The following is a 54817-nucleotide window of genomic DNA, read 5'->3' as shown; positions in this document are numbered from 1 at the left end:
CGCTGTTGCGCCCCGCCTGCTTGGCCTGGTAGAGCGCCGCATCGATCCGGCTGATCCAGCTGTCAAGCGATTCGTTCGGCAAATAGTTCGCGACACCGAAGCTCGCGGTCACCCGGCCGATCGCCGGGATCTGTTGCGCCTCGAAGGCCGAGCGCAGGTTCTCCGCGACGGTCATCGCCTGCTGCGGCCCGGTATCGGGCATCAGCAGCATGAACTCTTCCCCGCCCCAGCGGGCCAGCAGGTCGCAGCCCCGGGTGTGCTGGCGCGCCAGGGCCGTCAACGCCACCAGCACGCGGTCGCCGGCCAGGTGACCATGGATGTCGTTGATATCCTTGAAGTGATCGAGGTCGAAGATCAGCAGGCTGAGCGCCTGCTCGTGCCGGTCGGCGCGTGCCATCTCCTGGCGCACCATGCTCTCGAAGTGACGGCGGTTCCACAGCCCTGTCAGCATGTCCGTGGTCGCCATGTGGCTGAGCTGCGCATTGGCCGACTCCAGCGCCTGGTTGAGCTGCTCGGCCGCCTCCTTGGCCTGCTTGAGTTGCTGCTCGAAGCGCTGCTGCACCTGCAGCAGGAAGCCGAAGCCATTGATGCACATGACCACGAAGGCCAGGGTGTAGAGCCCGATGTTGATCCCGTTGTTCTGGTAGGACACCAGCTCGACGCCGAGCAATCCGATGATCACCTTCAGCGCCAAGCAGCCCCCCAGCGCCCCGTCGAGCGCGCTCATCATCAGCAGCAACTGGGGCGACTGGCGGAACTGGTTCAGGCTCAGGGCCGACATCGCCAGGTAGAGCAAGGCGGCAATGCCGGTGCCGACGAGGATCATCGGGTGGTTGCTGCTGGCCAGCCAGACCGTGGCGATGAAGACCGGCACGGCCACCAGCATGGCGGCCTTGACCACCGGGACCCAGCGCGGCGCGCCCAGAAAGCGCGCATAGACCGCCAGCTCCATGGCGATGCCCAGCCACTGCATCAGATTGCCGGCGTAGATCCAGGGCACCCATTCAGCGCCCCACAGCGGCCGCGACCAGCCCAGCAGGTAGCCCAATCCGGCGACCAGCTTGGCCAGCTGCCAGGCGCGCAGATGTGGCATGTCGTGCTTGCGGCAGCGCTGATAGACGAAGACCACCAGCGCGAACGACAAGTTGAACAAACCGAGAGAGAAGATCAGGGTCCTGGTGTCCATGGTGGTGCGGGCTCGGCATGGGCTACGCAAAAATAGCAAGATGCATTTATTAAATCCTGAGCCAAGGCCTTTTCTCCCCATAGGCAGCGCAGAATTATCGTTTTCCGCCGGGCTGCCGGCCTTGGCCGCTGCACCGGCCCGAGCAGGGATCAAGCCGGCGGTGTAAGCTTGCTTTCCATGAACAATCCACTCGACCGACTGCAGGACCCGGGCCTGCTCAAGACCGATGCCTTCATCGCCGGCGACTGGGTGGCTGGCAGTTCGCGCTTTCCCGTGCATGACCCGGCAACCGGGCACAAGCTGGCCGATGTCGCCAAGCTGGGCCCGGCCGACGCCCAGGCCGCCATCGATGCCGCCAACGCGGCCTGGCCGGGCTGGAAAAGCAAGACCGCCAAGGAACGCAGCCTCATCCTGCGCCGCTGGTACGAGCTGCTGCTGGCGCACCAGGAGGACCTGGCCACGCTGATGACGGCCGAACAGGGCAAGCCACTGGCCGAGGCACGCGGCGAGGTCGCCTATGGCGCGAGCTTCGTCGAGTGGTATGCCGAGGAAGCCAAGCGCATCAACGGCGAGACCCTGCCGCAGTTCGACAACAACCGCCGCCTGCTGGTGCTCAAGCAGGCCATCGGCGTCTGCGCCGCGATCACGCCTTGGAACTTCCCGCTCGCGATGATCACGCGCAAGGTCGCGCCGGCGCTGGCCGCCGGCTGCCCGGTCGTGATCAAGCCGGCCGAACTCACGCCGCTGACGGCGCTGGCCGCGGCCGAACTCGCGCGGCGCGCCGGCATCCCGGCCGGGGTGCTCAACGTCGTGACCGCCGACGCCGAGGGCTCGGTCGCCATCGGCCAGCTGCTCTGCGCCAGCGACACCGTGCGGCACCTGAGCTTCACCGGCTCGACCGAGGTCGGCCGCCTCCTGATGGCGCAATGCGCGCCGACGGTCAAGAAGCTCTCGCTCGAGCTCGGCGGCAATGCGCCCTTCATCGTGTTCGACGATGCCGACATCGACTCGGCGGTCGAGGGCGCCTTCGCGAGCAAGTACCGCAACGCCGGCCAGACCTGCGTCTGCTCGAACCGGATCTACGTGCAGGACGCGGTCTACGAGCAGTTCGTGCAGAAGTTCGCCGCCAAGGTCGCGACGGCAAAAGTCGGCAACGGCTTCGACGAGGGCGTCAACCAGGGCCCGCTGATCGAGGAGGCCGCGCTGCAGAAGGTGCAGCGCCATGTCGACGACGCGCTCGCCAAGGGCGCCAGGCTGCTGACGGGCGGCAAGCGGCTGGCCGGCCAGTTCTTCGAACCGACCGTGGTGGCCGATGCCACGCCCGACATGCTGTGCGCGCGCGAGGAAACCTTCGGCCCCTTCGCGCCGGTGTTCCGCTTCCAGACCGAGCAGGAGGCAATCGATGCCGCCAATGCGACCGCATATGGCCTGGCGAGCTACTTCTACAGCCGCGACATCGGCCGCATCTACCGCGTCGGTGAAGCGCTCGAGTACGGCATGGTCGGCGTCAACGTCGGCGTGCTCGCGACCGAGCATGTGCCGTTTGGCGGCGTCAAGCAGTCGGGCCTGGGCCGCGAGGGCTCGCATTTCGGCATCGACGACTATGTCGAGATCAAGTACCTCTGCCTGGGCGACATCCTGAAATGAGGCGATTTCTCAAGTAAACTCGCTGCCATAAGCGGGTGTAGTTCAATGGTAGAACGGCAGCTTCCCAAGCTTCATACGAGGGTTCGATTCCCTTCACCCGCTCCATCTTGCTGCTTCGCAGCACTGCAAGACAACGCCTAAGCCGCCGATTCCCCTGGGAAGGCGGCTTTTTTGTTGGCTCGTGTCACGCCGCCTGGCGGCGTCCAACCCAAGCAAGATCCACTCGCATGAGCACCACCCCCTCCCGCCCCACCCTCGTGATCTACCACGGCGACTGCCCGGACGGCTTCGGCGCCGCCTATGCCGCCTGGCTCGCGCTCGGCGAATCGGCCGACTACCTGTCCTGCAAGCATGGCGACCCGGCGCCCGATGTCAGCGGACGCCAGGTCTACATTCTCGACTTCTCGTTTGCCCCCGCGGTGCTCGAGCAGATGCGTGCGCAGGCCGACTCGATCACGCTGCTGGACCACCACAAGACAGCGCAGGACCAGCTGAGCTGCCTGAGCTGCGGACCAAAGTTCTCGCTGCTGTTCGACCTGCAGAAGTCGGGGGCGCGGCTGGCCTGGGAGCATTTCCACCCGGGCCAGACCGTGCCCTACCTGATCGCGCGCATCGAGGACCGCGACCTCTGGAACTGGAAGTTCGACGACAGCCGCGAGCTGCTGGCGGTGCTCGATACGCGCGGCTTCGACTTCGAGGCCTGGCACGCGCTGCGGCTGCAGGCCGATGATCCGGTCGCACGCCAGGCACTGGTCGAGCAGGGCCGCGCGCTGCGGCGCCAGTTCGAGGGCCTGGTCGCGAGCGCGGCCAAGGGCGCGTTCGAGCTCACCCTGCTCGGGCACAAGACGCTGGCGGTCAATGCGGTGAGCGAATTCACCAGCGACCTCGGCAACATCCTGGCGCTGCGCACCGGCAGCTTTGCCGTGGTGTTCAAGATCGACAGCCCCGGCTTCGTCAAGGTCAGCCTGCGCTCGCTGCGCAGCTTCGACGTGTCGCCGATCGCGCTGCGCTTTGGCGGCGGCGGCCATCCCCAGGCCAGCGCCTTCCGGCTGCCGATGAGCCAATTCGCCGACTTCCTGGCCGGCACGCTCGAGTAATCGAGCAGCCATGGCAAGCGCCTTGCAGCCCCGTCCCGGGCCGGGGTTTGCGCCGGGATAAACCCCAGGCGCGACAAGGCTGGCGCCAGCGGGCATGCTGGCAGCCCCTATTCCCTTGAACCAGGAGCCCGCATGCCACAGATCGCCCCTCGTCCGACCGCCGCCGACTTCGACCAGGAACTGCTGATCCTGTTCGACGCCTATGTGCATGGCGACATCGACCGCCGTGGCTTCCTCGAGCGCGCGCGGCGCTTCGCGGTCGGCGGCCTGACGGCGGCCGGACTGCTCGCGGCGCTGAGCCCGGACTTCGCGCGCGCCCAGGTCGCCCCCGACGCGCCCGGCCTGCGCACTGAAAGGATAGCCATCGATTCACCGCAGGGCCACGGCAGCCTGCCGGGCTATCTGTGCCGGCCGGCGCAGGCCAGCGGCCCTCTGCCGGCGGTGCTGGTCGTGCACGAGAACCGCGGGCTCAATCCGCATATCGAGGACGTGACGCGGCGGCTGGCGCTCGCCGGCTATCTGGCGCTGGCACCCGATGCGCTCGGCCCCCTGGGCGGCTACCCTGGCGACGAGGACAAGGCGCGCGCGCTGTTCGGCCAGCTCGACCAGGACAAGACCAGGCAGGACATGCTGGCGGGGGCGCAGGCGCTGCTGCGCCACCCCGACTCGAACGGCCGGCTCGGCGTGGTCGGCTTCTGCTGGGGCGGCGGCATCGCGCACTGGCTGGCGACGCGACTGCCCGAACTGGCCGCCGCCGTGCCCTTCTACGGCAACCACCCGCTGGCGGGCGAGGCAGCACGGGTCAAGGCGCCGCTGCTGATCCATTTCGCCGACCAGGACGAGCGCATCAACGCGGCCTGGCCGGCCTACGAGGCTGCACTCAAGGCCGCTGGCGCGCGCTTCGAGGCGCAGCGCTACCCCGGCACCCAGCACGGCTTCCACAACGACACCACGCCGCGCTACGACGCCGCGGCCGCGCGCCTGGCCTGGTCGCGCACGCTCGACTTCCTGGCGCGGCAGCTCAAGGCCTGAGCCCGGCTGGCCTGGACGGCTGGCGCCAGCGCGGCCTGATAAGCTGAGCGGCTTGCCCCCCTGCCGTTCCCGCCTGGAGAAAAATGACCCTGCCGAATCCGCCCCGACTGCCTGACAACGCCCTGGGCCTGCGGGTGCGCCGCATCAGGAATTCGCTGGCCGACCTGAACGCCCGCATCGCCCGTCTGTCGATGTTCCTGCAGCTCTCGCTCGACAGCGAAGCCAAGGTGCAGCAGGTCATCGAGCGCAGCCATCCGCTGTTTCGGCGGCATGAAGGCCGGCAGCCGGGCGCCGATGCGGGGGGCCGGCAGAGGCAGGCGCTGGAGGAGCTGCGCGGCCTGCTGGTGCTGCGCTGCAAGGTGATGGCCAAGCTGCTCGAGACCCTGGGGCTGGAGCTGACCGGGCAGATCGCCAACCAGGCCGAGGACCATCTGGAGCGGCTGGGCTTCGAACCGGGCGCCGACGGCTTCCACCTGCTGCCACGCACCAAACCCTGAGCCTGCAACGCCTGCCGTCAGGTACCAGCCTCAGCGGGGCGGTCCGGCAGGCTCGGGCGGGCCATCGAGCGCGCGCAGGGCCATCCGGTAGCCGGCCTCGATCAGGCCGGCCAGGGTCTTGTCCGAGAAGTCGTAGCCGCTCGCAGCGGGCTCGCCGGGCAGGCTCTCGCGCACGATGCGGGTGATCTGCAGCGGCGCCTGCTGGCCCATCAGCTGGATGAAGTTGGGCTGGTGCCGGATGCGGTGGGCTTGCTCCGGTGCCAGCTCGGCCAGCAGCTCCCGCACCAGCTGCTGGAAATCATGCACCAGGGTCTCGGTCCTGAGGTCGTTGCGGATGCGCTCGGCAAACAGGATCTCCTCGCGCCTGGCCATGACCTCGGCCAGGTTGCCCGGCAACGCCCGCGCCTTGCCCGGGTAGAGGTCGACGATGTAGACCCGCTTGCCGGCCGCGCCGCAGCGTTCGATCACCTGCTCCAGCGGCGAGTTGCTGACGATGCCGCCGTCCCAGAAATGCCGGCCCTCGATCGTGGTCCAGGGAAACGCCGGCGGCAGGCTGCCGCTGGCCAGCACATGGTCGGCACTCAGCGCATCGACATAGCTGTCGAACACCACCAGCTCGCTGGTCTCGACATCGACCGCGCTGACGATGAGCCGGACCGGGCTGGACTTCAGGCGCTCGAAATCGACATATTTCTCCAGCAGCCGGCGCGCCGGCGACAGGTCGTAGAGACTGGTCCAGCAGGAAGCCGAGGCATCGACGCTCCAGAACGGCTTGAGCCAGCCGGGCTGGAAGAACTGCGGCACGCCGAGCAAGGCCACCTGCCCGCCGGCGAGCAGGCGCCGCAACCCCTCGTCGGCCAGCTCCGGCGACAGGGTGCCGAGCTCGCGCCAGAAGGCCTGCAGCTGCTGCGCCGCGTCGTCCGGGTTGCCCGCGATGATCGCGCTGTTGATGGCACCGATCGACACCCCGGCCACGATGTCGGGCCGGATGCCGCGCTCCTGCAGCGCCTGGATCGCGCCGCACTCGAAGGCGCCGAAGGCACCACCGCCCTGCAGGATGTAGACGGTCTGGTTCGGGATCTGGTCGAGCGCGAACCCGGGGTCGGACAGCCGCGGCTTGCTCGAGCGCAGATTGACCCGGTGCTTGATCAGGGCCTCCATCATGCGGGTCTCGTCGGCGGGACGCCCGAGCGAGAACAGCCCGCGCGGCACATCGTCCTGCAGGAAGATCGCGGCGTAGGAGCCGGACTCGAGCGAGCCGCGCTCGATGCGCTCCTGCCCGGGCTCGATGCGCCCGAGCAGGTTGAAGCTCAGCTCGAACACATGGCTGTAGAAATAGCTGACCTCGCAGTAGGGAGCGCGCCGGCCCAGCATGTTGCGCGCCGCATGGCGGCCCTGCTTGAAGGCATTGTCCCAATGCTCGAGATGGCGCTGGCAGTCGAACACGGTGTCATGGAAGCTGCAGGCATCGCCAGCGGCATAGATGCCGGGCCAGTCGGTCTGCAGGAAGCGGTCGACCCGGATGCCGTCCTGGTCGAAGCGGATGCCGCTGCCGCGCAGGAATCCGGTGTTGGGCCTGACCCCCACCCCCAGCAGCACCAGGTCGCAGTCCAGGCGCAAACCGCCGCGGGTCGTCACGCCCTCGACCGCCGCCCGGCCGTGGAACCGCAGCGGCTCGTCGCCCAGCAGCACCTCGACGCCTTGCTGCTCGAGCGTGGCCAGCAGATGGGCCGAGAACTCCGGCAGCGCCAGGCTCTCGAGCAGCGCGCCCTGCTCGATCAGCGTGACCGGCAGCCCGCGCTGGCGCAGGGCAGCAGCCACCTCGAGCCCGACGAAGCTGCCGCCGACCACGACGGCGCGCCTGGCCTGCAAGGCGCCGGCGCGCAAGGCCTGGGCATCGGCCAGGGTATGCAGGACATGGACGCCCGCCAGCGCGGCGCCGGGAATCTCGAGCCGCTGCGCCGACGCGCCGGTGGCCAGCAGCAGCTGGCCATAGCCGATCTCCTCCCCCGTCTCGACGCACAGCCTGCGCTGAGCGGGCTGGACCGAGCTCACCGCGGCGCCGATCCTGACCTCGATGCCGAGCCGCTCGTAGCCGGCCGCATCCATCACCCAGCGCGCCGACTCCGGCGACTCGCTCGACAGGAAGGACTTGGACAGCGAGCCCCGGTGATAGGGCAGCTGCGGCTCGGCCGCCAGCAGCAGGATGCTGCCCCGCCCCCCTTCGGCGCGCAGGGTCTGGGCCGCGCTGGCCGCGGCCACCCCGCCGCCGACGATCACATGGTCATAGCATTTCATGTCCGGATTCACCTCTGGAGTTCAGGGCGAGGATAGCTGGCCAGCCGTCAGCTGGCGGCGAGCCGTGACCAGTCCGCCACGTCATCCAGGCTACATGAAGCCTCGCTAAGCTGGGCTGGCTATTTTCTTCATCAGCTGCAGACCATGAATCTCCGTCCCCTGACCCTCGCGATCGCCCTGACCCTGGGCACCAGCGCCGCCCTGGCCCAGACCGAAGTCGGCGCCACCCTCGCCGGCCATGCCTATCTGGCGGCCGACACCACGGTGAGCGCCCCGCGCGATGCCGGTCCGCTGTTCGCCACCAGCGGCAAGTTCGCCAACGGTAAGCGCCAGCGCGTGACCGAGCTCGGCAGCGTGCCAGCCAACACCTTCGTCGGCGACCCCAAGCAGCCGCGCGCCTCCGGCGGCTTCCTGCCGGTCAAGGGCCAGTCGGTGCAGGGCTTGTCTCGCTCGGCCAGGACGAGTTCCTGACCCTGACCGACAACGGCTTCGGCAACAAGGTCAACTCGATGGACGCGCTGCTGATGGTGCACCATGTCAAGGCCGACTGGGCCAGCGGCAAGGTCAAGCGGCTCAAGACCACCTTCCTGCATGATCCCGACCGCAAGGTGCCCTTCTTCATCCAGAACGAGAACACCAGCAAGCGCTACCTGACCGGTTCCGACTTCGACATCGAGTCGATCCAGCGCATCGGCAAGGAATGGTGGATCGGCGAGGAGTTCGGCCCCTATGTGCTGCGCACCGACGAGCAGGGCAAGGTGCTGGGCGTGATCGAGACCGTGGTCGGCGGCAAGTCCTACCAGAGCCCCGACCATTACCTGCACGCGCGCCCGGCCACGCCGGCACTGCTGCCCTTCAACGTGCGGCGCTCGGGCGGCTTCGAGCCGATGGCTCGCGCGCAAGACGGCAGCAAGGTCTATCCGATGTTCGAGTGGCCGCTGTGGGACGCCCAGGCCAACGGCTACGAAAGCCACAAGGGCAAGCCCTACACCCGCATCCTCGAGCTCGACGTGGCCAGCCAGCGCTACAGCGACCGGCAGTGGAAATACCGCTTCGAGCAGGCCGGCAACGTGGCGGCCGACTTCCAGCTGATCGGCGCGACCACCGGCCTGGTGATCGAGCGCGACGATGCCTCGGAAGGCGTGAGCCCGGCCTGCCCCGGCCTGCCGCGCACCGACTGCTTCACCCATCCGGCCCAGTTCAAGCGCCTCTACAAGATCGATCTGGCACAGACCGATGAGGACGGCTTCGTCAGGAAGATCGCCTACATCGACCTGACCCGCATCGCCAACCCCAAGGGCCTGGCGCGACTGGGCGACAACGGCGCGAACTTCGCCCTGCCCCACCTCGGCCCCGAGGGCCTGGCCGTGGTCGACGACGAACATGTCGCGCTCGTCAACGACAACAACTTCCCCTACTCCTCGGGCCGCACCCTGGGCCAGCCCGACCACAACGAGATCACCCTGCTCAACGTCAAGGCGCTGATCGAGGCCAGGTAAGCCTGGCGACCCCGCGCCTGGGGCGGCCGATGCCGGCCGCCCGGGCGCTGTGGCCCGGCCGCGGGATCAGCGCGGACTGCGCAGCCGCCGGCGCTCGAAATGCTTGAGCCCGACATAGGTCGCCAGCCCGATCAGCGCCGAACCGAGCGCGAACAGGCCGTAGGCCAGCGGCCAGGGTACGCCCGCCGTCATCATCGAGAACTCCGACATGCCGCCCATGCCGGCGAGCACGTTGATCGGCATGAAGACCACGCTGAAGATGGTCAGCTGGTTGACTCGCTTGTTCTGGTTGATGTTGATGAAGCCGATGGTGGCGTCCATCAGGAAGTTGATCTTGTCGAACAGGAAGGCGGTGTGGCTGTTGAGCGAGTCGATGTTGCGCAGGATCTGCTTGGCATCCTCCATCTGCGGCACGGTCAGCAGCCGGCCGCGCATCAGGAAGTTGAGCGCGCGCTGGGTGTCGAGGATGTTGGAGCGGATGCGGCCGTTCTGGTCCTCCTCCTCGGCGATGTCGGACAGGATGGAGGCCGCCTGCTCGTCGCTGACCGACTCGTTGAGCACCAGCTTGCCGACCTTGGCCAGGATGGCGTAGCTGTTCTCGAGCGAATCGGACGAGCATTCGACGTCGGCGCCATAGAGGTCGAGCAGCACGTCGATGGCATCGGTCACATAGCCCGGCTGGGTGCGCGCGAGCCGGCGCTGCAGCCGGAACACCGGCAGGTCCTCCTCGCGCAACGAGAACAAGATGCCGCGGTACAGCACGAAGGCCACCGGCACGCTGCGCGAGTCGCCCGCGCGGTCGAGCAGGAAGTTCGAGTGCAGGTGGATCGCGTCGTTGTCCTCGATGTGGAAGCGCGCGCTGACCTCGAGGTCGGTCACGTCGAGCGGATCGGGCAGCTCGACGCCGAAATGCGCGCCGATGTAGGCGCGCTGCGCCTTGCTGGCATGGATCAGGTCGACCCAGACCGGGCGCACGCCCTCGAGGTCGCGCTTGCCGGTGTAGGGCATCTGGCGCAGCTTGCCGTCGACCAGCTCGAAGATGCTGATCTTGCTGCCCTCGATGTCGGGCTCGCGTCCGCCGGCGAGCTCGAGCCGGCGCTCGTCCGACATCTCCCACAGGATGTCGTTGATGCGCGCCTCGGGAATGCGCTGCCAGAGCTCGCGCGCCTGCTCGAGCGACAGCCCGTCGAGCGTCTCGCCGAGCTCGGCCGCCGTCTGGCGCTTGATCGCGTTGGCCAGCTCGGCCTCGTGCTGCTTGTGCACCAGCACCTCGGCGACCTCGTGACGCGACATCTTCTGGCTTCGGACGACCTGATCGACCAGTTTTTGCCTGTCCAGCATTTCCTTGAATTTTTCTATCGACATGGCTCGTGGCGCGTAAGGAGCCGCATGGATCAGGCGGCGCAAGGTGACGAAAGACCCGGCCGGGCCCATGCTCCGATTATCAGCCCCCGTCGCCATCGCACGGATGCGCTAGAGTGACAGCCTTGCATAACCAGACTGTGACAGGAGACCCCGTGAGCGATCGCGAAGCCATCATTCCGCCCGGCATGGAAGCCGTCTACCAGGACATCCGCTACGCGCCGGCGGTGCGCGCCGGCAACACGCTCTACATCTCGGGCCAGATCGGCCGCGACGAGCAGATGCAGCTGGTCGAGGACAAGGAGGCACAGTTCGTGCAGACCTTCGAGAACCTCGGCAAGGTGCTGGCAGCGGCCGGCGCGAGCTTCGACGACGTGGTCGATGTCACGAGCTTTCACACCGACATGCGCGACCTGCCGCTCTACATGAAGGTGCGCGACCGCTACTTCACGCGCAACTTTCCGGCCTGGACCGCGATCGGCGCAGCCCAGCTCTGCGGCCAGCCGGGCTACTTCCTCGAAGTCAAGGCGACTGCGGTGCTGCCGGATCGGCGCACGAGCTGAACGGGGCAAGGCCAGTCCAGGCCCGCCAGGCTGAGCCGGACTTGCCGATCGGCGCCATCGTTGACAATAGCGGGGCCCAACCAGCCCCCTTGCGCATGCCAGACCGTTCCAGCCACAGTGCCAACAATCCCTCACACCCGGCCCCGCCGAGCTCACTGCTCGCGCTGACCACTCCGGTCGCGATGGGCTACATCCCGCTCGGGACCGTGTTCGGCTTCCTGTTCGTGCAGGCCGGCGCTCACTGGTCGCTGGCCTGGCTCTCGAGCCTGCTGATCTATGCCGGCGCCGCGCAGTACATGATGGTCCCGATGCTGGCCGCCGGCATGCCGCTGGCCGCGATCGCGCTGGCCACGCTGGTGGTCAACCTGCGCCACATCTTCTATGGCCTGTCGCTGCTCGAGCGGCTGCCGCGCGGGCGCCTGCTGCGCGGCTACATGGCCTTCGCGCTGACCGACGAGACCTACTCGATCCTGACCACCCTGCCCGCGAGCACCCCGCCGCGCCAGATGGCGCTGCTGGCCCTGCTCAACCATGGCTGGTGGCTGCTCGGCACGGCGCTCGGCGCGCTGATCGGCAGCCAGGCCCGCCTGACGCTGGCCGGGCTGGACTTCGTGCTCGCCGCGCTGTTCGCCGTGCTGACGGTCGAGCAGTGGCGCAGCCGGCGCCAGGCGACGCCGGTCTGGGTCGCGCTGGCGGCCTATGGGCTGGCCTATCCGGTCGCGCCCCAGCATGCGCTGGTGCTGGCCATCGCCCTGAGCCTGGGCGCCGGCTTCTGGCTGGCAGACAAATCCGATGCCGATGATTGAACCCACCTACGCCCTGGGCGCCATCGCCGTGATGGCGCTGATCACCTTCGCGCTGCGCGCCCTGCCCTTCGTCGCCTCGCGCTGGCTGCAAAGCCACGCCATCGTGCGCCGGCTCGGCCGCTTCCTGCCGCTGGCCATCATGACCCTGCTGCTGCTGCACACGCTGGTGGGATCGGCGCGCGAACATGCATCCGGCCCCTGGCCCGAGCTGCTTAGCGCCGGCCTGGCGGCAGGGCTGCAATGGCGCAGCCGCAACCCGCTGCTGAGCATCCTGGCCGGCACCGGCCTGTACGTGCTGCTGCGCAACCTCGGCGCGAGCTGAAGCAGCAGGACGCCCCATGCCCGGCGACACCCCCAGCCAGCGCGGCCAGCGGCTGCCAGCGATCGACCTCAAGCGCTGCACCGGCTGCGGCTGGTGCGTGGCGGCCTGCCCGCTCGACCTGCTCTCGCTCGAGCGCAGCGGCTGGAAGAAGCATTCCAGCCTGCACGATGCCCATCTCTGCACCGGCTGCGCCTACTGCGCGATTCGTTGTCCGTTCGGCGTCATCACGATGCAGGAACCGCCGCTGGAATAGCGGCCTGGACCATGGCGCCAGCGGGCCGGGCCGCCTGCGCGGCGCGGCAGGCTCAGCCCTCGACCACCAGCGTGGTCTCGAGCCTGTCGCCGCTGGCGGGCTCGAGCGTGGTCAGGGTCAGGCCGGCGGCGGCCGAGACCTCGTCGTCGTCCGGCCAGTCGAGGTCCTCGGGCGGACCGTCGTATTCGGCCACGAGCTTGTAGAGCTCGCCGACCACGCTCTCGTCACCGGCATAGCCCTGGTGCTGCAGCGTGAAGTTGACCCCGCCCCTGGTAATCACGATATCGTCCATCCGGCCCTCCTCTGGATTTGCCTCGCGTTGTGCTGTCGATGGTCGGACAAGCGCTGGCTGGCGTCAAGGGCGATGCGGCAGGCAAGTCGATCATTTTGATCAGATGAAAGGGGGCATCTTATGCACATGCCCCGAAGCAAAAACAGCATTGCAGCCCCCGACGACACGGCTCCGTCACAATTTCATACACTCCTTGCAAGTAATTGATTTTATTTATTTTTTATTGATGCCTATTTTATGGGCAAACCACTTCCGGCGCCTTTTTCTCGAGGGGCAGGCCCAGCGTTCCACGACTTTCCCACAATGTTATCCACAGAAATTCTGGGCAACTGCCGAAATTCGTGAAAAATCAATGACTTGGCAAAGTGTTGCCGGCCGGAGCGGAAATGCCTGCCGGAGCCGCCATGCGGCACGCCGGCAACGACCAGGAAACGCCAGATCGGCCGCTCCTGCGCCGCCAAGGCCGGCGGCGCTCGCGGCCCGGTACCGGGGTCTATAATGTTTTGATTCTGGCGCCTGATCCACAGGTGCTCACCACCAGCAACCGCGAACCGATCCAGACTAGCCATGGCCAACGAGCTGATCAAACAAGTTACCGACGCAACCTTCGAAACCGAAGTCATCAATGCCGGCTCGCCGGTGTTGGTCGACTTCTGGGCCGAGTGGTGCGGTCCCTGCAAGATGATTGCTCCTATCCTTGACGAAGTCGCCACCAGCTACCAGGGCAAGCTGCAGGTCGCGAAGATGAACGTCGACGACAACCGCGAAGTCCCGGCCAAGTTCGGCATCCGCGGCATCCCGACGCTGATGGTGTTCAAGGACGGCCAGCTCGCCGCGACCAAGGTCGGCGCGCTGAGCAAGGCCCAGTTGACCGCCTTCATCGACCAGCAACTGGCCTGAGGCAAGTCCCAGCCGCTCCGGTGCAAGGCCGGGGCGGTTTCCTGTCATAATGGCCTGACACAGCGCCCCAGACAGGCCTTTCCCCTTTCGATGCCACGCGCCAGCTCAGCCGCGTCGACATCCACCCCCCATCACTTACACCACTCCCGCTGCGGAGTAACGTCCATGCATCTGAACGAACTCAAGGCACTGCACGTGTCTGAAGTGCTCAAGCAAGCCGAAGCCCTGGAAATCGAGAACACCGGCCGCATGCGCAAGCAGGAGCTGATGTTCGCGATCATCAAGAAGCGCGCCAAGACCGGCGAGCTGGTGTTCGCCGACGGCGTGCTCGAAGTCCTGCCCGATGGCTTCGGCTTCCTGCGCGCGATGGACACCAGCTTCACGGCGTCCACCGACGACATCTACATCTCGCCGAGCCAGATCCGCCGCTTCAACCTGCACACCGGCGACATGATCGAGGGCGAGGTCCGGATTCCGAAGGACGGCGAGCGCTACTTCGCGCTCAACAAGCTCGACAAGATCAACGGCCTGCCGCCCGAGCAGAACAAGCACAAGATCATGTTCGAGAACCTCACGCCGCTGTTCCCGAAGGAGCAGATGAAGCTCGAGCGCGAGATGAAGGGCGAGGAGAACGTGACCGGCCGCGTGATCGACATCATCGCGCCGATCGGCAAGGGCCAGCGCGCGCTGATCGTGGCACCCCCGAAGAGCGGCAAGACGGTGATGATGCAGCATATCTGCCACGCCATCACGACCAACCACCCGGAAGTCGAGCTGATGGTGCTGCTGGTCGACGAGCGCCCGGAAGAAGTCACCGAGATGCAGCGCACCGTGCGCGGCGACGTGATCGCTTCCACCTTCGACGAGCCGGCCGCGCGCCATGTGCATGTGGCCGAGATGGTGATCGAGCGCGCCAAGCGCCTGGTCGAACTGAAAAAGGACGTGGTGATCCTGCTCGACTCGATCACGCGACTGGCGCGCGCCTACAACAACGTGCTGCCGAGCTCGGGCAAGGTGCTGACCGGCGGCGTCGACGCCAATGCGCTGCAGCGCCCCAAGCGCTTCTTCGGCGCCGCGCGCAATGTCGAGGAAGGCGGCTCGCTGACCATCATCGCGACCGCGCTGGTCGATACCGGCAGCCGCATGGACGAGGTGATCTTCGAGGAATTCAAGGGCACCGGCAACTGCGAGATCCACCTCGACCGCCGCCTGTACGAGAAGCGCGTCTTCCCCTCGATCCAGCTCAACCGCAGCGGCACGCGCCGCGAGGAACTGCTGCTGCAGCCCGAGATCCTGCAGAAGACCCGCATCCTGCGCCAGTTCATGTACAACATGGACGAGATCGAGGCGATGGAGATGGTGCTCAAGAGCATGAAGCAGACCAAGAACAACCACGAGTTCTTCGACCTCATGCGCCGCGGCGGTTGAGGCTATAATCAAAGGCTTTTGGCGGAAAGTTCATCCGGAATAGGCTGGATGCGGCTGCCGCCGCTGACCCAATACTTAGGAAATGCGATGAAAGAAGGCATTCACCCCAACTACCGCGAAGTCTGCTTCGTGGACCTGTCCAACGGCTTCAAGTTCGTGACCCGCTCCTGCGCCAACACGAAGGAGATGATCGAGATGGAAGACGGCCGCAAGCTGCCGCTGTTCAAGCTGGATACCTCGAGCGAATCGCACCCGTTCTACACCGGCACCCAGAAGTCGGTCGACACCATGGGCGGCCGCGTCGAGAAGTTCCGCAACCGCTTCGCCCGCAGCGTCAAGTAATTCTTGGTCGCTTTCGAGCCCCGAAAAAAGCAGCCTCCGGGCTGCTTTTTTTTATCATGGAGCCATGGTGCCTGAGCTGCATTCCCCTACCCCGGCAATCGTCTCCCAGCAGGCGGCGCGCAGGCTGCCACGCTGGATCCTGCTGCTGCTCGGACTGGTCTATGTGCTGCCCGGCCTGCTCGGCCGCCAGCCCTGGAGCGGCCCTGACCTGGCCTCGTTCGGCGTCATGCTCGAGCTGGCTCAGGGTGCGGGCGACTGGCTGCATCCGCAACTGCTGGGCGAACCCGCCGCGGTCCAGGCCTGGCTGCCCTACTGGCTGGGAGCCGCCAGCATCAAGCTGCTGCCCTTCCTGCCGGCCGAGCTCGCCGCGCGCCTGCCCTACGGGCTGCTGCTCGCGCTGGCGCTGAGCTGCACCTGGATGGCGGCCTACCAGCTCGCCAGCCTGCCCAATGCGCAGCCGGTCGCCTTCGCCTTCGGCGGCGAAGCCCGGCCGCAGGACTATGCGCGCGCGCTGGCCGACGCGGCGCTGCTGGCGCTGGTCGCCAGCCTGGGTCTGGCCCAGCTGGCGCACGAGACCACGCCGGATGCGGCCCAGCTGGCCTTTGCGTCGCTGCTGCTGTTTGCCTGCGCGCGTCTGTCGAGTCCGGGCAGCCGCTGGCGCGGCGTCAGCGCAGCCGCCTGGTGGCTGGGTGCCGTCGGCCTGGCACTCAGCGGTGCGCCCTGGGTCGGACTGGCCCTGGGCGGCGGCTGGCTGGCCTGGTCGCTGCGGCTCAAGCGCTCAGGCCGCAACGGTGCCGCAGACCCATGGCTGCTGGCGTTCTGCGCCTCCGGCACCCTGCTGGCGGCGCTGCTGGCCTGGCGGCTCGAGCTGCCGAGCCGCTTCGAGCAGCTCAGCGACTGGGCGGCCTGGACCGACCTGGCGCATTGGCGCCGCTTCGGTCGGCTGCTGCTGTGGTTCAGCTGGCCAGCCGGCCTGCTCGCACTGCTGACGGTCTGGCGCTGGCGCCGGCGCCTGGGCAACACCCACCTGCTGCTGCCAATCTGGTTCGCCGTGGTCGGCATGGCTTCTTGCTGGCTGCTCGATGCCAGCGACCGCGCGCTGCTGCTGGCGCTGCCCGCACTGGCCTGCCTGGCAGCCTTCGCGCTGCCGACGCTGTCGCGCAGCGTGACCGCGCTGATCGACTGGTTCGCGCTGCTGTTCTTCAGCGGCTGCGCGCTGCTGATCTGGTTCTACTGGCTGGCGCTGCAGACCGGTGCGCCGGCCAAGCCCGCCGCCAATGTGCTGCGCCTGCTGCCCGGCTTCAAGCCGGAACTCGACTGGACGCTGCTGCTGCCGGCTCTGCTCGGCAGCCTGGCCTGGCTGATCGCGCTGGCCTGGCGGCTCGGGCGCTACCGGCCTGCGCTCTGGAAGGGGCTGGTGCTGTCGGCCGGCGGCAGCACGCTGTGCTGGCTGCTGCTGATGACGCTCTGGCTGCCGGCCTTGAACTATGGCATGGGGCAGGAGCCGATCTCGCGGCGCATCGCGGCACTGGCGCCTGCGGGCAGCTGCGTGCTGGTGCACGGCCTCAATGGCTCGCAGATCGCAGGTCTGCAATACCATGGCGGCCTCAAGCTCGAGCGTGCCAGGCGCGACCGGCGCAGCGACTGCCAGCTGCTGGTGGTCGAGCCCAAGGCCGCTGCCCGGCTGGCGCAGACCGTCGACCTGTCGCAGTGGCGCGCGCTGCGCAAGGTGCCGCGCCTGCGCGAGAACCGCGACGGCCTGCTGGTCTATCTCAGGCGCTGATGGCGTCTGCCGGCTTGGCCGGGAGGTCGAGCGGGCGGACCCGGCTGGCCGGCAGCTGGATGCGGAAGGTCGAACCCTGGCCGACCACGCTGTCGATGCGCAGCTGGCCGCCGTGGCGCTGCACCACATGCTTGACGATGGCCAGTCCCAGGCCGGTGCCGCCGGTCTCGCGCGAACGGCTGCGGTCGACGCGGTAGAAGCGCTCGGTCAGGCGCGGGACATGCTCGGCCTCGATGCCAGGGCCGGTATCGCTGACCCAGTATTCGGCACCGCCCTGCGGCAGCAGGCGCCAGCCGGCACGAATGACGCCACCCGGTGGCGTGTAGCGCACGGCATTGCTGAGCAGGTTGGACATCGCGCTCAGCAGTTCGGTGCGCGAACCGGCGAGCTCGAAGTCGGCCCCGGCATCGGCGCAGATGTCGTGCGAGCCTTCGGCGATCAGGTCGGACAGGGAACGACCATCCTCGACCACATGGTCGAGCAGTTCATGGGCGGGCATCCACTCGGCGGTGCCGGGCGCCGGCGTGCCTTCGAGGCGTGACAGCAGCAGCAAGTCGTTGACCAGGGTCATCATGCGCTGCGACTGCTGGTTCATCAGCAGCAGATAGCGCTCGCGCTCCTCGGCCGACAGGTCGTAGCTCAGCAGGGTCTCGACGAAGCCGCTCAGCACGGTCAGCGGGGTGCGGATCTCGTGCGAGACATTGGCGACGAAATCGCGCCGCATGGTGTCGGCCAGCTCGACGCTGGTGATGTCGCGCGTCAGCAGCAGCTTGTTGCCAAAGCCGTAGGAATGGAGCTGGAGCGAGATCCGGCTCGGCTGCACGCCGGCCAGGGCGCGCACCTGGATCTCGACCGGCTGGGAATAGTCGCCGCCCTTGAGGTAGGCGACGAAGGCCGGATCGCGCACCAGGTTGAGCAGGTGCTGGCCCAGGTCGCGCTTGACATCGAAGCCGAGATGGTCGGCCACGGCCTGGTTGCACAGGATGATGCGCTCGGCGCTGTCGAGCACCAGCAGACCGTTGGGCGAGGCCTCGAAGGCGGCGATCAGCTGCTGCAGCCGGTCCTCGACCTTGCGTGTCTCGCGCTGCAGCAGCTTGAAGCCCTTCTGGCTGCGCTCGACCAGCTCGGTCCAGTCGTCCGGCAGATCGGGCGCCGCCGACGGGTGGCCCTGGCGCAGCCAGTCGCGAAAGCGCCCGAGCCGGTGCTGGTCTATCATCAGCCAGAGCATGGCGCCGGTGCCGGCACCGCCGATCAGCTGCAGCGGCTCGGCATCGAGGACCAGTGCCGCGGAGCCGCCGGCAGCCGTCAGGGCCAACAGCTCGATCAGGCGCCTGATCATGCCGAAGCGGCGATGCCGGGCCGCAGCGACTTGAGCACGGCCTGCGCGCTCAGGCGGTAGCCGGCGCCGCGCACGGTCTCGATCATCTTGCCGGCCTCGCCGAGCGACTCGCGCAGGCGCTTGACATGGACGTCGACGGTGCGCTCCTCGATGAAGACATGGTCGCCCCAGACCCGGTCGAGCAGCGAGCCGCGCGTGTGCACGCGCTCGGGATGCTTCATGAGGAAATGCAGCAGCTTGAACTCGGTCGGGCCGACCTTGAGCTCGCGCCCCTGGTGGCTGACGCGGTAGGTCGCGGCATCGAGGTGCAGCTCGCCGACCTGGACCGAATCGTTGACGATCTCGGGCGCGCGGCGGCGCAGGACGGCGCGGATGCGCGCGAGCAGCTCATGGGTCGAGAACGGCTTGGTGACATAGTCGTCGGCCCCGGCATCGAGTCCCTGCACCTTGTCCGACTCCTCGGTCCGGGCGGTCAGCATGATGATGGGGACCGGCTTGGTGCGCTCCTGCGAACGCCAGCGCTTGGCCAGCGCGACACCGCTCTCGCCCGGCAGCATCCAGTCGAGCAGGACGACATCGGGCAGGACGGCATCGATCTCGCGCTGGGCAGCGGCGCCATCGAACACGACCGTGGGGGCAAAGCCGTTGTGGCGCAGGTTGACGGCGATCAGTTCAGCGATCGCCGGCTCGTCCTCCACCACCAGCACGCGCGGCATCTTCCTCATTTGATAGCCGCCTCCCGCTCCGCTTCCGTGGTGTGACGGACGTCGGCGCCCTTGGCGATGTAGATCACGGCCTCGGCGATGTTGGCGGCATGGTCGCCGATGCGCTCGATCGCACGCGCCAGGAACATCAGGTTCAGCCCCGAGCTGATGGTGCGCGGGTCTTCCATCATGTAGGTCAGCAGCTTGCGCGTCAGGCCTTCATGCTCGACGTCGATCGCCTCGTCGCCCTTGATCACGGTCAGCGCGGCCTTGACATCCATGCGCGCGAAGGCATCGAGCGAGCGATGCAGCAGGTCGGAGGCCAGGCTGCCGGCCACGCGCAGCTCGGTGGTCGGCAGCGCGCGCGGCATGCCGTTGTCCAGCGTGGACTTGAGCATCTTGGCGATGGTGCAGACCTCGTCGCCGGCGCGCTCGAGATTGATGATGATGCGCGCGGTGCCGACCAGCAGGCGCAGGTCGCGCGCGGTCGGCTGGCGCCGGCTCATGGTCGAGGTCACGTCATGGTCGATCTGCACTTCCATGCGGTTGACCTTGTCCTCGATCTCGAGCACCTGGGTGCAGGTCTCGGCGCTCAGGTGCGACAGCGCGTAGAGCACCTGCTGCAGCTGGGACTCGACGACGCCGCCCATCTCGAGCACCTGGGTCGAGATGCGGTTGAGCTCGGCGTCGAACTGGCTGGAGAGATGTTTTTCCATCGTGATCAACCAAACCTTCCTGTGATGTAGTCTTCGGTTTCGCTGCGTTGCGGCTTGAAGAAGATCTGCTCGGTGGTGCCGTACTCGACCAGGTTGCCCAGGTACATGTAGGCGGTGAAGTCCGAGCAGCGGGCGGCCTGCTGCATGTTGTGGGTCACGATCGCGATCGTGTAGTCGTTCTTGAGCTCGTGCACCAGCTCCTCGACCTTGCCGGTCGAGATCGGGTCGAGCGCCGAGGTCGGCTCGTCGAGCAGCAGGACCTTGGGCTTGACCGCGACGCTGCGCGCGATGCACAGGCGTTGCTGCTGGCCGCCGGAGAGCGACAGGCCGCTCTGGTTGAGCTTGTCCTTGACCTCGTTCCAGAGCGCGGACTTGGATAAAGCCCATTCGACGCGGTCGTCCATGTCGGACTTGCTCAGGCTCTCGTACAGCTTGACGCCGAAGGCGATGTTGTCGTAGATCGACATCGGGAACGGGGTGGGCTTCTGGAACACCATGCCGATGCGCGCGCGCAGCAGGTTCAGGTCCTGCTTGGGATCGAGGATGTTGTTGCCGTAGAAGTTGATCTCGCCCTCGGCACGCTGGCCCGGATAGAGGCTGTACATGCGGTTGAGGGTGCGCAGCAGGGTGGACTTGCCGCAGCCCGACGGACCGATGAAGGCGGTGACCTTGTTCTCGGCGATGTCGAGGTTGATGTTCTTGAGGCCCTGGAACTTGCCGTAGTAGAAGTTCAGGTTGCGCACCTCGATGGCGTTCTTGAGCTCGGTGGTGGTGGCGGTCATGGGAAGGGGTTCTCGCTGAAGGGGTTCAGTGGAGGATGGGTTTCAGGCGGGCGAGACAGCTCAGCCAGCCACCTTTTCGCGGAAGAAGACGCGGGCCAGGATGTTGAGCACCAGCACCGTCATGGTGATCAGCAGCGCGCCGCCCCAGGCCAGGCGGACCCAGTTGTCGTAGGGGCTCATGGCGAACTGGTAGATCACGACCGGCAGGTTGGCGATCGGCTTGGACATGTCCGAGCTGAAGAACTGGTTGTTCAGCGCCGTGAACAGCAGCGGGGCGGTCTCGCCGCTGATGCGGGCGATGGCCAGCAGCAGGCCGGTGATGACGCCGCTCTTGGCCGCGCGCAGGGTGATGAAGGTGGCGACCTTCCAGCGCGGTGCGCCCAGGCCGAAGGCGGCCTCGCGCAGCGTCGGCGGCACCAGGCGCAGCATGTTCTCGGTGGTGCGGACCATGACCGGAATCGCGATCAGCGACAGCGCGATGGTGCCGGCCCAGCCCGAGAAATGGCCGACCTGGGCCACGAAGATCGCGTAGACGAACAGGCCCAGCACGATCGAGGGCGCCGACAGCATGATGTCGGTCACGAAGCGGGTCAGCTCGGCGGTCTTGCTCTGGTCGCCGTACTCGGCCAGGTAGACGCCGGCGAAGACGCCGACCGGGGTCGCGATCAGGATCGTGAAGCCGACGATCAGCAGGCTGCCGTAGATGGCGTTGGCCAGGCCGCCACCTTCGGTGCCGGGTGCCGGGGTCGACTGGGTGAACATGTTCCAGTCCAGCGCGGACAGGCCGTTGGCGAACAGCACGCTGAGGATCCAGAGCAGCACGATCAGGCCCAGCACCATGGCAAGCATGGACAGGGTCAGGCCGATCGCGTTGGCCGTCTTGCGGCGGCGATACAGGAGGGAAGTGTTTTGCATATCCATGTTTGTCTCGCGGATGAGCGGCTCCTGGTCAGTTGCCCTTGGCCTTTTCGGCGCGGATCAGCATGATCTTGGCGATGGCCAGCACGAAGAAGGTGATCACGAACAGCAGGAAGCCCAGGCCGAACAGGGCCGACATGTGGAAGTCGGCAGCTTCGCCGAACTCGTTGGCCAGGGTCGAGGCGATCGAGGTGCCGGGCGAGAACAGCGAGGCGCTGAGCTTGTTCGAGTTGCCGATCACGAAGGTGACGGCCATGGTCTCGCCCAGGGCGCGGCCCAGGCCCAGCATGACACCACCGACCACGCCCTTTTGCGTGTAGGGCAGCACGACATAGCGCACCACTTCCCAGGTGGTGCAACCCAGGCCGTAGGCCGACTCGCGCAGGATCGGGGGCACGATCTCGAACACGTCGCGCATCACCGCGGCGACGAAGGGCAGCACCATGAAGGCCAGCACCAGGCCGGCGGCCAGGATGCCGATGCCGTTCATCGCGCCGCCGAAGAAGCCACCGATCAGCGGCATCTGGCCCAGGGTGGATTGCAGTGCGGGCTGGCCGTACTCGGCGAACAGCGGTGCGAAGATGAAGAGGCCGAACATGCCGTAGATGATGGAGGGCACGGCGGCCAGCAGCTCGACGGCGGTGCCGAGCGGGCGACGCAGCCAGACCGGGCAGGTCTCGGTCAGGAACAGCGCGACGCCAAACGACAGCGGCACGGCGATCAGCAGCGCGATGGCCGCGCTGACCAGGGTGCCGACGACGGCGATGGCGGCACCGAACTCCTCGTTGACGATGTCCCACTCGACGCGCCAGATGAACTCGAAGCCGAACTTCTGGAACGCCGGCCAGGCATTGATGAACAAGGAGACGATGATGCCCAGCAGTGCCACCAGCACGAGCAGCGAGAAGGTCAGCGTGATCTTGTGAAAGAAGAAATCCTGGATTTGCTGGCGCTTGACGATCGAGAGCATGCGCTGCTCGTCACGTCCGCCGGCTGCCTCGGGTAGGCTCATGGTGGCTCCCACGCTCATGGTGTGTGATCGGTTGTGTTGAAGAAACAAGCATTGCGCCAGCGTGACGGATCACGAGGCGCAATGTCTGGGGAGAGTCTGGAGACCTTACTTGATCTGCGACCAGACCTTGCTCTGGATCTGCGTGGTCACTGCGTCAGGCAGCGGCACGTAGTCGAGGTCCAGGGCCAGCTTCTTGCCGTTCTTGAACGCCCAGGCGAAGAACTTCTGTGCTTCCTGCGAAGCGGCCTTGTCTTCCGGGCTCTTGTACATCAGGATGAAGGAGGCGGTGGTGACGGGCCAGCTGTTGGCACCCTTGGCATCGACCATCGACACGCCCATGCCCGGCACGCTGAACCAGTCCACGCCAGCGGCTGCAGCGGCGAAGGTGCTGTCGTCAGGGCTGACGTACTTGCCATCCTTGTTCTGCAGCTGCATGAAGTTCATGTTGTTCTTCTTCACGTAGGCGTACTCGACGTAGCCCAGTGCGCCCTTGACGCGGTTGACGTTGGCGGCGACGCCTTCGTTGCCCTTGCCACCGACGGAGGAGTCGGCCGGCCACTTGACGGCAGCGCCCTTGCCCACCTTGTCGGCCCATTCCTTGCTGACGGCGCTCAGGTAGTCGGTCCAGTTGAAGGTGGTGCCCGAACCGTCGGCGCGGTGCACGATGGTGATGGACTGGTCAGGCAGGTTCTTGCCCGGGTTCAGGGCGGCCAGCTTGGCGTCGTTCCACTTGGTGATCTTGCCCATGAACATGTCGGCCAGCACCGGGCCGGTCACGCGCAGTTCGCCCGGCTTGAAGCCTTCGAGGTTGATCACGGGGACGGTGCCGCCGATGATGGCCGGGAACTGGACCATGCCGTCCTTGTCGAGCTCTTCACCCTTGAGCGGGGCGTCGGTGGCGCCGAAGGTCACGGTCTTGGCGCGGATCTGCTTGATGCCGCCGGAAGAACCGATCGACTGGTAGTTCAGGCCGACACCGGTTTCCTTTTTGTAGACCTCGGCCCACTTGGCATACATCGGATAGGGGAAGGTGGCACCGGCGCCGGTGATGTCGGCAGCGGAGGCAAAAGTCGGCAGCGCGAAGCCGGTCATGGCGACTGCAGCAGCAGCGATGCTCTTGAGGAAATGGCGTTTCATGGTCGACGTCCTTTCGGATGAGTGGGGATCGGTAAGGCTGACTTTATGCCTGATGTGTGACACATTCATGACACTGATTTCACAATATCCCTGAATCGGCGGGACCGCAACAGTCTGTCAGTGCCGACGGCAAAAGAGCTCCGCCCAGGAAATACAAGGTGTTATGCTGCCGTGGAATTTTGACAACTTGACATGCAAAACGGAACCTTGCTGGCTGCGGTGGACCTCGGGTCCAACAGCTTTCGCCTAGAAATCGGCCGCTACGACTCGGGCCATATCGAACGAGTCGAATACCTCAAGGAAACGGTGCGTCAGGGCAGCGGCCTGGACGAGAACAAGAACCTGAGCCTGGTGGCGATGGAGCGCGGCTGGGAATGCCTGGCGCGGTTTGCCGAGCGGCTGCAGGGCTTCCAGAAGCACCAGGTGCGCGCGGTCGCGACCCAGACCCTGCGCGAGGCCAGGAACCGCGACGACTTCACGCGCCGCGCCCAGGAGGTGCTGGGCTTTCCGATCGAGGTGGTCTCGGGCCACGAGGAAGCCCGGCTGATCTACCAGGGCGTGTCGCACCTGTTGCCGCAATCGGACGAGAAGCGACTGGTGATCGACATCGGCGGGCGCTCGACCGAGGTCATCCTGGGCCAGGGCTACAGCGCGAGCAAGATGGAGTCCTACCGGCTCGGCAGCGTGGCCTGGTCGACGCGCTATTTCCCGCGCGGCCAGATCACCCAGCAGTCGCTGCTGACCTCGGAGATCGCGGCCAAGGCCGTGCTCGACGAGGCGCTCGACGCCTATCCGGTCGGCAGCTGGGACACCGCCTACGGCAGCTCGGGCACGGTCGGCGCCGTGGCCGAGATCCTCACGCTGCACGGCTTTCCATCCGGCCAGATCACGCGCGAGGGCCTGGACTGGCTGACCGACAAGCTGCTGCGCGCCGGCCACCCCGACCACCTGCGGCTCGAGGGCCTGAAGGACGACCGGCGCCCCGTCATCGGCGGCGGCATCGGCGTGCTGCGCGCGATCTTCGAGCTGTTCAAGCTCGAGAGCCTGACCAAGGCCGACGGCGCCCTGCGCCAGGGCGCGCTGTACGACCTGATCGACCGCGAGAACGACACGACCGATGTGCGCGAGCGCACCGTGAACTGGCTGTGCGAGCGCTATGGCGTCGACCAGCTGCATGCGGCACGGGTCGGACGGATAGCGACCGACCTGTTCACCCAGATCGCCCTGCCCGATCCGAACAACGAGCGCTATTCGCAGAAGCTGGTCTGGGCGGCGCGACTGCACGAGATCGGCACCCATATCTCGCACAGCGACATGCACCGCCATGGCGCCTACATCCTCGACCATGTCGATGCGCCCGGCTTCACGCTGCAGGAGCTGCACCGCATGAGCCAGCTGGTGCTGGGCCAGCGTGGCAAGCTGCGCAAGATCGAGGACTATCTGGATGATGAGCTGTTCGCCAAGCAGCTGCTGTGCCTGCGGCTGGCGGTGCTGCTGTGCCACGCGCGCCAGGACCCCGACATCGCACCGCTGCAGCTGAGCTACAAGACGCGCCAGTTCAAGCTGACCGCCAGCACGGGCTGGGCACGCAGCTACCCGCAGTCGGCCTGGCTGGTCGAGGAGGAAGTGGCGGCCTGGCAGAAATCAGGCTGGCGCTTCTCGGCCGACCTGGGCTGAGCAGATGGGGGGGGTGGCAAGCACCCCGCTCCGAGCCCCCCCCTAGTGATCGAACCGGCCCATGGCCGGTTTTTTCATGGCCGCGCCGCCAGGCCAGGGCTGGCTGTAAGCGGCCCAGGCCTCAGTGCAGATGGCGCGCAGCCTCGGGCCAGCGACCGTAGTCGACATAGGAGGATGCCACCGCTCCCAGGTGATGATGACCGAGCTCGTGCGACGCGGTAGCCGCCTCGGGACAGAGCAGGCTGGAAAACCACTGCGACAGGGCCTGCAGCAGCGGCGAACGGTTGAGGGGGCTGAACATGATTCCCTGCCAATATTTACAACGATATATACCGTTTATACCGCCACGAGGAAACATGTAAACCCGGAAAAACCCTAGGTCAGCACAGCCAGCCGCCGTCGTTCGCCGCTGCTGGACACAGTACGAAAAAAAAGCGCTCCGAAGAGCGCTTTTGCTTGCACCAGCCGGGCAGGAAGAAGCTGCCCGATCAGGATCAGAAGGCGTGACGGACGCCGACGGCCAGGGTCTTGACCTTGCCCAGGTCGGCACCGGTGTTGTCGTTTTCCTTCTTGATGTGCTTGTAGCCGACGTAGGCGTCGGTACGCTTGCTCAGCACGTAGTTGGCGGCCAGGGTGTAGCCGGTGGTCTTGAAGTCGGTGCCGGTGACGGCATCGTACTTGCTGCCAGCGTAGCCGAAGAAGACGTTGATGTTGGACGCCACCGGAGCCTGGACACCGAAGTACAGGCTGTCGCTGTCGCCCTGCTTGACGCCCTTGGACTCGATTTCCAGCGACTGGTAGCCGCCGACCAGCTTGGCGACGCCGAAGTCGTAGGAAGCAGCCAGCAGGTTGAAGGTCTTGTCTTCGGTCTGGCCGGTAGCGACAGCCGGGGTGCCGGCGGTCAGCTGGGACTCTTCCTTCTGGAAGCCGTAGCCGACCAGCAGCGGGCCGTTGGCGTACTGCAGCTTCAGCGAGGTGTGGCTGGTAGCGTCAGCCACGTTGGTCTTGTTCTCGCCCAGCGAGACAGCGACAGCGCCGCTGAAGCCGTTGAAGGTCGGGCTGACGTAAGCGACGGTGTTGTCGGTCTTGTCGGTGTAGTCGACCTTGGCGTTCTTGATGGTGTCGCCGACCGGGCTGATGTTGGTGTCAGCGATCGGGTTGGTCTTGCCACGCAGGTCGTCGTACGGGGTGCCCATGCGGCCCAGGGCCACGGTACCGAAGTTGCCCGACAGGTTGATGCTGGACTCGCCCTTGAAGTTCACGCCGTCCAGAGCACCGGTGTCGGTCTTGAAGCGCTGCTCGAGCTTGAAGCCAGCCTTCAGGCCGCCGCCGAGGTCCTCGGTACCGCGCATGCCCCAGCGGCTGGACTTCAGGCCACCCGATTCGACCACGGTCTGGCTCTTGGAGCCCGGGGTCTTGATGGTGTCCTGGGTGGTGCCGACGAAGGCATCGACGATGCCGTACAGCTGGACGGAGGATTGGGCCATGGCGGCACCGGAAGCGGCCAGCACGGCCAGGGCGATCAGACTCTTTTTCATGGAACGGTTTCCTGTTGATTAAGACTGAGGGCTGCTGTTGCAGCCCTCGCTACTATCAGATCCACTGCTTGAGCGGATAGAGTAATTACCCCAGATTCAGATGACAGTTCCGAGACAAGAGGGTCTGAGTGTTGTCAAACAACAACAAGCCCCAGCCTGGCATCAGGCCATGATGTGCAGGCCGGCGTCGACGTAGATCACGTCGCCGGTCATGCCCGAGGTCGCGCCGCTGACCAGGAAGGCGACCACGCGGCCGACCTCGGCGATGTCGACCAGACGGCGGCCCGGCGAGCGGGTCACGGCCTTGTCGATCAGCTCGTCGAAATGGTCGATGCCAGAAGCCGCGCGCGTGCGCAGCGGACCCGGCGAGACCGCGAAGACGCGGATGTCGCGCTCGCCGAGCTCGTTGGCCAGGTAGCGCACCGAGGACTCGAGCGCGGCCTTGACCGGGCCCATCAGGTTGTAGTGATCGACCACCTTGTCGGCGCCGTGGTAGCTCATCGTGATCAAGGCGCCGCCCGGATTGAGCAGCTTCTCGGCGTGGTGCGCCATCTCGATGAAGCTGTGGCAGGAGACCTGCATCGCCTGCAGGAAGCCGGCCTGCGAGCAGTCGGTGATGCGGCCGTGCAGGTCGGCGCGCGGCGCGAAGGCGATCGAGTGGATCACGAAGTCCAGGCTGCCCCATTCCTCGCGGATGCGGTCGAACACCGCCTCCATCTGGCCCGGCTGCATCACGTCGAGCGGCAGCAGCAGGCCGGCGTCGATCTGCCGGGCCAGCGGCTCGACATAGGTCTTGGCCTTGTCGTTGAGGTAGGTCAGCGCGATGTCGGCGCCAAAGGCGCGCAGCTTGGCCGCGCAGCCGAAGGCGATGCTGTCGCCATTGGCCACGCCGACCACCAGGCCGCGCTTGCCCTTGAGCATGTCGCCGATGCGGCTGTTTTCATCCCAGACCTTGGGCAGGGGATCGTTCGAATTCGGGTCCTTGAACATATGCGGTTTCCTTGAAAGATGACAGGAGGCCTCAGAGCGCCGCCTCGGCCTCGGCCCGGGTTTCGTAGATATGCGGCGCCAGCCCGCGCTCGCGGATCGCGCTGCCGAGCTTGTCGCGCAGGAAGGCGCTGGTGGTGTAGCGCGTGACCTGGCCGTAGTAGCGTTCGACCAGATCGGCAACGACCTGGGCATAGGCGTCCATGGCCGGCTCGAGGATCTCGAAGCCGTCGTAGTTGACGACCACGTCGACCCGGTGGCCGATGGCCTGGCACTGGCGCTCGACCGCGTCCTTCACGTCCTGCGCGTCCTTCGGGCTGACCAGCTTGAGGCCCTGGAAGTTGAGGAACAGGCGGTTGCGCTCGGGCTGCCAGCTGATGCGCTCGAGCAGCGAGATCGCCAGCAGGCTGTCCTTCAGGCCCATCGGTTCGGGACGGAAGATGCGCGCGTCCATCAGGATGGGCTGCCTGACGATCGGGCGGAAGGCCATCTGCGACAGGATGTCGCGCTCGAGGTCGATGCCGGGCGCGATCTCGGTCAGCTCCAGGCCCTCGGGCGTGAGCGCGAAGACGCAGCGCTCGGTCACGTAGAGCACCCGCTTGCCCAGGCGGGCCGCGTATTCGCCGCTGAAGGTGACCTGCTCGATCGCCTCGACGAACTTGCGGTGCTTGCCTTCCTGCAGGATGGTCAGCTGGCCCTCCTGCACCGCCACCTTGAGGCCGCCGGCACTGAAGGTGCCGATGAAGACCACGGTGCGGCTGTTCTGCGTGATGTTGATGAAGCCGCCAGCGCCCGCCAGCTTGGGGCCGAAGCGGCTGACGTTGATGTTGCCGCGCGCATCGCACTCGGCCAGTCCCAGCACGGCCAGATCCAGGCCGCCGCCGTCGTAGAAGTCGAACTGCTGGTTCATGTCCAGCTGGGCGGTCGCGTTGGTCGAGCTGCCGAAGTTCAGGCCGCTGCCGGGCACGCCGCCGACCACGCCGGGCTCGGCGGTCAGCGTCATGTAGGACAGCAGGCGTTCCTCGTTGGCGATGTCGGCCACGCCCTCGGGCATGCCGATGCCGAGGTTGACCACCGCGTTGGGCATCAGCTCGAAGGCGGCGCGGCGCGCGATGATCTTGCGCTCGTTAAAGGGCATGGGCGGCAGCGCATCGAGCGGCACCCGCATCTGGCCCGACAGGGCCGGGTGGTAGGCCGTGCCGTAGGTCTGCATGTGGTACTCGGGACGCGCCTGCACCACGCAGTCGACCAGGATGCCCGGCACCTTGACCTGGCGCGCCGGCAGGCTGGCGCGCTCGCACAGGTATTCGACCTGGGCGATCACGATGCCGCCGGCGTTCTTGACCGCCGTCGCGATTGCCAGCGTGTCCTGGGTCAGCGCCTCGCGCTCGATCGACAGGTTGCCGTCCGGGTCGGAAATAGAGGCCCGGATGAAGGCGACCTGGGGCTTGGGCACGCGGTAGAACAGCAGCTCCTGGCCAGCGAGCTCGACCACGCTGACGAGCTCCTCGGTGGTGCGGGCATTGACCTTGCCGCCTTGCAGGCGCGGGTCGACGAAGGTGCCCAGGCCGACGCGCGACAGGTTGCCGGGCAAGCCGGCGGCGATGTCGCGGTACAGGTGCGAGATCACGCCCAGCGGCAGGTTCCAGGCCTCGATGCGGTTTTCCACCGCCATCGCACCGAGCTTGGGCACCAGGCCCCAGTGGCCGCCAATGGCGCGCTTGATCAGGCCATCGAGCGCGATGCGGTTGATGCCCTGCTCCTTGCCGTCGCCAGGGCCGCCGCCGAAGATCAGCGTCAGGTCGCGCGGCGACTGGCTGGCCTCGAAGCGCTGTTGCAAGGCCAGCAGCAGCTCGTCGGGCACGCCGACGACGCCGAAGCCCGAGCAGACCAGGGTGTCGCCGTCGTGGATCAGGCCGATCGCCTGCTCAGGCGTGACAATCTTGGACTTCATGCTCACTCCTGCGGCTTGTTGCGCACCGCGGTCTTGCGTGCGGGCTTGGCGGCTGGCGACTCGGCAGCCGGCTCGGGGCTGACGGCGGCGCTTGGCTCGGCCAGCTCGGGGGCGGCGACCAGCTCGGCCGGTGCGGCCTCGATCACGGGCTGGACCTGGCCGAGCAGCTGCTCCATGGCCTCGAACATGTGGCGCGAATGGGGCTCCATGTCGCTGCGGTCGCCGACGATGAAGCGCACGGTCTCCATCGCCTGCTGGCGCTGCTCGGGCAAGGGCAGCAGGCGCTCGAGGCTGCGCAGCGCCTGCTCGGGCTCGAACTCGACGATGACGGACTGCTCGTGGATCAGCGCGGCGCGGCGATGTGCGCTGAGCTGGGCAAAGGGCGGCTCGCTGGTCAGCACCTGGGCCGAGCGCTCGAGGCGGTCGCGCCGCACCGAGCCGCGGCTGTCGGCCAGCAGCACCAGCATGCGGATCACGGCGGCTTCGTAGCCACCTTCGTCGATCGCCGACAGGGTGGCCTGCACCGTCGGCAGCCAGCGCAGTTCCTCGGGCTTCTTGCGCGTGCGCTGCTGCGCCATCGACTGGCCGAACCAGTTCATCCAGGGCGCGCCATAGATCGACAGGAAGCTCATCTCGTAGGCGCTGTCGCGCAGGTCGCGGTACAGGTCCATGCCTTGCGAGATGCCGTCGGCCAGGGTCTTTTCCCAGATCAGCCAAGGATTGGCGGGGTCGACCGGCTGGCGCTGCTCGCGGACCTGGCCGGCGAGCGCGCCGACCGTGGCCATGGCCGGATTCTCGTCCGAGAAGATGCGGCGGCTGACGCGGCAGGAATTGAGGTCGCGCAGCAGCTCGGCCGATTGTTCGGTCACCAGCGACTGGACCAGCGGCCTGGCCGTCATCTCGTAGAGGTCGGCGCCCAGGCGCGACAGGCGCGCGACGGCGCCGAAGCCGCGCTCGAGCTCGCGGTCGTTGGGCACCACCTCGAGGATGTCGCTCATCTTGCGCTCGTGGAAGCTGACGACGAAGCGCTCGTCGGCGCCCTCGCCTTCGCTGTGGTCGATCTTCATCTCGTACAGGCCGGGCGCGAGCGCCTCCAGGGTCTGCAGCGTGGAGGTGACCTCGGCGTGCTCCTTGCGCGCGATCGAGGACGAGACGAAGATGCCGAGGTGGCCGACCTTCTCGTGCACCATGTAGACGATGCGCTGGCCGCGGATGCGGATCTCGTTCTCGTCGGCATAGGTGTCGACGATCCAGTTCAGCGCCTGCTGCGGCGGCGTGATGTTGTCGCCCTTGCTGGCGAAGACGACGATCGGCGAGCGGATGAACTTGAGGTCGAGGTGGCGACCGGGCTCGAGCTCGGCCTCGCCGCGCGCGAGCTTGTTGCCGATGAAGATCTGCTCGACGATCCAGCGCATCTCGGATTCGTTGAGGAAGTGGAAGCCGCCCCACCAGCGCTCGAACTCGAGGAAGCGCTCGCGCCCGTTGTCGACGTCGGCGTAGAGGTCGTAGTACTTGCCGAAGTAGTTGCGGCTCGGGTTGAGCTGCTCGAAGTTGCTGACCAGGTGGGCGCCGTCGAACTCGCCATTGGCCAGGTCCATCGACAGCAGGGCCGGGGTGATGCCGCCCAGCAGGCCGCCGTTGTAGCGCATCGGGTTGGCACCGACCTCGCCCGACCAGGTCGAGACCGGCGAGCCGTTGATGACCAGCGGGCCGGTGATGTCGGGGTTGGCCGCGGCCAGCACCAGGGTGGCCCAGCCGCCCTGGCAGTTGCCGACCACGATCGGGTTCGGCGCGTCGGGGTGGCGGCGCGAGATCTCGCGCAGGAACTCGGCCTCGGCGCGCATCACGTCGGCCAGGGTCTGGCCCGGCTCGGGATGCTGGCGGAACACGACGAAATAGACCGGATGGCCGCCGCGCAGCGCGACGCCGACCTGGCTGTCGGGCTTGAAGCCGCCGATGCCGGCGCCGTGGCCGGCGCGCGGGTCGATGATCATGAAGGGACGCTTCCAGTCGCTGATCTCGCCGCCTTCGGGGTGCAGGATCTTGAGCAGCTGGTAGTTGACCGGGCGGGTGAACTGGCGCGCATCGAGCACGAGCTCGTAGTCGTAGTCGAGCACCGGCGGCGTGCCGGCGGCCTCGTGCAGCTTGTCGTTGTTGGCGCGCTCGCGCAGCACGTCGAGGGTCAGCGTGCCACGCTGGGCGGCATCGATCAGGTATTGCGAGCTGTCGACGGCCAGATTGCCGTCCTGCAGGCTCTGGACCAGGCCCTGCTGGCTCTGCAGGCCGGAGCGCCAGAGCGCGAGCGTGCGCTCGGCATGGTTCTGGAAGATCTTCTGCGCATGGGTCGCGCTGCAGCTCATCAGGCGCTGGATCTGAGCCGCATATTCGGCTCGCTCCTGGGCCAGACGGGACGGCAGGTTGGCTGGACTGTAATGGGATTGCATGGCGATCGGGGCTCTTGTAAGGGAAACAATAGAGATTCAGGACAGTGCCGTCAGTTCCGCGGCATGCTCGGCCAGCATGCGCTCCTCGTCGGTGGCCAGCACCAGCACCCGCACCGAGCTGCGCGGCAGGCTGATTTCCTCGGCGCCGGCCTGGTTGGCCGACTCGTCGAAATCGATGCCGAGCCAGCTCATGTTGCGCAGCAGGCGACTGCGCACCTCGGCCGCGTGCTCGCCGATGCCGCCGGTCAGGACCAGCGCATCGAGGCCGCCCAGGCTGGCGGCCAGGCCGCCGAGCTCGCGCCGGCACTGCTCGACGAAGTAGTCGACCGCCTCGCGCGCCGACGGCAGCTCGCTGGCCAGCAGCACCCGCATGTCGTTGGACAGGCCCGACATGCCCTTGAGGCCGGAGTTGCGGTACAGCAGGTCGGTCAAGCTCTGCGCGTTCATGCCGTGCTCGCTGACCAGATAGAGCAGCACGCCCGGGTCGATCTGGCCGCAGCGCGTGCCCATCGGCAAGCCGTCGAGCGCGGTGAAGCCCATGGTCGAGGCGACCGAGCGGCCGCCGCGCATCGCGCACATCGAGGCGCCGTTGCCCAGGTGCGCCACGATGACCCGGCCCGCCAGCAGGCCCGGATGGCGGCTCTTGAGCTGGCGCGAGATGAACTCGTAGGACAGGCCATGGAAGCCGTAGCGCCGGATGCCCTGCTCGTAGTACTGGCGTGGCAGCGCGAAGGTGTCGGACACGAAGGGGTGACTGCGATGGAACGAGGTGTCGAAGCAGGCCACCTGCGGCGCGCGCGGGAAGGCGACGCGCGCCGCGTCGATGCCGGCCAGGTTGTGCGGCTGGTGCAGCGGCGCCAGCGGCACCAGGGTCTCGAGCTGGGCCCGGCTGTGGTCGTCGATCACGATCGGCTCGACATGCTCGGCCCCGCCATGCACCACGCGGTGGCTGACCGCCGCGACCTCGCGGTTCGGAAAGCTCAGGCGCAGCCAGTCCAGCACGCCTTGCAGGGCATGGCCGTGGTCGGCCACCGAGCCGTCGAGCCACTGCTCGTGGCGCTCGCCCGCGGTCGTGACGGCGCAGAAATGCGCGCGCTCGCCCAGCCCCTCGACCTGGCCGACGGCCAGGCGGTCCAGGCCCTGCGGGCGCGGCTCGAACAGCGCGAACTTGATCGACGAGGAACCGGCATTGAGGGTCAGCAGCAAGCTCATGGCTGCACCTCCTGCTCCGGCTCGACCGGGACGGCACAGCGACCGGTCTGGCGCCAGTGGTCATGCAGCAGCGCCAGCGCGCAGGAGGCCAGGCGCGAGCGGTCGTTGTCGGCGCGGCTGGTCAGAATCACCGGCACGCGGGCGCCGACGACCAGGCCGGCGGCCTCGGCGCGCGCGACGAAGGTCAGCTCCTTGGCCAGCATGTTGCCGGCCTCGAGGTTGGGCACGATCAGCACCTCGGCGCGGCCCGCGACCAGCGACTGGATGCCCTTGGTGCGCGCGGCGTCGAGGTCGATCGCGTTGTCCATCGCCAGCGGACCGTCGACGGTGCCGCCGCGGATCTGGCCGCGCTCGGCCATCTTGGACAGCACGGCGGCGTCCAGCGTCGAGGGAATGCTGGTGTTGATGGTCTCGACCGCCGACAGGATGCCGACGCGCGGGCAGTCCAGTCCGCAGGCGCGCGCCAGGTCGATCGCGTTCTGCGTGATGTCGACCTTGGTCGTCAGGTCGGGCGCGATGTTGATCGCGGCATCCGAGATGAACAGCAGGTGGTCGAGCATCGGCGCGTCCATCACGAACACATGGCTCAGGCGGCGGTGGCCGCGCAGGCCGCGCTCCTTGTGAACCACCGCGGCGAGCAGCTCGTCGGAGTGGATCGCGCCCTTCATGACCGCGCCGACCTCGCCCTGGCGCGCCATCGCGACCGCAGCCGCGGCAGCCGCGCGCGGGTCGGACTCGTGCACCTGGCGCCAGACCGTGATGTCGATGCCCAGCTCGGCGGCGATGCGCGCCATGCGCTCGGCGTCGCCGACCAGCACCGGCTCGATCAGGCCCTCGCGCGCCGACAGCGCCAGCCCGCCCATCGAGTTGGCGTCCTCGGGGCAGACCACCGCGGTCCTGAGCGCGGGCAACTGGCGCGCGGCATCGATCAGGCGGGCGAAATGGTCCTTGTGGCCCAGGATCAGCGGCGGCAGGTCGCGCTCGAGCACGACTTGCGACAGGCGCGGGGCCTCGACCTCGGCCTCGCCCTCGCAGACCAGCTCGCCGGCGGCGCTGCTGATGCGGGTCGCGAAGCGCGCCAGCGGCTCGGGGCCTTTCTCGATGCAGGTCACGCTGACTTGCAGCCGGTCACCGACCTGGACGCGACGATGGAAGCGCAGGTCCTGGCTGCGGTACAGCGTGCCAGGACCGGGCAGCAGGTTGCCGAGCACGGCCGACAGCAGGGAGCCGACCCACATCGAGGGAGCCAGCGCCGGCAGCGGCGACTGCTCGTTTTCCGGCAGGTTGAGCGGATTTCGGTTGCCCGAGGCATGCGCGAACAACAGCAGATCCTGCTCGCTGCACTCACGTTCCAGCGTGGCATTGGCACCGAGCTGCAGCTCCTGCCAGGTGGTGTTTTTTCGGGGTAGGCTCATGTGTCATCCATCAATCAGGGTTAACCCAAGACAGCTTATTTACCACATAAGACAGAAGCATTAATTCAGACCAGATGGAATCATCTTTTAACAGACATATTGTTTATACTGTTTAAATCATTAACCCCATCTGGCAAACATGAATTCAAGCAGGAAAACCAGGCCCGAACTCGCCAACGAAAAGGAAAAGAAGCCCAAGCTGGTGCGCGACAGCTTCACGATCCCGAAGGACGAATATGCTGCGATCGAGGCACTCAAGATCCGTGCCATGACGCAGGGCCTGGCGATCAAGAAGAGCGAATTGCTGCGCGCCGGACTGATGGCGCTGACGGGAATGAGCGATGCCAAGCTCAAGGCGGCGCTGGTGGCCGTGCCGACGCTCAAGACCGGCCGCCCGAGCGCGCAGGAGGTTGCCGAGGCCGCGCAGGCTCAGGCCGTAGCAGCGCCGGAGCCAACTGCGGCCGGCATGGCGCCTGCCGGCCCTGCTGCAGCCGCAACAGCGCCCCAGGCCCCGGCCCCGCGCCGCAGCCGCAAGGCCGCTGCAGGCGTCGCGGCCGCTGCGCCGACCGAACCGCCCGCAGCCTGAGGCTAGCGCTTCAGAGGAATTCGGGGCTTTGCACCGTCAGAATGACGGTCTGGCTGATCCCGTTGCGCTCGCGCTGGTGCAGCCACCACAGCGCCCCCTTCTTGATCGAGCATTCCGACTCGGCCAGGCCCAGCAGCCGCGCCACCACCCGGCCCAGCGTCGGCTGATGACCCACGATCAGGGTCGGATGGCGCAGCTGCGGCCATTGCACCAGTTGCAGCAGCTCGTCGGGGCCGGCCTCGGGGCGCAGCGCGTCGCTGAGCCGGTACTTGCGCCTGAGCGCGAGCACGGTCTGCTCGGTGCGCACCGCCGGACTCGACCAGATCCGTGCATCCTCGGGCAGCTGGCGCTCGAGCCAGGCCGACATGCGGGCGGCCTGCTTCTCGCCCTTGGCGGTCAGGCGCCTGGAGAGGTCGCTGCCGCCACTTTCCTCGTTGTCGGCCAGGTCCTCGGCCTCGGCGTGGCGCCACAAGATCAGGTCTGCATTCATGCCTTTCCTCCATAGCGCGCCATCAGCTGGGCCTGCGCCGAATGCGCGTGTGCGCGCGACTTGTTGTTGACCCCCTGGGCCCTGAGATAGACACCGTCGGGCTGCAGCAGCCAGGCATCGGTGTTGTCGGCCAGGCTCAGCTCCAGGCATTCGTCGATGATGCGCCGACGCAGCGTCGGATCCGTGACAGGCCAGGCCAGCTCGATGCGGCGCAGCATGTTGCGGTTCATCCAGTCGGCGCTCGAGAGCCACAGCTCCTCCTGCTCGCCGTACTGGAACAGGAACACGCGCGAGTGCTCGAGCAGGCGGCCGATGATCGAGCACACGCGCACATTGTCGGTATGGCCCGGCAGGCCGGCCGGCAGGATGCAGGCGCCGCGCACGATCACGTCGACCTTGACCCCGGCCTGCGAGGCCTGCGCCAGCGCACGCGCCAGCGGCTCGTCGGTCAGCGCGTTCATCTTGAGCACGATGCGGGCCGGCTGGCCCTCGCGCGCGGCCTGTGCTGCAGCCTCGATGCGGTCGAGCATGGCCTTGTGCAGGTGGAAGGGCGCGATCAGGGCCTTCTGCAGCCGTGCCAGCCGGTTCTGGCTCGCCAGGTGCAGGAAGATCTGCTCGAGGTCGCCGGTCAGCGCCTCGTCGGCCGTCAGGTAGCTCAGGTCGGTGTAGAGCTTGGCCGTGCCGGGGTTGTAGTTGCCGGTCGAGACCTGGGCATAGCGGCGCAGCCGGCCCTGCTCGCGCCTGGTCACCAGCAGCATCTTGGCATGGGTCTTGAGCCCGACGATGCCATAGACCACCTGCGCGCCGACCGACTCGAGCAGCTCGGCATTGTTGATGTTGGCCTCCTCGTCGAAGCGTGCCTTGAGCTCGACCACGGCCGTGACCTCCTTGCCGCGGCGCACCGCCTCGCGCAGCAGCTCGGTCATCTCGCCCTTGCTGCCGGTGCGGTAGATGGTCTGCTTGATCGCCAGCACGTTCGGGTCCTCGACCGCCTCGCGCAGGAAGGCCAGCACGGCATCGAAGCTCTCGTAGGGCTGGTGGATCAGCACGTCGCCCTGCTGCAGCCGGTCGAAGAAGGACTGGCCCGGCGTCAGCTGGATCGGCCAGCTCGGCTGGTAGCGCGCGAAGCGCAGCTCGGGCGCATCGACCAGGTCGATCAGCTGGGTCATGCGCACCAGGTTGACCGAGCCGGCGACCTTGTAGAGGGCCTCGGGCGGCAGGTCGAACTGCTGCAGCAGGAAGTCCGACAGGAAGTCCGAGCAGCCGGCCGAGACCTCGAGCCGCAGCGCGCGGCCGTAGTGGCGGTGCTGCAGGCCGACGCGCAGCGCGGTGCGCAGGTTCTTGACCTCCTCCTCGTCGACCGCGAGGTCGGAATGGCGGGTGACGCGGAACTGCGAGAACTCGGTCACCTGGCGGCCCGGGAACAGGTCGCCCAGATGGGCGCGGATCACGCTCGAGATCGAGACGAAATGCACCTGGCGCGAGCCCTTGACGCCCGGCATGCGCAGGAAGCGCGGCAGCGACCTGGGCACCTTGACGATCGCGACCTCGTTCTCGCGCCCGAAGGCGTCGCGGCCCGACAGGCGCACGATGAAGTTGAGCGACTTGTTGGCCACCTGCGGGAAGGGATGCGCCGGGTCGAGCCCGACCGGCAGCAGCAGCGGCTGCACTTCCTGGGTGAAGAAGTCGCGCACCCAGCGGCGCTGACGCAGGTTGCGCTCGCCATGCGGCACCACCTTGATGCCGCGCTTCTCGAGCAGCGGCAGCAGCTCGCTGTTGTAGATCTGGTACTGCTGGTCGACCAGGCGGTGCACATGCTCCGAGATCCTGGCATAGCTGTGCACCGTCGCCGGGCCGCGCTGCTCGTTGTTCAGGCGCGCGCTCAGGTGGGGCTCGAAGCGGACCTCGAAGAACTCGTCGAGGTTGGAAGAGACGATGGTCAGGTAGCGCAGCCGTTCGAGCAGTGGCACCTCGGTCCGGCGCGCCCAGTCCAGCACGCGCTCGTTGAAGGCCAGGATGCTTTGGTCACGATCCAGGAACGGAACGCGGGACATGGGAGAGGCAACTGTCATGACTATCTGGCGAACTTCCGGAAAAACCTTGCATTATCCCCAGACCTCATTCCAGACATGATGAAAAAATGATGACAAACCCTAGGTCATGACGGGACAACAGCAGTTTTTCCGGCCAAGGCGGCAGACTTGGCATCCTGGGCCAGGAGGCGCTCGTCGGGCCAGTGCACGATCTCGAGCCGGCCGTCCTGGTGCTCGACCAGCGCCGTCAGGCTCTCGACCCAGTCGCCGTCGTTGCAGTACAGCGTGCCGTCGATCATGCGCATCTCGGCGCGGTGGATATGGCCGCAGACCACGCCGTCGAGGCCGCGCTTGCGTGCCTCGGCCGCCACCGCCGACTCGAAGCTGCTGATGAAGTTGACCGCGCTCTTGACCCGGTGCTTGAGGTATTGCGACAGCGACCAGTAGGGCAGGCCCAGGCGCGCGCGCAGGCTGTTGAGGTGCCGATTGAGCCGCAGCGTGAACTCGTACAGCGTGTCGCCCAGGTAGGCCAGCCACTTGGCATACTGGATCACGCCGTCGTAGAGGTCGCCATGGGTGACCCACAGCCGCTTGCCGTCGGCGGTGGTGTGGATGGCCTCGTTCACGACCTCGACGCCGCCGAAATGATGGCCGACGAAATGGCGCACGAACTCGTCGTGGTTGCCCGGCACGAAGATCACGCGGCAGCCCTTGCGCACCCGGCGCAGGATCTTCTGCACCACGTCGTTGTGCTCCTGCGGCCAGTACCAGCGCCGGCGCAGCTGCCAGCCGTCGATGATGTCGCCGACCAGGTAGAGGTTGTCGCTCGGGTTGGAGCGCAGGAAGGACAGCAGCGCCCTGGCCTGGCAGCCCTGGGTCCCGAGGTGGAGGTCGGAGATGAAGATGCTGCGCAGCCGCTCGCGGGTCTCGCCCACGGACTCTGCAGCGTGGCTGGGATCAGACATCCCGCCCATGGCTTCGAACAGAGCGGCGGCACGCATCTCAGGCCCCCAGGAAATGCTTGCGATAGCGCGCCGGCAGCTCGGCCAGGCGCATCATCATCGGCAGGTCGGCCGCGTTGAAGTCCGGGTCCCAGGCCGGCGCGCCGAGCACCTTGGCGCCCAGGCGCAGATAGCCCTTGATCAGCGCCGGTGGCTCGACATCCAGGCTGTCGTCGAGCTTGTCGACCGGCAGCGGCAGGCGCGGGCGCACATGGTATTCGATCGGAGCCAGATGCTTCTCGCGCACCTGGCGCCAGATGCTGGCCGCCGCGTGGCCGCCGCCGATGATGCCGTGCGGGCCCTCGTACTGCATCGGGATGCTGGCGCAGCCGATCATGGTGTCGAGCTCGTTGCGCACCATGAAGCCGGCCAGCGCGCCCCACAGCGCCATGATCACGCCGCCATGGCGGTGCTCGGGATGGACGCAGCTGCGGCCGAGCTCGACCATCTTGTCGCGCAGCAGGCGCAGCCGGGTCAGGTCGAATTCGGTGTCGCTGTAGAAGCTGCCGACGCGCTTGGCCTGGGCCGGGGTCAGCAGGCGGTAGGTGCCGATGACCTGGCGCGTCGCGCTGTCGCGCACCAGCAGGTGCTCGCAGTAGTCGTCGAACAGGTCGATGTCGTGCTCCGGCAGGGTCTTGGGCAGGCGTGCGCCCATCTCGCCGGCGAAGACCTGGTACCTCAGTCGCTGCGCTTCGCGAACTTCGTCTTGATGGCGAGCCCAAGCCACTTCGATGCCACCCTTGGACTCAGAAACCGGTGCGGTTGCGTCCAAGCCCGGATGAAGTGACCCCCTGGGCAGCGACAGCGGCGAAAGTTCCAGCGTGGGGGTCGGCAATTCCTTCATCTCGTTCTCCTCGTGTCATTCAGTTGGATTCGATTCTTGGCCTTGCGCGTGACGCCGAAATGGCTGATCGATGAACGATTCGTGACAGGCGGACCGGCGCCGCGCTGATCCGGCCCGGCTTCATGCGGGCGTCACGAATTCGCCACGGCTGCGACTTGTCGGCGCCGGATGATCTTGCATCGATCGAGGAAATGGACAGCTATGACGACAAGCGCCACGGGCCGAACTTCGCACCTGCCCAAAGGGTTTTACTGGCTCATCCTGGCGCAATTCTTTTCGGCCCTGGCCGACAATTCCCTGCTGATCGTCGCGATGGCCTTCCTGCACGAGCAGGGCTATCCGGCCTGGTGGGCGCCGCTGCTCAAGTTCGCCTTCACCTGGGCCTATGTGCTGCTGGCGCCGGGCGTCGGGCACCTGGCCGACATGGCGCCCAAGGGGCTGCTGATGGGCTGGATGAATGCCGTCAAGCTCGCCGGCGCGCTGACCCTGCTGGCCGGACTGCACCCGATGCTGGCCTTCGCGCTGATCGGCATGGGTGCCTCGGCCTACGCCCCGGCCAAGTACGGCCTGATCACCGAGACCGTGCCGCCCTCGCGCCTGGTCGCGGCCAATGGCTGGCTCGAAGTCACCGTGGTGCTGTCGGTGCTGCTGGGCACCGGCCTGGGCGGGCTGCTGGTCTCCGATTTCGCGGTCGGCTGGCTGGGCCAGTTCTGGCCGAACCCGCCGTCCTGGTGGGTCGAGACCCGCCTGGCCACCGCCTTCGCGCTGTTGCTGGGTCTGTACCTGCTGGCAGCGCTGCTCAACATCGGCGTGCCGCGGCGCGCGGCCCGTCTGCCGGCCGCGCGGTTGCAACTGCGGCCATTGCTGCAGGATTTCCGCCGCTCCAACCACCAGCTCTGGCTCGATCCGCTCGGCGGGCTGTCGCTGGCGGTCACCACCCTGTTCTGGGGTGCGGGCGCGGTGCTGCAGTTCGCCGTGCTGCGCTGGGCGCAGGACGTGGTCGGACTCGCGCTCGACCGTGCCGCCTACCTGCAGGCCTGCGTGGCCATCGGCGTCGTGGTCGGCGCCGGCCTGGCCGCGCACCGCATCGCGCTGAACCGCGCCATCGAGATGCTGCCCTGGGGCGTGGCGCTGGGCCTGCTGGTGGCGGCCTGCTCGCTGCTGACTTCGCTGGCCTGGGCGCTGCCGCTGCTGCTGCTGACCGGCGCCGTCGGCGGCCTGCTGGTGGTGCCGATGAACGCGCTGCTGCAATACCGCGGCCATCGCCTGCTGAGCCCGGGCCGCTCGATCGCGGTCCAGGGCTTCAACGAGAACCTCAGCGTGCTGGTGATGCTGGGTATCTACACCCTGCTGCTCTGGCTCGGCCTGCCGATCGTGCCGCTGATGGTGGGCTTCGGCCTGCTGCTGGCCGCCGGCATGGCCGGCCTGATGCTGCAGCTCAGGCTGAAGCGAGCCTGAAGCCCGAAGCCCCGAGCGACTGCTGCTCGATCAGCCGGTCCCAGATCGCCTCGACCTCGAGGCAGATATGGCTCCAGTCCAGCGCCAGCGTCGAGGCGCGCGCACCCTGGCGCAGCCGCGCCACCAGCTGCGGATTGCCGGCCAGGTCGATCGCGCGGCGCACGAAGGCGTCGGGGTCGCCGACCGGCGCCAGCAGGCCGTTCTCGCCGTGGTGGATCAGCTCCGCCGCCGCGGCATAGTCGTAGGCCAGCACCGCCAGGCCGCTGGCCAACGCCTCGGGCGTCACGTTGCCATAGGTCTCGGTCAGGCTGGGAAACAGGAAGCAGTCGGCGCTGGCGTAATGCTCGGCCAGGTCGGTGCCGCTGCGCGAACCGGCCAGCACCACCCCGGGACAGCGCTGCTGCAGCGCGGCCCGCTCCGGCCCGTCGCCGACCACCACCAGGCGCAGCGCGGGATTGACCTGGCGCATGGCCTCGTAGCTGCGCAACAGCAGCTCGAGGTTCTTCTCGGGCGCGATGCGGCCGACCGAGAGCACCACCTGCTCGCCCTCGCGCACGCCCCAGGAGGCGCGCAGGGCCTCGCTGCGGCGGGCCGAGTCGAAGCGCTGGGTATCGACGCCGCGCGCGACCACCAGCAGGCGCTCGAAGCCCATAGCCTCGAGCTCGGCCTGCAACGAGGCGGTCGGCACCATGGTGCAATGGGCCTGGTTATGGAAGCGCCTGAGGTAGGCCGCGATCGGCTTTTGCAGCCAGCCGATGCCGTAATGGCGGCTGTAGGCATGGAAATTGGTGCGGAAATCGGTGCTGATCGGCAGCTTGAGCTTGCGCGCCGCCTGCAGCGCCGACCAGCCCAGCGGGCCCTCGGTCGCGATGTGCACCAGGTCGGGCCGGCGCCTGGTCCAGAGCCCGAGCAGCGCGCGCTTGGCCGGCAGGCCCATGCGCAGGTGCGGATAGCGCGGAATCGGCAGACCGCGCATCAGCACCTGCCCGGTCGGATCGTCGTCGCCGATCCCGGCATCCACCGCCGCCTGGCGCGGCCGCACCAGCTGGATGTCGTGGTGGCGCGCCTGCAGGCCGCGCACCAGTCGGTCTATGGTCAGCGCGACGCCATTGACCTCGGGCGGATAGGTTTCCGTGACCAGGGCCACACGCAGGGAGCGGCGCTCGGGAGCAAAGTTTTCGACCAGCAGCGGGTCGGTCAGGGATTTCATCATGCCAGCCATGCTCAGTCCGCTTGATGACAGGCTTGCGACAGGCCTTCCCTGCCCTGATGGCCCGATGCGACAGTCGCATGAAGCCGGGGGCCGCTGTCACCGTGATTTCATGCAGCCTGACCATGATCGATTGCGACCGCCCTGACCGGCGGGCAACCCTCACTCACCGAAAGAAGGACAACGGCGTGAAAGATTTTCTCCAAGACCTGCGGGTGCAGCGTTGGGACGACCACCGCTACTACCACCACAGCCGCATCAACCAGACGCTGCACCTGATCAGCGCGATCAGCTTCCTGCTGGCCTATGCGCTGGTGTTCACCGATCCGGCCATGGCGGCGCTGGTGGCCTGGCTGGTCTCGATGCTGAGCCGGCAGAGCGGCCATTTCTTCTTCGAGCCCAAGGGCTACGACGAGATCAACCAGGCCACGCATGAATACAAGGAAGAGATCAAGGTCGGCTACAACCTGCAACGCAAGGTCGTGCTGATGGCGATCTGGGCCCTGTCGCCGCTGCTGCTGGTCTGGCAACCCGACCTGCTCGGCCTGATCGAGCCCCATGCCGACTGGCGCGGCTTCGCCCACAACGTCGGCCTGATGTGGTTTGCGGTCGGCGTCGGCGGGCTGATCTTCCGCGTGCTGCAGCTGGCCGCGCTCAAGGATCTGCGCACCGGCCTGGTCTGGGCCAGCAAGATCCTGACCGACCCCTTCCACGACATCATGCTGTATCACAAGGCGCCGCTGTACCTGCTGCGCGGCCAGCTGCTCGACCCCGGCCACAAGGTCGGCTGATCCGCTGCCGAACCCGGCGGGCCGCTGCGACCCGCCCCTTCAATGCCAGGCCGAATCCGGCCAGTCGCTATGGTGCAGGGCAATGGCCAGCCAGGCCCCCAGCGGCAGGCGATCGATGCGGTGCGCACCGGTCGCCTGACAGGCGTTGACTTCCTGCCACCATCCCAGCAGGACCTGACGGACTTCACCAGTCCATTGCGCGGCTCTCATGATGCTCCTCTGCCAGACGCCCGGCCTGTTTGCGGCCGGGCTGTTTATCTAGCGAGGATTCTCGAGCCGCTGTGTGTCAGGCCGCCGACAGGATCTGGTCAGCCGCGTGAAAAGACGCCGGACTTCAGCGCAGGCCCAGCTTGCGGGCCAGCATCTCGCGCAGCAGGCGGCGCCGGATAGACTGGTGCGTCAGTCCGGGCGCGCTCCACCACCAGCCATCAGCCTGCATGCGCCGGCCCGCCTCGAGGAAGCGGCGCGTGACCTCTGCCATGTCGGCATCGCTGTAGCTGAGGCTGAAGACGAGGCGTCCGGTACCGACCCAGCTCAAGGCCAGGCCCTGCTCGCGCAGGTAGTACTGCAGCAGCCAGTGGTAGCGCGAGGGCTGGGTGTAGTTGACGGTCCAGATGCTCGAGAGCGCCTCGACCCGCAGCGGCAGGCCGGCTTGCTGCAGCGCCTGGTTGAAGGCCTGGGCGCGATCGCGCCAGCGCTCGTCGAGCCCCTGGTAGACCGCCTGCAGCTCGGGCGTGCGCAGCCGGCGCAGGAAGGCGTTCATGGCCCCCATCACATAGGGATGGGCATTGAAGGTGCCGCGCGCAAAGCACAGGTCGGCCGGCCGCTCGGGCTTGAAGCGGCGCATCAGCGCCGCCTTGCCGCAGACCACGCCGACCGGGAAACCGCCGCCCAGCGTCTTGCCATAGGTGACCAGGTCGGCCTGGATGCCGAAATACTCCTGCGCGCCGCCAGGCGCGAGCCGGAAGCCGACGAAGACCTCGTCCAGGATCAGCACGATGCCGCGCTCGCTGCAGACCTGGCGCAGCTGGCGCAGCCAGTCGGCATAGGCGGCGCGGTCGAAGCCGGCCGTACGACTGCCGTCGACCAGGGTCGAGTCGCCCGGCGCATTGCGGTTCGGGTGCAGCGCCTGCAGCGGATTGACCAGCACGCAGGCGATGTCCTGGCGCGTGCGCAGCACCTGCAAGGCACGCGGGTCCATGTCGTTGAGGGTATAGGTCTCGCGCGGCGGCAGCGGATTGCCGGGACCGGGCTGCACGTCCTCCCACCAGCCATGGTAGGCACCGGTGAAGCGCACCAGATGCTTCTTGCCGGTATGGTAGCGCGCCAGCCGCACCGCCTGCATCACGGCCTCGGTGCCCGACATGTGGAAGCTCACCTCGTTGAGCCCCGAGATCTCGCGCAGCCACTGAATGTTCTCGGCCACGCAGGGGTGGTAGCCGCCGAGCACCGGACCGAGCGCGGCCCCGATGCGCGCGCCCTCCTCCATGCACTGCTTGTAGAAATCGACGCCGAAGACATTGACGCCGTAGCTGCCGGTCAGGTCGTAAAAGCGCTGGCCGTCGAGGTCCTGCAGCTGCACGCCCTCGGCCGATTCCCAGAAGGCGCCGACCGGCAGCTGCTCGCGTACATGGGCGCTGAACTGGAACGGCACCCGGTAGCGCCCGGTCAACTGCAGGTCGGACAGGCCCTCGCGCGCCTGCGCGGTGAGCGCGAGCGAGCGCGGTGCCGCCTCGCGCAGATGGCTCGAGAGGCGGGCGAAGCCGGCGCGGCGCTGCTGCTGGACTTCGGCCGGCGCGCCATCGACGCCGAAGAACTCCTGCTCGCCATAGGAATAGCCCGGCAACAGGCGCGCGATGCGCTTGGCCATGCGCGAATGCCCGGCCAGCGAGGGGTGCTTGGCCCGCGACAGCTGGAGTCGCCGGCGCAGCCAGGGGAAACCAGCCACCAGGGCGCCAGCGGTCATTGCGATCTCAACGGACATGTCATGAGCCTTTCAAAGTGAACGGTGACAGTTGTACGCATCGCTTTTGACAAGACCATGAATACCACCCGACTGCGCGACCGCCTGCTGCTGCAGGAAGACCTGAACTTCCTGCTGACCAACCGGGTGCCGCGCATCGCGCTGACCCATCTGATGGGCTGGTACAGCCAGCTGCGCAGTCCCTTGCTGACCCGCTTCTCGATCGCAGTCTGGCGCCTGTTCACCGAGCTCGACCTGAGCGAATCCCGGCAGCAACGCTTCGACAGCCTGCACGACTGCTTCACGCGCGAGCTCAAGGAAGGCGCGCGCCCGAGCGACCCGCGCCCCGAGATCATCGCCAGCCCGAGCGATGCCATCGTCGGCGCCTGCGGCCAGCTCGACGGCTGCCGGGCGCTGCAGGCCAAGGGCATGGACTACGAACTGCACGAGCTGCTCGGCTCGCGCGAGCTGCCCGAGCGCTTTGCCGGCGGCAGCTATGTCACCCTGCGCCTGACCTCGAGCATGTACCACCGCTTCCACGCCCCGCACGACATCGAGATCGACCGCGTGACCTATATCTCGGGCGACACCTGGAACGTGAACCCGATCGCGCTGAAAAGGGTCGAGCGCCTGTTCTGCCGCAACGAGCGTGCGGTGATCGAGGCCAGGCTGCAGTCCGACGGCACGCCGCTGCTGCTGGTGCCGGTGGCGGCGATCCTGGTCGCCAGCATGCGCTTCACCTTCATCGACCTGCTGCTGAACCTGCGCTACCGCGGCCCGAACGTCATCCCCTGCCAGGCCAGTCTGGCCAAGGGCCAGCAGATGGGCTGGTTCGAGCATGGCTCGACCATCATCGTGATCGCCCCGCCCGGCATGGAACTGGCCGAGGGCATCGCCAGCGGCAGCCGGCTGCGCGCGGGCCAGGCCCTGCTGCGCCGCGCACGGCAAGGCCAGGCCTCGTGAAGCGCCCCCGCGCGCAACCCGGGAGCAGCGCATGAACCGGATCGACCTGGTCTACTTCAATGCCGGCGGCGGCCATCTGGCCTCGGCGCAGGCACTCTCGGGCGCCCTGCAGGCGCAGGACGCCGGCTGGCAGGTACGCCTGGTCAACCTGTTCGAGGTGCTCGACCCGCAGCAGCGCTTTCGCAAGCTGACCGGCAGCGCGCCCGAGGACTGGTACAACCGGCGCCTGGCGCGCGGCTGGACCCTGGGCATGGCGCAGGAACTCAAGCTGCTGCAGGCCCTGATCCGGCTGCTGCATCCGAAGCTGACGCGCCAGCTGCAGCAGCACTGGCTGCGCACCGAGCCCGACATCGTGGTCTCGCTGGTGCCCAACTTCAACCGCGCGCTCTACGACAGCCTGAACTCGGCTCTGCCGGGGGTGCCGTATGTGACCGTGCTGACCGACCTGGCCGACCTGCCGCCACATTTCTGGATCGAAGCGGGCCAGGCCCAGCATTTCATCTGCGGCACGCCGCGGGCGGTCGAGCAGGCACGCGCCCTGGGCCATGACGCGGAACGCATCCATGCCACCTCGGGCATGATCATCCGGCCCGACTTCTACCGCCCGCGGCTGGGCAACCGGGACCAGGAGCGGGCCCGCCATGGCCTGGACCCGCGGCGCAAGACCGGCATCGTGATGTTCGGCGGCCATGGCTCCAAGGCCATGCTGGGCATTGCGCGCCGGCTGGCCGACCAGCAGCTGATCCTGGTCTGCGGCCACAACCGCGCGCTGGCCAGCCAGCTGCGCGCCGAGCCAGCCGCGGCGCCGCGGCTGGTGGTCGAGTTCAGCCGCGACATCCCCTACTACATGCAGCTGGCCGACTACTTCATCGGCAAGCCAGGCCCGGGCAGCCTGAGCGAAGCGGTGCAGCAGGGCCTGCCGGTGATCGTGGTCGACAACGCCTGGACCATGCCGCAGGAACGCTACAACGCCGACTGGGTGCGCGAGCATGGGCTGGGCGTGGTGCACGACAGCCTGCGCACCCTGGCGGGCGCCGTCGAGCAGCTGACCAGGCGGCTGGACGAGTTCCGCGCCAACGTCGGGCGGATCGACAACCGGGCGCTGTTCGAGATCCCGCCCCTGCTGAGCCAGATCCTCGAGCACGCGCGCGCCCCCAGTCCCGCATGACTGTCACATTGACACCCCATCATGCGCTCACGTTCAAGCCGGAATCAACCATGAGCCAAGCCCTGCACATCTCACTGCTGGACCCTGCCGACAGCGCGACGCTGGACGCCGCAGCGGCCGTACTGGTCAATGCCTTCAACGAGCCGGGACGCTACAGTGTCGAGCGCATCCGGGCCGTGCTCCAGCCCGTCGAAGCGCCCTTCTACCGGCGCTTCTACATCGCCCGGCTGGATGGCGAGGTGGTGGGTGCCGGCGGCATCAAGGCGGCCGACTGGGCCTCGAACACCCATGTGTTGTATCTGTCCGCGGTCGCCGCGCAGGCGCGCGGTCGCGGCATCGCGCGCGCGCTGGTGCAGGCCCGCATCGACTGGGTGCGCAGCCAATACCCGTCGGGTACCCTGCTGGTCTCGACCCGCCACCGCAAGCGCTTTGCCCAGCTCGGCTTCCACCCCCTCGGCGAAGCGGAAGAATTCGGACGCACGCTGATGATGCTGTCCCTGGGCAGGAAGTGAAGCGCAGCGCCGCCTGACGCCGACGACGCATCGACCGACCGGGGGCTCGCCAGAGCCCCTGCCTGCTTACTGCTTGACGATCACCGGCTGGATGTTGAAGACATGCGGGGTCTTGGGCTCGACCACGACCCGCACCCAGTGGATCGACGGGCTGCCGAAGGTCTGCAGGCGGGTCAGATTGGGCAGCAGCTTGGCCGGGCTGTAGAGCGGCTTGTCGACCTTGAAGAAATGGGTGTCGCCATGCACCAGCAGCACCTGGCCGGCAAAGCGCTCGGTCTCGGCGACCAGCGCGTCGATGAAGCGGCGATATCCGCTGACACCCGGCGCCAGGCTCTCGTCGACCGACTCGGTCTCGGGCAGGTCGAAGCCCGGATCGGCCTGCATCACGACCACGAGGCCGCGCGCCTTCTTTTCGCTGGCCTGGGCAAAGCCCTCGCGCAGCCAGGCGATGTTGGCCGCATCGCGCTCGGCGTATTCGGCATTGGCCGCCTCGCACTGGCTGGCCGTGCGCACGCTCTTGTTGCTGCATTCCTTCTCGTCGAGCACCCGGTTGTTGTTCGATCCCGGGATGTTGAAGGTCAGGAACTCGATGTCGCGGTGCTGGAAGCGGGCATTCTCGACGTATTTCTCGCCCAGCTTGCCCTGGCGGCTCAGCTCCATCTGGCGCTGGCCGAGGCTGCGCGTGCTCGGGATCATGACCTTGCGCAGATGGTCCAGCCGCTCGAGCGCATCGTAGCCGCCATTGTTCTTGCGGTGGCAGTCGGTCCACTCGTTGTCGCCAGGCACATAGACCACGGGCTGCCTGAGCTGGCCGAACATGTCGAGCGCCTGGGTATAGACCTCGTCGCTGCAGGCGGAGCTGCCGTCCTTGATGTCGCCGTTGTAGATCGAGAAAGCGATGTCCGAGCCGCCGATGCTGCGCAGCAGGGCCGGCATCTTGGCCTCGTCACCGGCCTTCTTGTAGGGCATGTCGCCCCAGAGGCCAAACGAGAAGGACTGGGCTTGTACGGCAGCCGCACACAGGGACAGGACGAATCCGGCCAGCAAGCGCTTGTTCATGATTTCAGGCTCCAAATGGGGCCCATGCTAGTGCGGCGACAAGTCAGGTTCATGAAACCCGCCACCTCATGGCGAGCAGGCACTGGCAAGCCATGCCTCGATGGTCACTGAAATGACATGCAACCGACGTGATCCTGACATGGCAATGAACAGAATCAATAGGTCCGGTCTGCCCTGCAGGCTTGTCACTTTCCTATCCAGCATCCAACCCTGAACATGAAACTCCAAGCCTCCCTCGCCCTGCTGTCACTGGCCCTGCTGCAAGCCTGCGGCGATGGCGAACCCGCCTTCAAGACCCTGTCGGGCGATGCCCCGATCGTGATCGGTCACCGCGGTGCCAGCGGCGAACGCCCCGAGCACACCCTGGCCTCCTACCAGCTGGCCATCGACCAGGGCGCCAACTTCATCGAGCCCGACCTGGTGCTGACCAAGGACGGCGTCATGATCGTGCGCCACGAGCCGATGCTCGGCGGCACGACCGACGTCGCGACCAAGTTCCCGGCCCGCAAGAGCAAGAAGATGGTCGACGGCGTCGAGACCGAGGACTGGTTCGCCAGCGACTTCACGCTCGCCGAGATCAAGACGCTGCGCGCCATCCAGACCCGCGGTCGCGACAAGAGCTTTGACGGCCAGTTCGAGATCCCGACCCTCGACGAGGTGATCAAGCTGGCCAAGGAGCAATCGGCCAAGACCGGTCGCACCATCGGCATCTACCCCGAGGTCAAGCACTCGACCTTCCACGCGGGCCTGTTCGGCGCCAACCTGTTCGAGGACAAGCTGGTCAGCACCCTGCACACGGCCTACGGCAACACGGGCAAGGCGCCGGTCTTCATCCAGTCCTTCGAGGTCTCCAACCTGCAGTACCTCAACACCAAGACCGACATCAAGCTGGTGCAGCTGATCGACGCCGACGACGTCAAGGACGACGGCAGCATGTCGCTGGTCGCGCCCTATCACAAGCCCTACGACTTCGTGGTCAAGAATGATTCGCGCACCTTCGGCGACCTGGTCAAGCCCGCCGGCCTGGACTTCATCAAGACCTATGCCGATGCCGTCGGCCCCTGGAAGCCCTACCTGGTCAAGACCGTCAACGACGGCGTCGAGCGCACCGGCGACAGCAGCCTGACCATCAACGACCGTCGCGTCGACGGCAGCACCGGCGTGATCGAGAACGCCCACGCGCGCGGCCTGCTGGTCCACACCTGGACCTTCCGCAACGACGCCAGCGGCTACGGCTTCAAGGACCCGAAGGCCGAGATGGAGTACTACATGAAGCTCGGCATCGACGGCGTCTTCACCGACTTCCCGGCCACCGGCGTCGCCGCGGTCAACGCCCTGCGCTGAGCCCTCAGGCCTCGAGCCAGTCGCAGATCAGCTGCCACTGCTCGAGGTCCTTGGCCACCTGGCCCGGCGGAACATCGAACAGGGTCAGGCCGCGCATCGCGAGCCGGATGTAGTTCTGGGTATCGCGCAGATAGCCCAGCACCGGCAGGCCCAGCCCGGCGCAGAAATCGCGCAGGTTCTCGGACGCGATGGTGCGCGCATCGACCCGCATCCCGACCACCGCGATGTCGAGCCCGGCCGCGCGGCGGCGCTCCTGCAGGTCGTCGACGAAGGCGCGCGTGGCCAGCATGTCGAACGGACTGGGCTGCAGCGGGATCAGCAGCTTGTCGGCGCGCTTGAGCACCTCCTTGATCTGCTTGCCGTGCAGGCCACCCGGCGTGTCGATCACCACATGGCTGACGCCCTTGGGCGGGCGCAGCTCGTCGCTGGCGGAGGCATCCCAGGACTGGATGGGCCGCGCCTCGGCCGGACGCATGCCGAGCCAGGCGTTGGCGGACTGCTGGATGTCGGCATCGCCGAGCATCACCTGACGGCCGCGCCGGGCCAGATAGCCCGCCACATTGGTGGCCAGGGTGGACTTGCCCACCCCACCCTTGGGATTGGCGACGACGATGACGGTCATGAATCGGTTCCTTGTGCGGCTGCCTGCACGGCGCCAAGCCCTTATCTTAGAACGCTTGCCAGCCCGATGGACGGCGGGCAGGGCAAGGAGCGGGGGCATACTCTGTCACCCGAATGACATAAAAGCAACCTAAGATCCTGAATCATTTATTTTGGGATAGCCATGGCCGCCTCCAACCACGAAGAACTGATCAAGCGCATCGAGCGCGACTTGCTCGACAGCTACGATGAAGAGCTGGAACTGGAAATCGAGGATCGCAACCCGGACGCGCTGGGGGTCGATCTCGGCGGGGCGGACAGCAACACCGATGAGCACAAGGCCCATCGCATGGCCTATTTCCGCGAGCTGTTCAAGCTGCAGGCCGAACTCGTCAAGCTGCAGGACTGGGTGGCAGCGACCAAGCAGAAAGTCGTGATCCTGTTCGAGGGCCGGGACGCTGCCGGCAAGGGCGGCGTGATCAAGCGCATCACCCAGCGCCTGAACCCGCGCGTCTGCCGCACCGTCGCCTTGCCGGCCCCGAACGACCGCGAGCGCACCCAGTGGTATTTCCAGCGCTATGTCGCCCACCTGCCGGCCGCGGGCGAGATCGTGCTGTTCGACCGCAGCTGGTACAACCGCGCCGGGGTCGAGAAGGTGATGGGCTTTTGCAGCGACGAGGAGTACGAGGAGTTCTACCGCTCGGTGCCTGAATTCGAGCGCATGCTGGTGCGCTCGGGCATCCGGGTCATCAAGTACTGGTTCTCGATCAGCGACGACGAGCAGCACCTGCGCTTCCTGGGCCGCATCCACGATCCGCTCAAGCAGTGGAAGCTCAGCCCTATGGACCTCGAGTCGCGCCGGCGCTGGGAGGAATACACCCAGGTCAAGGAAACCATGCTCGAGCGCACCCATATCGAGGAAGCGCGCTGGTGGATCGTCGCGGCCGACGACAAGAAGAAGGCACGCCTGAACTGCATCCATCACCTGCTGACCCAGTTCGACTACCACGAGATCGAGAAGCCGGAAGTGGTGCTGCCGGCCCGCGTGCGCAACCCCGACTACATCCGCCACCCTGTCCCTGACTCGATGATCGTGCCGGCGATTTATTGATGATAATCACGCCCATGACCGATCACCCGCCCATCAATGTCCTGTTCCTGTGCAGCCACAACGCGGCCCGCAGCATCCTGGCCGAGGCCATCCTGAACCATGTCGGCGGTGCCCGCTTCCGTGCCTTCTCGGCCGGCACCGAGCCGGCCAGCGACCAGCAGCCGCACCCGCTGGCGCTCGAGGCCTTGCAGAGCGCGGGCGTGGACACCAGCGGCCTGCGCAGCAAGAGCTGGGATGAATTCACCGGTCCCGACGCGCCGCACATGGACCTGGTCATCACGGTCTGCGACGATGCCCATGGCGAGCCCTGCCCGCTCTGGCCCGGCCATCCGGCGATCGCCCACTGGTCCTTCCCCGATCCGATGCAGGCCCAGGGCGACCACGAGGCCCTGCTCGAGATGTTCAAGCAGGTCATGCACCGCATGCACCAGCGGCTCGAATTGTTCATGAGCCTGCCGCTGGCAAGCCTGGACCGGCTGGTGCTCGAAAGCCACGCGCAGGAAGTCGCTGCGCAGCACTGACACAGGCAGCGTTGCCGCCAGGAGGCCGCCGGCTGTACGCCGGGCGGCCTTTTTTCATGCCACGGCCCGGATCGCGTGAACCGGCTCAGGCCTGCGCCTGCATCGCCTGCCAGACCTTGATCGCGTCGACCGTCTCGCGCACGTCATGCACGCGCACGATGCGGGCGCCGCGCTCGACCGCCAGCAGATGCGCCGCCACGCTGGCCGCGACCCGCTCGCGCGGGATCTCGCGGCCGGTCACGGCGCCGAGCGATGACTTGCGCGACCAGCCCGACAGCAGCGGATAGCCCAGTGCCAGCAGCTCGGGCTGGCGCGCCAGCAGCGAGAAGTTCTGCGCCACCGTCTTGCCAAAGCCGATGCCGTAGTCGAGAACGATGCGCTCGCGCGCCACGCCCAGGACCAGCAGCCGCTCGGCGCGCTGGCGCAGGAAATCGACCACCTGCGGCACCACGTCGCCCGTCATCGGGGCGATCTGCATGGACTGCGGCTCCAGGTGCATGTGCATCAGGCAGACACCGCAGGCCGGATGGTGCGCCACCACCTCGACCCCGCTGCCCTGCCCGTTCTCGAACGGCCGCTGCAGCGCCCAGACATCGTTGATGATGTCGGCGCCCAGGTCCAGGCAGGCCTGCATCACCTCGGGCTTGTAGGTATCGATCGACAGCGGCACGCCGAGCTTGAGCGCCTCGCGCAGCACGGGCAGCACGCGGTCGAGCTCTTGCTGCAGCGGCACCGGCGGCGCGCCGGGCCGGGTCGACTCGCCGCCGATGTCGAGGATGGTCGCGCCTTCCTTCAGCAACTGCTCGGCGTGCGCCAGCGCGCGCGCCGGGTCATCGTGCCGGCCGCCGTCCGAGAACGAGTCGGGCGTGACGTTGACGATGCCCATGACCTGGGGCTGGCCCAGGTCGATCTCGAAGCGGGTGGTTTTCCAGACGGTGGCGTGGGGCAGTGTGGCGTTCATGTCGATGGCGCAGGATGGGCGCTTCAGGCAGCAGGAGGAACAAGGGTGGCAATAAAAAACCGGGGCCAGGCCCCGGTGGTGATCTTGGCTGGCGGTTCAGGCTGCCGTTGGTGTCGGATCGGTCTTGACCGAAGGCGTTCCGCCATCGCCACCGCCCGCGGGCGGATTGCGCGGCACGAAGTCCTTCGGTGCGCGCGGCGGCTTGCCAGCCATGATGTCGTCGAGCTGGTCGCCCTCGATGGTCTCCCATTCGAGCAGGGCCTTGGCCATCGCGTGCATCTTGTCGCTGTGTTCCTCGATCAGGCTGCGCGCCAGGCCGTACTGCTCGTCGATGATGCGGCGCACCTCGACGTCGACCTTGCGCATGGTCTCCTCGCTCATGTGCGTGGTCTTGGTGACCGAGCGGCCGAGGAAGACCTCGCCCTCATTCTCGGCATAGACCATGGGGCCGAGCGCCGCGCTCATGCCGTAGCGCATCACCATGTCGCGCGCGATCTGGGTCGCGCGCTCGAAGTCGTTGGAGGCGCCGGTGGTCATCTGGTTCATGAACACCTCCTCGGCGATGCGGCCGCCAAACAGCATGCTGATCTGGTTCAGCATGTACTCGCGGTCGTAGCTGTAGCGGTCCTTCTCGGGCAGGCTCATGGTCACACCCAGGGCGCGGCCGCGCGGGATGATGGTGACCTTGTGCACCGGGTCGCATTTCGGCAGCAGCTTGCCGATCAGCGCATGGCCGGCCTCGTGGTAGGCGGTGTTGCGGCGCTCCTCCTCGGGCATGACCATGGACTTGCGCTCGGGGCCCATGATGATCTTGTCCTTGGCCTTCTCGAAGTCCTGCATCTCGACCACGCGGCCGTTGCGGCGCGCGGCCATCAGCGCGGCCTCGTTGCACAGGTTGGCCAGGTCGGCGCCGCTCATGCCGGGCGTGCCACGCGCGATGATGGCGGCGTTGACGTCGGTGCCGAGCGGGACCTTGCGCATGTGCACGTTGAGGATCTGCTCGCGGCCGCGGATGTCGGGCAGCGTGACATAGACCTGGCGGTCGAAGCGGCCCGGACGC

The 54817-nt window shown here is 67.2% G+C and carries 53 protein-coding genes and 1 tRNA gene (2 of these 54 only partly in view); 25 read left to right on the top strand and 29 right to left on the bottom strand.

Annotated elements, in window-relative coordinates; translation table 11 throughout:
- Positions 1-1186 carry the 5' portion of a GGDEF domain-containing protein gene (locus tag C6P64_RS08785; RefSeq protein ID WP_170073070.1) on the bottom strand. 68 nt of this gene lie to the left of the window's left edge, so the window shows 1186 of its 1254 coding nt (coding positions 1-1186); the start codon lies at positions 1184-1186; the stop codon falls past the left edge of the window.
- Positions 1187-1363: 177 nt separating this feature from the next.
- On the opposite strand from C6P64_RS08785, the gene C6P64_RS08780 reads away from it, so the two are divergent.
- From C6P64_RS08780 to C6P64_RS08760, 5 genes are all read left to right on the top strand, one after another.
- Positions 1364-2833, top strand: coding sequence for an NAD-dependent succinate-semialdehyde dehydrogenase (locus C6P64_RS08780; protein ID WP_105748174.1), 1470 nt, complete (start codon positions 1364-1366; stop codon positions 2831-2833).
- Between the two features lie 31 nt (positions 2834-2864).
- Positions 2865-2938: transfer RNA gene (locus tag C6P64_RS08775), tRNA-Gly, on the top strand.
- A 122-nt stretch (positions 2939-3060) separates the two neighbouring features.
- On the top strand, positions 3061-3930 hold the full coding sequence (locus C6P64_RS08770) for a DHH family phosphoesterase (RefSeq protein WP_105748173.1): 870 nt from the start codon (positions 3061-3063) through the stop codon (positions 3928-3930).
- 132 nt (positions 3931-4062) lie between these two features.
- Positions 4063-4962: a dienelactone hydrolase family protein gene (locus tag C6P64_RS08765; RefSeq protein ID WP_105748172.1), complete on the top strand. Its 900-nt coding sequence runs from the start codon at positions 4063-4065 to the stop codon at positions 4960-4962.
- 83 nt (positions 4963-5045) lie between these two features.
- On the top strand, positions 5046-5459 hold the full coding sequence (locus C6P64_RS08760; protein ID WP_105748171.1) for a hypothetical protein: 414 nt from the start codon (positions 5046-5048) through the stop codon (positions 5457-5459).
- 30 nt (positions 5460-5489) lie between these two features.
- On the opposite strand, the gene C6P64_RS08755 is transcribed toward C6P64_RS08760, so the two are convergent.
- A complete protein-coding gene (locus tag C6P64_RS08755) occupies positions 5490-7757 on the bottom strand; it encodes an FAD-dependent oxidoreductase (protein WP_105748170.1) in 2268 nt (755 codons plus the stop codon).
- Positions 7758-7901: 144 nt separating this feature from the next.
- On the opposite strand from C6P64_RS08755, the gene C6P64_RS18510 reads away from it, so the two are divergent.
- On the top strand, positions 7902-8228 hold the full coding sequence (locus C6P64_RS18510; RefSeq protein ID WP_245911681.1) for a hypothetical protein: 327 nt from the start codon (positions 7902-7904) through the stop codon (positions 8226-8228).
- Positions 8229-8266: 38 nt separating this feature from the next.
- Positions 8267-9256 carry an esterase-like activity of phytase family protein gene (locus C6P64_RS08750; protein WP_245911680.1) on the top strand — a complete coding sequence of 330 codons (990 nt, stop codon included), beginning with the start codon at positions 8267-8269 and terminating at the stop codon, positions 9254-9256.
- 66 nt (positions 9257-9322) lie between these two features.
- Here the strand turns inward: C6P64_RS08750 and C6P64_RS08745 are convergent, their stop codons facing one another.
- The gene (locus C6P64_RS08745) at positions 9323-10621 is read right to left on the bottom strand and encodes a CorA family divalent cation transporter (protein WP_105748169.1); all 1299 of its coding nucleotides are present in this window, start codon (positions 10619-10621) and stop codon (positions 9323-9325) included.
- Between the two features lie 152 nt (positions 10622-10773).
- Here C6P64_RS08745 and C6P64_RS08740 point away from each other — a divergent pair, with 152 nt between their 5' ends.
- The 4 genes from C6P64_RS08740 to C6P64_RS08725 all read left to right on the top strand — a co-directional run bounded on the left by C6P64_RS08740 (position 10774) and on the right by C6P64_RS08725 (position 12562).
- Positions 10774-11181 carry a RidA family protein gene (locus C6P64_RS08740; RefSeq protein ID WP_105748168.1) on the top strand — a complete coding sequence of 136 codons (408 nt, stop codon included), beginning with the start codon at positions 10774-10776 and terminating at the stop codon, positions 11179-11181.
- Between the two features lie 95 nt (positions 11182-11276).
- Positions 11277-11987: an AzlC family ABC transporter permease gene (locus C6P64_RS08735; RefSeq protein ID WP_105748167.1), complete on the top strand. Its 711-nt coding sequence runs from the start codon at positions 11277-11279 to the stop codon at positions 11985-11987.
- Entirely contained in the window at positions 11980-12309 is a 330-nt protein-coding gene (locus C6P64_RS08730; protein ID WP_105748254.1) for a branched-chain amino acid transporter permease, read from the top strand. The genes C6P64_RS08735 and C6P64_RS08730 overlap by 8 nt, the downstream gene beginning before the upstream one ends.
- A gap of 16 nt (positions 12310-12325) precedes the next feature.
- Positions 12326-12562, top strand: coding sequence for an ATP-binding protein (locus C6P64_RS08725; protein WP_105748166.1), 237 nt, complete (start codon positions 12326-12328; stop codon positions 12560-12562).
- 52 nt (positions 12563-12614) lie between these two features.
- On the opposite strand, the gene C6P64_RS08720 is transcribed toward C6P64_RS08725, so the two are convergent.
- Positions 12615-12854 carry a hypothetical protein gene (locus C6P64_RS08720; RefSeq protein WP_105748165.1) on the bottom strand — a complete coding sequence of 80 codons (240 nt, stop codon included), beginning with the start codon at positions 12852-12854 and terminating at the stop codon, positions 12615-12617.
- Between the two features lie 567 nt (positions 12855-13421).
- On the opposite strand from C6P64_RS08720, the gene trxA reads away from it, so the two are divergent.
- The 4 genes from trxA (at position 13422) to C6P64_RS08700 (ending at position 17307) form a co-directional block, all read left to right on the top strand.
- Entirely contained in the window at positions 13422-13754 is a 333-nt protein-coding gene (gene trxA, locus C6P64_RS08715) for a thioredoxin TrxA (RefSeq protein WP_105748164.1), read from the top strand.
- A 165-nt stretch (positions 13755-13919) separates the two neighbouring features.
- The gene (rho, locus tag C6P64_RS08710) at positions 13920-15182 is read left to right on the top strand and encodes a transcription termination factor Rho (protein ID WP_105748163.1); all 1263 of its coding nucleotides are present in this window, start codon (positions 13920-13922) and stop codon (positions 15180-15182) included.
- Between the two features lie 87 nt (positions 15183-15269).
- Entirely contained in the window at positions 15270-15524 is a 255-nt protein-coding gene (locus C6P64_RS08705; RefSeq protein WP_105748162.1) for a type B 50S ribosomal protein L31, read from the top strand.
- Positions 15525-15588: 64 nt separating this feature from the next.
- The gene (locus tag C6P64_RS08700) at positions 15589-17307 is read left to right on the top strand and encodes a hypothetical protein (protein WP_245911679.1); all 1719 of its coding nucleotides are present in this window, start codon (positions 15589-15591) and stop codon (positions 17305-17307) included.
- On the opposite strand, the gene phoR is transcribed toward C6P64_RS08700, so the two are convergent.
- The 7 genes from phoR to pstS form a co-directional block, all read right to left on the bottom strand.
- Positions 17297-18646 carry a phosphate regulon sensor histidine kinase PhoR gene (gene phoR / locus C6P64_RS08695; protein WP_105748161.1) on the bottom strand — a complete coding sequence of 450 codons (1350 nt, stop codon included), beginning with the start codon at positions 18644-18646 and terminating at the stop codon, positions 17297-17299. The genes C6P64_RS08700 and phoR overlap by 11 nt on opposite strands.
- A complete protein-coding gene (gene phoB / locus C6P64_RS08690; protein ID WP_105748160.1) occupies positions 18643-19371 on the bottom strand; it encodes a phosphate regulon transcriptional regulator PhoB in 729 nt (242 codons plus the stop codon). The genes phoR and phoB overlap by 4 nt, the downstream gene beginning before the upstream one ends.
- Entirely contained in the window at positions 19368-20066 is a 699-nt protein-coding gene (phoU, locus tag C6P64_RS08685; RefSeq protein ID WP_105748159.1) for a phosphate signaling complex protein PhoU, read from the bottom strand. Before phoU ends, phoB begins: the two co-directional genes overlap by 4 nt.
- 5 nt (positions 20067-20071) lie before the next feature.
- A complete protein-coding gene (gene pstB / locus C6P64_RS08680; RefSeq protein ID WP_105748158.1) occupies positions 20072-20848 on the bottom strand; it encodes a phosphate ABC transporter ATP-binding protein PstB in 777 nt (258 codons plus the stop codon).
- 60 nt (positions 20849-20908) lie between these two features.
- Complete coding sequence (pstA, locus tag C6P64_RS08675) at positions 20909-21763, bottom strand: phosphate ABC transporter permease PstA (protein ID WP_105748157.1); 855 nt, start codon at positions 21761-21763, stop codon at positions 20909-20911.
- A 34-nt stretch (positions 21764-21797) separates the two neighbouring features.
- Positions 21798-22796, bottom strand: coding sequence for a phosphate ABC transporter permease subunit PstC (gene pstC / locus C6P64_RS08670; RefSeq protein ID WP_105748156.1), 999 nt, complete (start codon positions 22794-22796; stop codon positions 21798-21800).
- Positions 22797-22883: 87 nt separating this feature from the next.
- Complete coding sequence (pstS, locus tag C6P64_RS08665; RefSeq protein WP_105748155.1) at positions 22884-23915, bottom strand: phosphate ABC transporter substrate-binding protein PstS; 1032 nt, start codon at positions 23913-23915, stop codon at positions 22884-22886.
- Between the two features lie 192 nt (positions 23916-24107).
- On the opposite strand from pstS, the gene C6P64_RS08660 reads away from it, so the two are divergent.
- Entirely contained in the window at positions 24108-25592 is a 1485-nt protein-coding gene (locus C6P64_RS08660; protein ID WP_105748154.1) for a Ppx/GppA phosphatase family protein, read from the top strand.
- Positions 25593-25713: 121 nt separating this feature from the next.
- On the opposite strand, the gene C6P64_RS08655 is transcribed toward C6P64_RS08660, so the two are convergent.
- The 7 genes from C6P64_RS08655 to C6P64_RS08625 all read right to left on the bottom strand — a co-directional run bounded on the left by C6P64_RS08655 (position 25714) and on the right by C6P64_RS08625 (position 35142).
- On the bottom strand, positions 25714-25893 hold the full coding sequence (locus tag C6P64_RS08655; protein ID WP_105748153.1) for a hypothetical protein: 180 nt from the start codon (positions 25891-25893) through the stop codon (positions 25714-25716).
- Positions 25894-26086: 193 nt separating this feature from the next.
- On the bottom strand, positions 26087-27130 hold the full coding sequence (locus C6P64_RS08650) for a porin (RefSeq protein ID WP_105748152.1): 1044 nt from the start codon (positions 27128-27130) through the stop codon (positions 26087-26089).
- A gap of 162 nt (positions 27131-27292) precedes the next feature.
- Entirely contained in the window at positions 27293-28051 is a 759-nt protein-coding gene (gene fabI / locus C6P64_RS08645; RefSeq protein ID WP_105748252.1) for an enoyl-ACP reductase FabI, read from the bottom strand.
- Between the two features lie 100 nt (positions 28052-28151).
- Positions 28152-30071: an acyl CoA:acetate/3-ketoacid CoA transferase gene (locus tag C6P64_RS08640; protein WP_105748151.1), complete on the bottom strand. Its 1920-nt coding sequence runs from the start codon at positions 30069-30071 to the stop codon at positions 28152-28154.
- Positions 30072-30073: 2 nt separating this feature from the next.
- Entirely contained in the window at positions 30074-32515 is a 2442-nt protein-coding gene (locus tag C6P64_RS08635) for a DUF3141 domain-containing protein (RefSeq protein WP_105748150.1), read from the bottom strand.
- 36 nt (positions 32516-32551) lie between these two features.
- Positions 32552-33727 (bottom strand): acetate/propionate family kinase, encoded by a 1176-nt coding sequence (locus C6P64_RS08630; RefSeq protein ID WP_105748149.1) that lies wholly within the window; start codon positions 33725-33727, stop codon positions 32552-32554.
- Positions 33724-35142: a bifunctional enoyl-CoA hydratase/phosphate acetyltransferase gene (locus C6P64_RS08625; protein WP_105748148.1), complete on the bottom strand. Its 1419-nt coding sequence runs from the start codon at positions 35140-35142 to the stop codon at positions 33724-33726. Before C6P64_RS08625 ends, C6P64_RS08630 begins: the two co-directional genes overlap by 4 nt.
- A 139-nt stretch (positions 35143-35281) precedes the next feature.
- Between C6P64_RS08625 and C6P64_RS08620 the strand changes: the two genes are divergently transcribed.
- Positions 35282-35728 carry a hypothetical protein gene (locus tag C6P64_RS08620; RefSeq protein WP_211296816.1) on the top strand — a complete coding sequence of 149 codons (447 nt, stop codon included), beginning with the start codon at positions 35282-35284 and terminating at the stop codon, positions 35726-35728.
- Positions 35729-35738: 10 nt separating this feature from the next.
- Here the strand turns inward: C6P64_RS08620 and C6P64_RS08615 are convergent, their stop codons facing one another.
- From C6P64_RS08615 to C6P64_RS08600, 4 genes are all read right to left on the bottom strand, one after another.
- Positions 35739-36218, bottom strand: a complete 480-nt coding sequence (locus C6P64_RS08615; RefSeq protein WP_105748147.1) for a SixA phosphatase family protein — start codon at positions 36216-36218, stop codon at positions 35739-35741.
- Entirely contained in the window at positions 36215-38290 is a 2076-nt protein-coding gene (ppk1, locus tag C6P64_RS08610) for a polyphosphate kinase 1 (protein ID WP_105748146.1), read from the bottom strand. The genes C6P64_RS08615 and ppk1 overlap by 4 nt, the downstream gene beginning before the upstream one ends.
- 86 nt (positions 38291-38376) lie before the next feature.
- Positions 38377-39216, bottom strand: a complete 840-nt coding sequence (locus C6P64_RS08605) for a UDP-2,3-diacylglucosamine diphosphatase (RefSeq protein ID WP_245911676.1) — start codon at positions 39214-39216, stop codon at positions 38377-38379.
- A gap of 37 nt (positions 39217-39253) precedes the next feature.
- Positions 39254-40096 (bottom strand): GNAT family N-acetyltransferase, encoded by an 843-nt coding sequence (locus C6P64_RS08600; protein WP_105748144.1) that lies wholly within the window; start codon positions 40094-40096, stop codon positions 39254-39256.
- 201 nt (positions 40097-40297) lie between these two features.
- On the opposite strand from C6P64_RS08600, the gene lplT reads away from it, so the two are divergent.
- The gene (lplT, locus tag C6P64_RS08595; protein ID WP_245911675.1) at positions 40298-41554 is read left to right on the top strand and encodes a lysophospholipid transporter LplT; all 1257 of its coding nucleotides are present in this window, start codon (positions 40298-40300) and stop codon (positions 41552-41554) included.
- Here the strand turns inward: lplT and C6P64_RS08590 are convergent.
- Positions 41535-42764: a glycosyltransferase family 4 protein gene (locus C6P64_RS08590; protein WP_105748251.1), complete on the bottom strand. Its 1230-nt coding sequence runs from the start codon at positions 42762-42764 to the stop codon at positions 41535-41537. The genes lplT and C6P64_RS08590 overlap by 20 nt on opposite strands.
- A gap of 188 nt (positions 42765-42952) precedes the next feature.
- Between C6P64_RS08590 and C6P64_RS08585 the strand changes: the two genes are divergently transcribed.
- Positions 42953-43555: a hypothetical protein gene (locus C6P64_RS08585; RefSeq protein WP_105748143.1), complete on the top strand. Its 603-nt coding sequence runs from the start codon at positions 42953-42955 to the stop codon at positions 43553-43555.
- 39 nt (positions 43556-43594) lie between these two features.
- Here C6P64_RS08585 and C6P64_RS18180 read toward each other — a convergent pair whose 3' ends face one another.
- Positions 43595-43765, bottom strand: a complete 171-nt coding sequence (locus C6P64_RS18180) for a hypothetical protein (RefSeq protein ID WP_170073069.1) — start codon at positions 43763-43765, stop codon at positions 43595-43597.
- Positions 43766-43889: 124 nt separating this feature from the next.
- Positions 43890-45539, bottom strand: coding sequence for an aminotransferase class III-fold pyridoxal phosphate-dependent enzyme (locus C6P64_RS08580; RefSeq protein ID WP_105748142.1), 1650 nt, complete (start codon positions 45537-45539; stop codon positions 43890-43892).
- A 57-nt stretch (positions 45540-45596) separates the two neighbouring features.
- On the opposite strand from C6P64_RS08580, the gene asd reads away from it, so the two are divergent.
- The 3 genes from asd to C6P64_RS08565 are packed head-to-tail and all read left to right on the top strand — an operon-like array spanning position 45597 to position 48161.
- Positions 45597-46481, top strand: a complete 885-nt coding sequence (gene asd, locus C6P64_RS08575; protein WP_105748141.1) for an archaetidylserine decarboxylase — start codon at positions 45597-45599, stop codon at positions 46479-46481.
- A gap of 31 nt (positions 46482-46512) precedes the next feature.
- Entirely contained in the window at positions 46513-47649 is a 1137-nt protein-coding gene (locus C6P64_RS08570; protein WP_105748140.1) for a glycosyltransferase, read from the top strand.
- Positions 47650-47699: 50 nt separating this feature from the next.
- On the top strand, positions 47700-48161 hold the full coding sequence (locus C6P64_RS08565) for a GNAT family N-acetyltransferase (protein ID WP_170073068.1): 462 nt from the start codon (positions 47700-47702) through the stop codon (positions 48159-48161).
- A 66-nt stretch (positions 48162-48227) separates the two neighbouring features.
- On the opposite strand, the gene C6P64_RS08560 is transcribed toward C6P64_RS08565, so the two are convergent.
- Positions 48228-49220: a hypothetical protein gene (locus tag C6P64_RS08560; protein WP_105748138.1), complete on the bottom strand. Its 993-nt coding sequence runs from the start codon at positions 49218-49220 to the stop codon at positions 48228-48230.
- 216 nt (positions 49221-49436) lie between these two features.
- Between C6P64_RS08560 and C6P64_RS08555 the strand changes: the two genes are divergently transcribed.
- Positions 49437-50564, top strand: a complete 1128-nt coding sequence (locus C6P64_RS08555) for a glycerophosphodiester phosphodiesterase (protein WP_105748137.1) — start codon at positions 49437-49439, stop codon at positions 50562-50564.
- 4 nt (positions 50565-50568) lie between these two features.
- On the opposite strand, the gene C6P64_RS08550 is transcribed toward C6P64_RS08555, so the two are convergent.
- A complete protein-coding gene (locus tag C6P64_RS08550; protein ID WP_105748136.1) occupies positions 50569-51186 on the bottom strand; it encodes a ParA family protein in 618 nt (205 codons plus the stop codon).
- 162 nt (positions 51187-51348) lie between these two features.
- Here C6P64_RS08550 and ppk2 point away from each other — a divergent pair, with 162 nt between their 5' ends.
- Together ppk2 and C6P64_RS08540 are read left to right on the top strand one after the other, a co-directional pair.
- Positions 51349-52275, top strand: coding sequence for a polyphosphate kinase 2 (gene ppk2 / locus C6P64_RS08545; protein ID WP_105748135.1), 927 nt, complete (start codon positions 51349-51351; stop codon positions 52273-52275).
- Between the two features lie 14 nt (positions 52276-52289).
- Positions 52290-52796: an arsenate reductase ArsC gene (locus C6P64_RS08540; RefSeq protein ID WP_105748134.1), complete on the top strand. Its 507-nt coding sequence runs from the start codon at positions 52290-52292 to the stop codon at positions 52794-52796.
- Between the two features lie 85 nt (positions 52797-52881).
- Here C6P64_RS08540 and folP read toward each other — a convergent pair whose 3' ends face one another.
- On the bottom strand, positions 52882-53757 hold the full coding sequence (gene folP / locus C6P64_RS08535; protein WP_105748133.1) for a dihydropteroate synthase: 876 nt from the start codon (positions 53755-53757) through the stop codon (positions 52882-52884).
- Between the two features lie 96 nt (positions 53758-53853).
- Positions 53854-54817, bottom strand: partial view of an ATP-dependent zinc metalloprotease FtsH gene (gene ftsH / locus C6P64_RS08530; RefSeq protein WP_105748132.1) — the 3' portion only. The gene runs 950 nt beyond the window's last position; 964 of the gene's 1914 nt are visible here — the last part of the coding sequence; its start codon lies off the right edge, out of view — the gene reads right to left on this strand; its stop codon occupies positions 53854-53856.

Origin of the sequence: Malikia granosa, assembly GCF_002980595.1 — a bacterium.
Taxonomy (GTDB): domain Bacteria; phylum Pseudomonadota; class Gammaproteobacteria; order Burkholderiales; family Burkholderiaceae_C; genus Malikia; species Malikia granosa.
The sequence above is the reverse complement of the archived record's forward strand: the minus strand, read 5'-3'. Positions and strand labels throughout refer to the sequence as shown.

What these genes read in the sequence shown, in the direction of transcription:
- C6P64_RS08550 (WP_105748136.1), bottom strand. Translation starts at nt 51,186, where the DNA reads ATGACCGTCATCGTCGTCGCCAATCCCAAGGGTGGGGTGGGCAAGTCC.
- C6P64_RS08780 (WP_105748174.1), top strand. Translation starts at nt 1,364, where the DNA reads ATGAACAATCCACTCGACCGACTGCAGGACCCGGGCCTGCTCAAGACC.
- C6P64_RS08635 (WP_105748150.1), bottom strand. Translation starts at nt 32,515, where the DNA reads ATGCAATCCCATTACAGTCCAGCCAACCTGCCGTCCCGTCTGGCCCAG.
- C6P64_RS08660 (WP_105748154.1), top strand. Translation starts at nt 24,108, where the DNA reads ATGCAAAACGGAACCTTGCTGGCTGCGGTGGACCTCGGGTCCAACAGC.
- phoR (WP_105748161.1), bottom strand. Translation starts at nt 18,646, where the DNA reads ATGATCAGGCGCCTGATCGAGCTGTTGGCCCTGACGGCTGCCGGCGGC.
- C6P64_RS08765 (WP_105748172.1), top strand. Translation starts at nt 4,063, where the DNA reads ATGCCACAGATCGCCCCTCGTCCGACCGCCGCCGACTTCGACCAGGAA.
- C6P64_RS08725 (WP_105748166.1), top strand. Translation starts at nt 12,326, where the DNA reads ATGCCCGGCGACACCCCCAGCCAGCGCGGCCAGCGGCTGCCAGCGATC.
- C6P64_RS08640 (WP_105748151.1), bottom strand. Translation starts at nt 30,071, where the DNA reads ATGAAGTCCAAGATTGTCACGCCTGAGCAGGCGATCGGCCTGATCCAC.
- C6P64_RS08590 (WP_105748251.1), bottom strand. Translation starts at nt 42,764, where the DNA reads ATGAAATCCCTGACCGACCCGCTGCTGGTCGAAAACTTTGCTCCCGAG.
- C6P64_RS08750 (WP_245911680.1), top strand. Translation starts at nt 8,267, where the DNA reads ATGGACGCGCTGCTGATGGTGCACCATGTCAAGGCCGACTGGGCCAGC.
- folP (WP_105748133.1), bottom strand. Translation starts at nt 53,757, where the DNA reads ATGAACGCCACACTGCCCCACGCCACCGTCTGGAAAACCACCCGCTTC.
- C6P64_RS08560 (WP_105748138.1), bottom strand. Translation starts at nt 49,220, where the DNA reads ATGAACAAGCGCTTGCTGGCCGGATTCGTCCTGTCCCTGTGTGCGGCT.
- C6P64_RS08655 (WP_105748153.1), bottom strand. Translation starts at nt 25,893, where the DNA reads ATGTTCAGCCCCCTCAACCGTTCGCCGCTGCTGCAGGCCCTGTCGCAG.
- pstC (WP_105748156.1), bottom strand. Translation starts at nt 22,796, where the DNA reads ATGAGCGTGGGAGCCACCATGAGCCTACCCGAGGCAGCCGGCGGACGT.
- rho (WP_105748163.1), top strand. Translation starts at nt 13,920, where the DNA reads ATGCATCTGAACGAACTCAAGGCACTGCACGTGTCTGAAGTGCTCAAG.
- C6P64_RS08570 (WP_105748140.1), top strand. Translation starts at nt 46,513, where the DNA reads ATGAACCGGATCGACCTGGTCTACTTCAATGCCGGCGGCGGCCATCTG.
- C6P64_RS08730 (WP_105748254.1), top strand. Translation starts at nt 11,980, where the DNA reads ATGATTGAACCCACCTACGCCCTGGGCGCCATCGCCGTGATGGCGCTG.
- C6P64_RS08580 (WP_105748142.1), bottom strand. Translation starts at nt 45,539, where the DNA reads ATGTCCGTTGAGATCGCAATGACCGCTGGCGCCCTGGTGGCTGGTTTC.
- C6P64_RS08720 (WP_105748165.1), bottom strand. Translation starts at nt 12,854, where the DNA reads ATGGACGATATCGTGATTACCAGGGGCGGGGTCAACTTCACGCTGCAG.
- C6P64_RS08630 (WP_105748149.1), bottom strand. Translation starts at nt 33,727, where the DNA reads ATGAGCTTGCTGCTGACCCTCAATGCCGGTTCCTCGTCGATCAAGTTC.
- C6P64_RS18510 (WP_245911681.1), top strand. Translation starts at nt 7,902, where the DNA reads ATGAATCTCCGTCCCCTGACCCTCGCGATCGCCCTGACCCTGGGCACC.
- C6P64_RS08615 (WP_105748147.1), bottom strand. Translation starts at nt 36,218, where the DNA reads ATGAATGCAGACCTGATCTTGTGGCGCCACGCCGAGGCCGAGGACCTG.
- asd (WP_105748141.1), top strand. Translation starts at nt 45,597, where the DNA reads ATGAATACCACCCGACTGCGCGACCGCCTGCTGCTGCAGGAAGACCTG.
- C6P64_RS18180 (WP_170073069.1), bottom strand. Translation starts at nt 43,765, where the DNA reads ATGAGAGCCGCGCAATGGACTGGTGAAGTCCGTCAGGTCCTGCTGGGA.
- C6P64_RS08620 (WP_211296816.1), top strand. Translation starts at nt 35,282, where the DNA reads ATGAATTCAAGCAGGAAAACCAGGCCCGAACTCGCCAACGAAAAGGAA.
- C6P64_RS08705 (WP_105748162.1), top strand. Translation starts at nt 15,270, where the DNA reads ATGAAAGAAGGCATTCACCCCAACTACCGCGAAGTCTGCTTCGTGGAC.
- C6P64_RS08770 (WP_105748173.1), top strand. Translation starts at nt 3,061, where the DNA reads ATGAGCACCACCCCCTCCCGCCCCACCCTCGTGATCTACCACGGCGAC.
- C6P64_RS08600 (WP_105748144.1), bottom strand. Translation starts at nt 40,096, where the DNA reads ATGAAGGAATTGCCGACCCCCACGCTGGAACTTTCGCCGCTGTCGCTG.
- C6P64_RS08650 (WP_105748152.1), bottom strand. Translation starts at nt 27,130, where the DNA reads ATGAAAAAGAGTCTGATCGCCCTGGCCGTGCTGGCCGCTTCCGGTGCC.
- C6P64_RS08745 (WP_105748169.1), bottom strand. Translation starts at nt 10,621, where the DNA reads ATGTCGATAGAAAAATTCAAGGAAATGCTGGACAGGCAAAAACTGGTC.
- phoB (WP_105748160.1), bottom strand. Translation starts at nt 19,371, where the DNA reads ATGAGGAAGATGCCGCGCGTGCTGGTGGTGGAGGACGAGCCGGCGATC.
- phoU (WP_105748159.1), bottom strand. Translation starts at nt 20,066, where the DNA reads ATGGAAAAACATCTCTCCAGCCAGTTCGACGCCGAGCTCAACCGCATC.
- trxA (WP_105748164.1), top strand. Translation starts at nt 13,422, where the DNA reads ATGGCCAACGAGCTGATCAAACAAGTTACCGACGCAACCTTCGAAACC.
- C6P64_RS08605 (WP_245911676.1), bottom strand. Translation starts at nt 39,216, where the DNA reads ATGTCTGATCCCAGCCACGCTGCAGAGTCCGTGGGCGAGACCCGCGAG.
- fabI (WP_105748252.1), bottom strand. Translation starts at nt 28,051, where the DNA reads ATGCTCAAGGGCAAGCGCGGCCTGGTGGTCGGCGTGGCCAATGGCGAC.
- ppk2 (WP_105748135.1), top strand. Translation starts at nt 51,349, where the DNA reads ATGGCCGCCTCCAACCACGAAGAACTGATCAAGCGCATCGAGCGCGAC.
- pstB (WP_105748158.1), bottom strand. Translation starts at nt 20,848, where the DNA reads ATGACCGCCACCACCACCGAGCTCAAGAACGCCATCGAGGTGCGCAAC.
- C6P64_RS08555 (WP_105748137.1), top strand. Translation starts at nt 49,437, where the DNA reads ATGAAACTCCAAGCCTCCCTCGCCCTGCTGTCACTGGCCCTGCTGCAA.
- pstS (WP_105748155.1), bottom strand. Translation starts at nt 23,915, where the DNA reads ATGAAACGCCATTTCCTCAAGAGCATCGCTGCTGCTGCAGTCGCCATG.
- ppk1 (WP_105748146.1), bottom strand. Translation starts at nt 38,290, where the DNA reads ATGACAGTTGCCTCTCCCATGTCCCGCGTTCCGTTCCTGGATCGTGAC.
- pstA (WP_105748157.1), bottom strand. Translation starts at nt 21,763, where the DNA reads ATGCAAAACACTTCCCTCCTGTATCGCCGCCGCAAGACGGCCAACGCG.
- C6P64_RS08625 (WP_105748148.1), bottom strand. Translation starts at nt 35,142, where the DNA reads ATGAGCCTACCCCGAAAAAACACCACCTGGCAGGAGCTGCAGCTCGGT.
- lplT (WP_245911675.1), top strand. Translation starts at nt 40,298, where the DNA reads ATGACGACAAGCGCCACGGGCCGAACTTCGCACCTGCCCAAAGGGTTT.
- C6P64_RS08565 (WP_170073068.1), top strand. Translation starts at nt 47,700, where the DNA reads ATGAGCCAAGCCCTGCACATCTCACTGCTGGACCCTGCCGACAGCGCG.
- C6P64_RS08735 (WP_105748167.1), top strand. Translation starts at nt 11,277, where the DNA reads ATGCCAGACCGTTCCAGCCACAGTGCCAACAATCCCTCACACCCGGCC.
- C6P64_RS08760 (WP_105748171.1), top strand. Translation starts at nt 5,046, where the DNA reads ATGACCCTGCCGAATCCGCCCCGACTGCCTGACAACGCCCTGGGCCTG.
- C6P64_RS08700 (WP_245911679.1), top strand. Translation starts at nt 15,589, where the DNA reads ATGGTGCCTGAGCTGCATTCCCCTACCCCGGCAATCGTCTCCCAGCAG.
- C6P64_RS08540 (WP_105748134.1), top strand. Translation starts at nt 52,290, where the DNA reads ATGACCGATCACCCGCCCATCAATGTCCTGTTCCTGTGCAGCCACAAC.
- C6P64_RS08755 (WP_105748170.1), bottom strand. Translation starts at nt 7,757, where the DNA reads ATGAAATGCTATGACCATGTGATCGTCGGCGGCGGGGTGGCCGCGGCC.